Origin of the sequence: Streptococcus sp. 596553, assembly GCF_900411395.1 — a bacterium.
GTDB lineage: Bacteria > Bacillota > Bacilli > Lactobacillales > Streptococcaceae > Streptococcus > Streptococcus mitis_BA.
On the sequence record NZ_OXCQ01000002.1, the window covers coordinates 171056 to 228726 of the forward strand.

The 57671-nt window shown below is 38.4% G+C and carries 42 protein-coding genes and 7 pseudogenes (2 of these 49 running past the window's edge); 15 read left to right on the top strand and 34 right to left on the bottom strand.

What is annotated here, in order from left to right:
* The 5 genes from DSY56_RS03740 to DSY56_RS03765 all read left to right on the top strand — a co-directional run.
* Positions 1–33: the end of a YggT family protein gene (locus DSY56_RS03740; RefSeq protein WP_101776779.1), read on the top strand. The gene continues 231 nt to the left of window position 1, outside the view; 33 of the gene's 264 nt are visible here — the last part of the coding sequence; its start codon lies beyond the left edge, outside the window; it ends in the stop codon at positions 31–33.
* Complete coding sequence (locus tag DSY56_RS03745) at positions 30–815, top strand: YlmH family RNA-binding protein (RefSeq protein WP_160109905.1); 786 nt, start codon at positions 30–32, stop codon at positions 813–815. The genes DSY56_RS03740 and DSY56_RS03745 overlap by 4 nt, the downstream gene beginning before the upstream one ends.
* 8 nt (positions 816–823) lie before the next feature.
* Entirely contained in the window at positions 824–1705 is an 882-nt protein-coding gene (locus DSY56_RS03750) for a DivIVA domain-containing protein (RefSeq protein ID WP_306416187.1), read from the top strand.
* 252 nt (positions 1706–1957) lie between these two features.
* Positions 1958–4750, top strand: coding sequence for an isoleucine--tRNA ligase (gene ileS, locus DSY56_RS03760; RefSeq protein ID WP_112443909.1), 2793 nt, complete (start codon positions 1958–1960; stop codon positions 4748–4750).
* Positions 4751–4933: 183 nt separating this feature from the next.
* Entirely contained in the window at positions 4934–10609 is a 5676-nt protein-coding gene (locus DSY56_RS03765; protein ID WP_112443911.1) for a ZmpA/ZmpB/ZmpC family metallo-endopeptidase, read from the top strand.
* A gap of 294 nt (positions 10610–10903) precedes the next feature.
* On the opposite strand, the gene DSY56_RS03770 is transcribed toward DSY56_RS03765, so the two are convergent.
* A complete protein-coding gene (locus DSY56_RS03770; RefSeq protein ID WP_112443913.1) occupies positions 10904–12070 on the bottom strand; it encodes an IS30 family transposase in 1167 nt (388 codons plus the stop codon).
* 228 nt (positions 12071–12298) lie between these two features.
* Here DSY56_RS03770 and DSY56_RS03775 point away from each other — a divergent pair, with 228 nt between their 5' ends.
* The 5 genes and pseudogenes from DSY56_RS03775 (at position 12299) to DSY56_RS03800 (ending at position 21489) form a co-directional block, all read left to right on the top strand.
* Positions 12299–12991 carry a phosphoglycerate mutase gene (locus DSY56_RS03775; RefSeq protein WP_000240129.1) on the top strand — a complete coding sequence of 231 codons (693 nt, stop codon included), beginning with the start codon at positions 12299–12301 and terminating at the stop codon, positions 12989–12991.
* Positions 12992–14240: 1249 nt separating this feature from the next.
* A complete protein-coding gene (locus DSY56_RS03785; RefSeq protein ID WP_262081245.1) occupies positions 14241–15467 on the top strand; it encodes a glycosyltransferase family 2 protein in 1227 nt (408 codons plus the stop codon).
* 78 nt (positions 15468–15545) lie between these two features.
* Positions 15546–17958, top strand: a pseudogene (locus DSY56_RS03790) (glycoside hydrolase family 95 protein).
* 119 nt (positions 17959–18077) lie between these two features.
* Positions 18078–18779 carry an ABC transporter ATP-binding protein gene (locus tag DSY56_RS03795; protein ID WP_112443919.1) on the top strand — a complete coding sequence of 234 codons (702 nt, stop codon included), beginning with the start codon at positions 18078–18080 and terminating at the stop codon, positions 18777–18779.
* Between the two features lies 1 nt (position 18780).
* Entirely contained in the window at positions 18781–21489 is a 2709-nt protein-coding gene (locus DSY56_RS03800; protein WP_112443921.1) for an FtsX-like permease family protein, read from the top strand.
* Positions 21490–21584: 95 nt separating this feature from the next.
* On the opposite strand, the gene tpx is transcribed toward DSY56_RS03800, so the two are convergent.
* The 6 genes from tpx to DSY56_RS03830 all read right to left on the bottom strand — a co-directional run bounded on the left by tpx (position 21585) and on the right by DSY56_RS03830 (position 27579).
* The gene (gene tpx, locus DSY56_RS03805) at positions 21585–22076 is read right to left on the bottom strand and encodes a thiol peroxidase (RefSeq protein WP_000256026.1); all 492 of its coding nucleotides are present in this window, start codon (positions 22074–22076) and stop codon (positions 21585–21587) included.
* A gap of 210 nt (positions 22077–22286) precedes the next feature.
* On the bottom strand, positions 22287–23216 hold the full coding sequence (gene psaA / locus DSY56_RS03810) for a metal ABC transporter substrate-binding lipoprotein/adhesin PsaA (RefSeq protein WP_000733071.1): 930 nt from the start codon (positions 23214–23216) through the stop codon (positions 22287–22289).
* 34 nt (positions 23217–23250) lie between these two features.
* The gene (locus DSY56_RS03815) at positions 23251–24099 is read right to left on the bottom strand and encodes a metal ABC transporter permease (protein WP_000559786.1); all 849 of its coding nucleotides are present in this window, start codon (positions 24097–24099) and stop codon (positions 23251–23253) included.
* On the bottom strand, positions 24096–24818 hold the full coding sequence (locus DSY56_RS03820; protein WP_000619146.1) for a metal ABC transporter ATP-binding protein: 723 nt from the start codon (positions 24816–24818) through the stop codon (positions 24096–24098). The genes DSY56_RS03815 and DSY56_RS03820 overlap by 4 nt, the downstream gene beginning before the upstream one ends.
* A 459-nt stretch (positions 24819–25277) precedes the next feature.
* Positions 25278–26471: an MFS transporter gene (locus DSY56_RS03825; protein WP_112443923.1), complete on the bottom strand. Its 1194-nt coding sequence runs from the start codon at positions 26469–26471 to the stop codon at positions 25278–25280.
* The gene (locus DSY56_RS03830) at positions 26464–27579 is read right to left on the bottom strand and encodes a HesA/MoeB/ThiF family protein (protein WP_112443925.1); all 1116 of its coding nucleotides are present in this window, start codon (positions 27577–27579) and stop codon (positions 26464–26466) included. Before DSY56_RS03830 ends, DSY56_RS03825 begins: the two co-directional genes overlap by 8 nt.
* A gap of 370 nt (positions 27580–27949) precedes the next feature.
* Between DSY56_RS03830 and pepO the strand changes: the two genes are divergently transcribed.
* The gene (pepO, locus tag DSY56_RS03835; RefSeq protein ID WP_112443927.1) at positions 27950–29842 is read left to right on the top strand and encodes an endopeptidase PepO; all 1893 of its coding nucleotides are present in this window, start codon (positions 27950–27952) and stop codon (positions 29840–29842) included.
* 127 nt (positions 29843–29969) lie between these two features.
* Here the strand turns inward: pepO and DSY56_RS03840 are convergent, their stop codons facing one another.
* The 3 genes from DSY56_RS03840 to DSY56_RS03850 all read right to left on the bottom strand — a co-directional run bounded on the left by DSY56_RS03840 (position 29970) and on the right by DSY56_RS03850 (position 31350).
* Positions 29970–30599 carry an MBL fold metallo-hydrolase gene (locus DSY56_RS03840; protein WP_112443929.1) on the bottom strand — a complete coding sequence of 210 codons (630 nt, stop codon included), beginning with the start codon at positions 30597–30599 and terminating at the stop codon, positions 29970–29972.
* A 123-nt stretch (positions 30600–30722) separates the two neighbouring features.
* Positions 30723–30950, bottom strand: a complete 228-nt coding sequence (locus DSY56_RS03845; RefSeq protein ID WP_306416189.1) for a hypothetical protein — start codon at positions 30948–30950, stop codon at positions 30723–30725.
* Between the two features lie 85 nt (positions 30951–31035).
* A complete protein-coding gene (locus DSY56_RS03850) occupies positions 31036–31350 on the bottom strand; it encodes a hypothetical protein (RefSeq protein ID WP_016397434.1) in 315 nt (104 codons plus the stop codon).
* Between the two features lie 279 nt (positions 31351–31629).
* On the opposite strand from DSY56_RS03850, the gene DSY56_RS03855 reads away from it, so the two are divergent.
* Positions 31630–33852: a RelA/SpoT family protein gene (locus DSY56_RS03855; RefSeq protein ID WP_016397433.1), complete on the top strand. Its 2223-nt coding sequence runs from the start codon at positions 31630–31632 to the stop codon at positions 33850–33852.
* A 29-nt stretch (positions 33853–33881) separates the two neighbouring features.
* On the top strand, positions 33882–34325 hold the full coding sequence (dtd, locus tag DSY56_RS03860; RefSeq protein WP_016397432.1) for a D-aminoacyl-tRNA deacylase: 444 nt from the start codon (positions 33882–33884) through the stop codon (positions 34323–34325).
* A gap of 38 nt (positions 34326–34363) precedes the next feature.
* Here the strand turns inward: dtd and DSY56_RS03865 are convergent, their stop codons facing one another.
* From DSY56_RS03865 to DSY56_RS03890, 5 genes are all read right to left on the bottom strand, one after another.
* Positions 34364–34777: a hypothetical protein gene (locus DSY56_RS03865; protein WP_078465556.1), complete on the bottom strand. Its 414-nt coding sequence runs from the start codon at positions 34775–34777 to the stop codon at positions 34364–34366.
* A gap of 276 nt (positions 34778–35053) precedes the next feature.
* Entirely contained in the window at positions 35054–36271 is a 1218-nt protein-coding gene (locus DSY56_RS03870) for a tyrosine-type recombinase/integrase (protein ID WP_001291561.1), read from the bottom strand.
* 81 nt (positions 36272–36352) lie between these two features.
* On the bottom strand, positions 36353–36556 hold the full coding sequence (locus tag DSY56_RS03875) for an excisionase (RefSeq protein WP_000814511.1): 204 nt from the start codon (positions 36554–36556) through the stop codon (positions 36353–36355).
* A 460-nt stretch (positions 36557–37016) separates the two neighbouring features.
* Positions 37017–37247, bottom strand: a complete 231-nt coding sequence (locus DSY56_RS03885) for a helix-turn-helix domain-containing protein (RefSeq protein ID WP_000857133.1) — start codon at positions 37245–37247, stop codon at positions 37017–37019.
* Positions 37244–37666 (bottom strand): sigma-70 family RNA polymerase sigma factor, encoded by a 423-nt coding sequence (locus DSY56_RS03890; RefSeq protein WP_000804885.1) that lies wholly within the window; start codon positions 37664–37666, stop codon positions 37244–37246. Before DSY56_RS03890 ends, DSY56_RS03885 begins: the two co-directional genes overlap by 4 nt.
* 504 nt (positions 37667–38170) lie before the next feature.
* Here DSY56_RS03890 and DSY56_RS03900 point away from each other — a divergent pair.
* A pseudogene (locus DSY56_RS03900) lies at positions 38171–38392 on the top strand (helix-turn-helix domain-containing protein); the annotation flags it as partial.
* A gap of 73 nt (positions 38393–38465) precedes the next feature.
* On the opposite strand, the pseudogene DSY56_RS03905 reads toward DSY56_RS03900, so the two are convergent.
* The 5 genes and pseudogenes from DSY56_RS03905 to DSY56_RS12655 all read right to left on the bottom strand — a co-directional run.
* A pseudogene (locus DSY56_RS03905) lies at positions 38466–41374 on the bottom strand (Tn3 family transposase).
* A 3-nt stretch (positions 41375–41377) separates the two neighbouring features.
* Positions 41378–41932, bottom strand: a pseudogene (locus DSY56_RS03910) (recombinase family protein).
* A gap of 354 nt (positions 41933–42286) precedes the next feature.
* Complete coding sequence (gene erm(B), locus DSY56_RS03920) at positions 42287–43024, bottom strand: 23S rRNA (adenine(2058)-N(6))-methyltransferase Erm(B) (RefSeq protein ID WP_001038790.1); 738 nt, start codon at positions 43022–43024, stop codon at positions 42287–42289.
* Positions 43025–43148: 124 nt separating this feature from the next.
* Complete coding sequence (locus DSY56_RS03925; RefSeq protein WP_001814874.1) at positions 43149–43232, bottom strand: 23S rRNA methyltransferase attenuation leader peptide; 84 nt, start codon at positions 43230–43232, stop codon at positions 43149–43151.
* A 48-nt stretch (positions 43233–43280) separates the two neighbouring features.
* Positions 43281–43364 (bottom strand): annotated as a pseudogene (locus DSY56_RS12655) (MLS leader peptide); the annotation flags it as partial.
* A gap of 283 nt (positions 43365–43647) precedes the next feature.
* Between DSY56_RS12655 and DSY56_RS03935 the strand changes: the two are divergent.
* A pseudogene (locus DSY56_RS03935) lies at positions 43648–43785 on the top strand (XRE family transcriptional regulator); the annotation flags it as partial.
* 59 nt (positions 43786–43844) lie between these two features.
* On the opposite strand, the gene DSY56_RS03940 reads toward DSY56_RS03935, so the two are convergent.
* From DSY56_RS03940 to DSY56_RS04010, 14 genes and pseudogenes are all read right to left on the bottom strand, one after another.
* Positions 43845–44030 (bottom strand): cysteine-rich KTR domain-containing protein, encoded by a 186-nt coding sequence (locus DSY56_RS03940; RefSeq protein WP_011058338.1) that lies wholly within the window; start codon positions 44028–44030, stop codon positions 43845–43847.
* 100 nt (positions 44031–44130) lie between these two features.
* Positions 44131–46050 (bottom strand): tetracycline resistance ribosomal protection protein Tet(M), encoded by a 1920-nt coding sequence (tet(M), locus tag DSY56_RS03945; RefSeq protein WP_112443933.1) that lies wholly within the window; start codon positions 46048–46050, stop codon positions 44131–44133.
* A gap of 15 nt (positions 46051–46065) precedes the next feature.
* Positions 46066–46113 (bottom strand): annotated as a pseudogene (locus DSY56_RS12710) (hypothetical protein); the annotation flags it as partial.
* A 313-nt stretch (positions 46114–46426) separates the two neighbouring features.
* Positions 46427–47359, bottom strand: a complete 933-nt coding sequence (locus DSY56_RS03955; RefSeq protein WP_001224318.1) for a conjugal transfer protein — start codon at positions 47357–47359, stop codon at positions 46427–46429.
* Positions 47356–48357: a bifunctional lytic transglycosylase/C40 family peptidase gene (locus DSY56_RS03960; RefSeq protein WP_112443935.1), complete on the bottom strand. Its 1002-nt coding sequence runs from the start codon at positions 48355–48357 to the stop codon at positions 47356–47358. The genes DSY56_RS03955 and DSY56_RS03960 overlap by 4 nt, the downstream gene beginning before the upstream one ends.
* Positions 48354–50531: a CD3337/EF1877 family mobilome membrane protein gene (locus DSY56_RS03965; protein WP_000804748.1), complete on the bottom strand. Its 2178-nt coding sequence runs from the start codon at positions 50529–50531 to the stop codon at positions 48354–48356. The genes DSY56_RS03960 and DSY56_RS03965 overlap by 4 nt, the downstream gene beginning before the upstream one ends.
* 2 nt (positions 50532–50533) lie before the next feature.
* The gene (locus tag DSY56_RS03970; protein ID WP_112443937.1) at positions 50534–52981 is read right to left on the bottom strand and encodes an ATP-binding protein; all 2448 of its coding nucleotides are present in this window, start codon (positions 52979–52981) and stop codon (positions 50534–50536) included.
* A complete protein-coding gene (locus tag DSY56_RS03975) occupies positions 52965–53357 on the bottom strand; it encodes a conjugal transfer protein (protein ID WP_000723888.1) in 393 nt (130 codons plus the stop codon). The genes DSY56_RS03970 and DSY56_RS03975 overlap by 17 nt, the downstream gene beginning before the upstream one ends.
* An 88-nt stretch (positions 53358–53445) precedes the next feature.
* Positions 53446–53943, bottom strand: a complete 498-nt coding sequence (locus DSY56_RS03980; protein ID WP_112443939.1) for an antirestriction protein ArdA — start codon at positions 53941–53943, stop codon at positions 53446–53448.
* 116 nt (positions 53944–54059) lie between these two features.
* Positions 54060–54281, bottom strand: coding sequence for a hypothetical protein (locus DSY56_RS03985; protein ID WP_001009056.1), 222 nt, complete (start codon positions 54279–54281; stop codon positions 54060–54062).
* Between the two features lie 42 nt (positions 54282–54323).
* A complete protein-coding gene (gene mobT, locus DSY56_RS03990; protein WP_000398284.1) occupies positions 54324–55529 on the bottom strand; it encodes a MobT family relaxase in 1206 nt (401 codons plus the stop codon).
* Positions 55530–55706: 177 nt separating this feature from the next.
* A complete protein-coding gene (locus DSY56_RS04000; protein WP_000813488.1) occupies positions 55707–57092 on the bottom strand; it encodes an FtsK/SpoIIIE domain-containing protein in 1386 nt (461 codons plus the stop codon).
* A gap of 28 nt (positions 57093–57120) precedes the next feature.
* A complete protein-coding gene (locus DSY56_RS04005; RefSeq protein WP_000985015.1) occupies positions 57121–57507 on the bottom strand; it encodes a YdcP family protein in 387 nt (128 codons plus the stop codon).
* Positions 57508–57522: 15 nt separating this feature from the next.
* A protein-coding gene (locus tag DSY56_RS04010; protein WP_000420682.1) for a YdcP family protein crosses the window boundary here: on the bottom strand, positions 57523–57671 show its 3' end. Its footprint extends 166 nt past the window's final position; only the last 149 of its 315 coding nucleotides appear in the window; its start codon lies beyond the right edge, outside the window; it ends in the stop codon at positions 57523–57525.

The window sequence follows — 57671 nt, forward strand, 5'->3', positions numbered from 1 at the left end:
AACCTAGTCCGTTTTCTGGCGATGATAGGATGAATAAAGGGATTTACCAGCATTTCTCCATAGAAGATCGTCCATTTCTTGACAAGGGAATGGAATGGATAAAGAAGGTAGAAGATAGCTATGCTCCTTTTTTAACTCCTTTTATCAATCCTCATCAGGAGAAGCTATTAAAGATTTTGGCCAAAACCTATGGTCTTGCTTGTAGCAGTAGTGGGGAATTCGTCTTGAGTGAGTATGTTCGAGTTTTATTATACCCAGATTATTTCCAACCCGAGTTTTCAGATTTTGAAATATCTCTCCAGGAAATAGTGTATTCCAATAAATTTGAACACTTAACGCATGCTAAGATTTTAGGGACAGTCATCAATCAATTAGGGATTGAACGGAAACTTTTTGGAGATATCCTAGTAGATGAAGAACGGGCGCAGATTATGATTAATCAGCAGTTTCGTCTTCTCTTTCAAGATGGATTAAAGAAAATTGGCCGTATACCTGTTTCGCTGGAGGAACGTCCTTTCACCGAGAAAATAGATAAGCTAGAACAGTATCGAGAGCTGGATTTATGTGTGTCTAGTTTTAGATTAGATGTTCTTTTATCAAATGTTTTGAAACTATCAAGGAATCAGGCAAACCAGTTGATTGAAAAGAAACTTGTCCAAGTAAATTATCATGTGGTAGACAAATCAGATTATATTGTTCAAGTTGGAGACTTGATTAGTGTGAGAAAATTTGGGCGCTTGAGATTGCTTCAAGATAAGGGACAAACAAAAAAAGAGAAGAAAAAAATAACCGTCCAGTTATTATTAAGTAAGTGAGGAATAGAATGCCAATTACATCATTAGAAATAAAGGACAAAACCTTTGGAACTCGATTCAGAGGTTTTGATCCAGAAGAAGTCGATGAATTTTTAGATATTGTGGTTCGTGATTACGAAGATCTTGTTCGTGCGAATCATGATAAAGATTTGCGTATTAAGAGTTTAGAAGAGCGTTTGTCTTACTTTGACGAAATGAAAGATTCATTGAGCCAGTCTGTATTGATTGCCCAAGATACAGCTGAGCGAGTGAAACAGGCGGCGCATGAACGTTCAAACAATATCATTCATCAAGCAGAGCAGGATGCGCAACGCTTGTTGGAAGAAGCTAAATATAAGGCAAACGAGATTCTTCGTCAAGCAACTGATAATGCTAAGAAAGTTGCTGTTGAAACCGAAGAATTGAAGAACAAGAGTCGTGTCTTCCACCAACGTCTTAAATCTACAATTGAGAGCCAGTTAGCTATTGTTGAATCTTCAGATTGGGAAGATATTCTCCGTCCAACAGCTACTTATCTTCAAACAAGTGATGAAGCTTTTAAAGAAGTGGTTAGCGAAGTACTTGGAGAACCGATTCCAGCTCCAATTGAGGAAGAACCAATTGATATGACACGTCAGTTCTCTCAAGCAGAAATGGCAGAGTTACAAGCTCGTATTGAGGCAGCCAATAAAGAATTGGCTGAATTTGAAGCTCAGACTAAACAGGAAGTGGAAAATCCAACTCCTGTAGTGAGTCCTCAAATGGAAGAAGAGCCTGCTCATCCAGTTGGTCCAATGTACGAAGAACCAGAAGTAGCTCCAGTACATCCTTCGGCTCCAACACCAGCTACAGAAACGTTTGATTCAGCACCAGGATTTGAAGCACCGCAAGAATCCGTTACAATTTTATAAGAAATATTCTGAGAACAATATCTTATCCTTATATTTCCAGCGAGCAGGAGATGGTGTGAGTCCTGTAATCCCTATTGATAAGATTATCCTCTCAAAAACTCAAGTCTGAAGCTAGTAAGATTTGACGTTCCCCACGTTACGGGATAAGAGGGAGAAAGACTAAATCTTTTTCCGAATAAAGGTGGTACCACGATTTTCGTCCTTTTTGGCAGTCGTGGTTTTTAATTTGTTATTATTTATAAAGGAGATACCATGAAACTCAAAGATACCCTTAATCTTGGGAAAACAGCTTTCCCAATGCGTGCAGGCCTTCCTACCAAAGAGCCAGTTTGGCAAAAGGAATGGGAAGATGCAAAACTTTACCAACGTCGTCAAGAATTGAACCAAGGAAAACCTCATTTCACCTTGCATGATGGCCCTCCATACGCTAACGGAAATATCCACGTTGGACATGCTATGAACAAGATTTCAAAAGATATCATTGTTCGCTCAAAATCTATGTCAGGATTTTACGCGCCATTTATTCCTGGTTGGGATACTCATGGTCTGCCAATCGAGCAAGTTTTGGCAAAACAAGGTGTTAAACGCAAAGAAATGGACTTGGTTGAGTACTTGAAACTTTGCCGCGAATACGCTCTTTCTCAAGTAGATAAACAACGTGAAGACTTTAAACGTTTGGGTGTTTCTGGTGACTGGGAAAATCCATATGTAACTTTGACTCCTGACTATGAAGCAGCCCAAATCCGTGTCTTCGGTGAGATGGCTAATAAAGGTTATATCTACCGTGGTGCCAAGCCAGTTTACTGGTCATGGTCATCTGAGTCAGCCCTTGCTGAAGCAGAGATTGAATACCATGACTTGATTTCAACTTCCCTTTACTATGCCAACAAGGTTAAGGACGGAAAAGGTATCCTAGATACAGATACTTATATCGTTGTTTGGACAACTACTCCATTCACCATCACAGCTTCTCGTGGCTTGACTGTTGGAGCGGATATTGATTACGTCTTGGTTCAACCTGCTGCTGAACCTCGTAAGTTTGTGGTTGCTGCAGAATTATTGACTAGCTTGTCTGAAAAATTTGGCTGGGTTGATGTTCAAGTCTTGGCAACTTACCGTGGTCAAGAACTCAACCACATCGTAACAGAACACCCATGGGATACAGCTGTAGATGAGCTCGTTATCCTTGGTGACCACGTTACAACTGACTCTGGTACAGGTATTGTCCATACAGCCCCTGGTTTTGGTGAGGACGACTACAATGTCGGTATTGCTAATGGTCTTGAAGTCGCAGTGACTGTTGACGAACGTGGTATCATGATGAAGAATGCTGGTCCTGGGTTTGAAGGTCAATTCTATGAAAAGGTAGTTCCAACTGTTATCGAGAAACTTGGTAACCTCCTTCTTGCCCAAGAAGAAATCTCTCACTCATACCCATTTGACTGGCGTACTAAGAAACCAATCATCTGGCGTGCAGTACCACAATGGTTTGCCTCAGTTTCTAAATTCCGCCAAGAAATCTTGGATGAAATTGAAAAAGTGAAATTCCACTCAGAATGGGGTAAAGTCCGTCTTTACAATATGATTCGTGACCGTGGTGACTGGGTCATCTCTCGTCAACGTGCTTGGGGTGTTCCACTTCCAATTTTCTACGCTGAAGATGGTACAGCGATCATGACTGCTGAAACGATTGAACATGTAGCTCAACTCTTTGAAGTACATGGTTCAAGCATTTGGTGGGAACGCGATGCCAAGGACCTCTTGCCAGAAGGATATACTCACCCAGGTTCTCCAAATGGTGAATTCAAGAAAGAAACAGATATCATGGACGTTTGGTTTGACTCAGGTTCATCATGGAATGGAGTGGTAGTAAACCGTCCTGAGTTGACTTACCCAGCAGACCTTTACCTAGAAGGTTCTGACCAATACCGTGGTTGGTTCAACTCTTCACTCATCACATCTGTTGCCAACCATGGTGTAGCACCTTACAAACAAATCTTGTCACAAGGTTTTGCCCTTGATGGTAAAGGTGAGAAGATGTCTAAATCTCTTGGAAATACCATTGCTCCAAGTGATGTTGAAAAACAATTTGGTGCAGAAATCTTGCGTCTCTGGGTAACAAGTGTTGACTCAAGCAATGACGTACGTATCTCTATGGATATCTTGAGCCAAGTCTCTGAAACTTACCGTAAGATTCGTAACACTCTTCGTTTCTTGATTGCCAATACATCTGACTTTAACCCAGCTCAAGACGCAGTAGCCTACGATGAGCTTCGTTCAGTTGATAAGTACATGACCATTCGCTTTAACCAGCTTGTCAAGACCATTCGTGATGCTTACGCAAACTTTGAATTCTTGACAATCTACAAGGCCTTGGTAAACTTTATCAACGTTGATTTGTCAGCCTTCTACCTTGATTTTGCCAAAGATGTTGTTTATATCGAAGGTGCCAAATCACTCGAACGCCGTCAAATGCAGACTGTCTTCTATGACATTCTTGTGAAAATCACCAAACTCTTGACTCCAATCCTTCCTCACACAGCAGAGGAAATCTGGTCATATCTTGAGTTTGAAGCAGAAGACTTCGTTCAATTGTCAGAATTACCAGAAGCGGAAACTTTTGCTAATCAAGAAGAAATCTTGGATACATGGGCTGCCTTCATGGACTTCCGTGGACAAGCTCAAAAAGCCTTGGAAGAAGCTCGTAATGCAAAAGTAATCGGTAAATCACTTGAAGCACACTTGACAGTTTATCCAAATGAAGTTGTGAAAACTCTACTCGAAGCAGTAAACAGCAATGTAGCTCAACTTTTGATCGTGTCAGACTTGACCATCGCAGAAGAATCAGCTCCAGAAGCTGCGGTTAGCTTCGAAGATGTATCCTTCACAGTTGAACGTGCTGCAGGCCAAGTATGTGACCGTTGCCGTCGTATCGACCCAACAACAGCAGAACGCAGCTACCAGGCAGTCATCTGTGACCACTGTGCAAGTATCGTAGAAGAAAACTTTGCGGACGCAGTCGCAGAAGGATTTGAAGAGAAATAAGGTTGAAAAGTTTCTATGCGTCTAGTATATAAAAATCAGTTATTCCAAGTTTATAATCTCTCTTGTGAGATGCTAAAGTTTGATGAGAATTGGTTTTGCTAATACTAGGAGAAAGTAAGTATGATAAAATCGCAAGATTGTTTTTCTTGCGATTTCTTAAACTAGTGAGGAGAAATAAACATTATGAGACAAACAAATGTTAGAGGAAGCTTGTCCCTCCGTGGCTTTAGAAAATTAAGAACTGGTGCAATTGTTGCGACAGGTGTGATTTTGCTAGGTCTGGGCTTTTTAGCTCCAACTGTATCAGCCAGTGAACAAGATGGTGTCTGGGTAGCCAGAACAGTTGAGGAAGTGAAAGCTGACCTTCAAAAAGAAGGTGATTTATTTAAGTATGTCATTAAGTGGGGAGATACATTAAGTGTTATCAGCGAAGCAAGCAATATCCCTGTAGATGTACTCCAAGAAATGAATCAAGCTTCAGGCAAGAATTTATTCTTACCACACAATGAATTGTACTTTACTGAAGCTGAAACAGTTTCAGATACAGTCACAAAACACAAGATTGTCATCAAAGAAAGTGGTGCCAGTGGCGAAGTTCGCACTTACGAAGTCTTGCTCAAGAAAGATCAGGAAACAAAAGCTATTACCTTTGAATTAACAGATGTCACTGAGACAGTTGAAAAAATGACTGTGAACTATAGCCCAGTCTATCAGCCTGTCCCAGTAGCACCAGCTGTGACCAGCCCAGAAGTTAAAGAGGAAACAGAAGCTCCAGAAGCACCAAAGGTAGAAGACGCAGCGACTACACCAGCACAAAAAGAAACAGCACCAGAGGTGGTAACCCCAGCTGAACCAAAAGTAGAAGTTTCAGAAACACCATCAGAAAATACACCAGCACCGTCAAAACCAGAAACCCCAGCTTCAACAGAAGAAGTGGCAACTGAACCAAAAGTAACAGAGTCAGAGGCAGCGAAACCAGCTGTACCAAAAGCAGCAGAGTCAGAGGTAGCGAAACCAGCTGAATCAAACGCAGAAGCACCGACAACTCCGGAAAATAAAGAAGAACAACCAGTTGAGCCTAAAGAAGCAAAGTCAACAACTGAAGGAACAGCAGAATTGGTACCAGCTTCACCAAAACTAGAAGCACCAGCAGACTCAACAGCTCCAAAAGCGGAAGTTTCAGAAGCACCAGTGGTAGAGGCTACAACTTCAGGAGAACAAAGTCAACCAGCAGAAGAAACTCCAGCACCATCAAAACCAGAAACCCCAGCTTCAACAGAAGCAGCGGCAAATGGAGCTGAAGGAGGAACTGTAGGAGTAGACCAACCTGTAACTTCGACATCTAATTCTGATGATTCATCAGTAAAAGCAGAAGAAACAGGTTCAGAAGGAGCGACAGGAACAGTGGACTCATCAGCGCCGACTCCGAAAGAAGGGGATTCAACTTCAGAAGAAACAGGAATAACAGCAGAAGCAAACCCAGCACCAAAAGAAACAGGAGAAGAAGGTAAAGCGGAGGATTCAGTTTCTTCAACTGAATCTTCATCAACTGCCTTTGAAGGTGGATCACCAGCTACGCAACCGACTGGAGAAGAAGGTAAATCTGAAAAAGAAACCCCAGCACCCTCAAAACCAGCTACACCATCTTCAACAGAAGAAGTGGCAACTGAACCAAAAGGAACAGAGTCAGAGGTAGCCAAACCAGCTACACCAGAAGAAGAAGGAACAACAGCAGAATCAGGAACAGAAGTAAAACCAACTGCAAAAGAAGCGAAAGAAACTGAAGAATCAGAAGCCAACCCAACACCTAAAGAAAATGCAACAGAAGGAGCAGGTTCAGAAGGAGAAGCAGGAACAGTGGATTCAGCGCCGGCTCCGAAAGAAGGGGATTCAATTTCAGGAACAGAAACGTCAAGAACGATAGATACAGAAACGACTTCAGAAAAATCAGAAACACCGTCTCCAGCAGAAGAAGAATCTTCTAAAGAAGAAAAAGAAGTCGACAAGAAACTAGAACTTAGAAATATATCTTCTGTTGAACTATATTCTAAAGAAGGTGATAAGTATCGTCATGTAACTTCACTTGCTACCTTACCAAGTAATCCAGATACTTACTTTATGAAAGTCAAATCAGAGAACTTTAAAGATGTGATGTTACCTGTTTCAAGTATTACAAGTGTTACAAGAGATAGTCAAGAAGTATACAAAATTGTAGGACAAGCTAATGATTTAATTCAACACGAAAACAATAGTACTTTAGACAATTACACTTACTACCTACCTAAGATGGTGAGAAGTGAAAATGGTGTTTATACATCATTCAAAAATTTAGTCGAAGCAATGAATAGTAATCCTTCTGGAGAGTTTCGTTTAGGTGCAACTATGGATGCTCGTGAAGTAGAACTTCAAGATGGTCAAGAAAGCTATGTTAGTAATGAGTTTACAGGTACATTAATTGGTAAAAATAATGATAAGTACTACGCTATATATAATCTGAAAAAACCGTTATTTAACGTTTTAAATCATGCTACTATTCAAGATCTTTCAATTAAAGAAGCAAATGTTTCTTCTAAAGAAGATGCAGCTACAATAGCGAAAACAGCGAATAATGGTACTACAATTACTAATGTTCATTCATCTGGTGTAATTGCTGGTGAACATAGCATTGGTGGTTTAGTTTCACAAGTTACAGATTCTAAAATCTTGAATAGTAGTTATACTGGTAGAATAACTAATACTTATGACACAACGGCTACTTATCAAATAGGTGGTTTAGTTGGTAAACTTTCAGGTGATAATGCTTTAATAGAAAAATCAATTTCATCTATTGATATGGCGACAAATGCTAATCAAGGTGACCAAACAGTTGGTGGTATAGCTGGGGTTGTTGATAGAAGTGCTAGAATTAGTAATAGTTACGTTGAAGGAAATCTTAACAATGTGAAGCATTTTGGTAAAGTAGGAGGAGTTGTAGGTAATCTTTGGGATGCTATATCAGGTGAAGAGAAATCTGGGCAACTATCTAATGTCTTAAGTGATGTTAATGTTACAAACGGTAATGCTATAGCTGGTTATGATTTTACAGGAATAAAAGCAACTAATACCTATAGTAATAAAAATAACAAGGTGGTTAGTGTAGTTCAAGTAGATGATGAACTTGTGACTAAAGATTCAGAAAAACAAAGAGGTACTGTATTAGAAGCGGATAAAGTGAATGCTAAAAAAGTAGAGTTGGTTTCTAAACATAGTACTAAAGTAGAAGATTTTGATTTTACTTCGAGATACACTACTAGCTACACAGAAGTAACAGACTATCAGCAGTCAAGAGAACAAGTGTATAAAAATATTGAAAAATTACTTCCTTTCTATAATAGAGAAACAATAATTAAGTATGGTAATTTAGTAGAGAATAACAGTGATTTATTTACTGAAAAGCTACTATCAGTTGTTCCTATGAAAAATAATGAAGTAATAACTGATATTAATAAAAATAAACGCGAAATCAATAAATTATTGTTACATTTTGAAGGTAATAAATCACAAGTATTAAATATTACATATAAAGATGATTTCTCTAAAGTAGCAGAATATGAAATCACTAATACAAAACTAATGTACACGCCTAATACATTATTGCATGATTATAATAATATTGTAAAATCTGTCTTAAATGATTTGAATTCTGTTCAATATAATTCAGATGCTATTAGAAAAGTATTAGATATTTCTAGTAATATAAAATTAACAGAATTATATTTAGATGAACAATTTACGAAAACAAAAGCAAAAATTGAAGATAGTTTATCAAAACTTCTTTCTGCTGATGCGGCAATAGCTGAAAATAGTAATAAGATAATAGATAATTATGTAATAGAAAAAATTAAGAATAATAAAGAAGCGTTACTTCTAGGTTTAACTTATCTAGAACGTTGGTATAATTTTAAATATGATAATGCAAGTGCAAAAGATTTAGTATTATATCATTTAGACTTCTTTGGTAAATCTAATAGTTCTGCATTAGATAATGTTATTGAGTTAGGTAAATCTGGCTTTAACAATTTATTAGCGAAAAATAATGTAATTACTTATAATGTGTTATTAGCGAAAAATTATGGAACTGATAGTTTATTTAAAGCATTAGAAGGTTATAGAAAAGTATTCTTACCAACTACTTCTAATAACGACTGGTTCAAAACACAATCTAAAGCTTATATAGTTGAAGAAAAATCTACTATTCCTGAAGTAAGTTCTAAGCAGTCAGAACAAGGAACAGAACACTCTATAGGTGTTTATGATAGATTAACTAGTCCATCATGGAAATATCAAAGTATGGTCTTACCGTTATTAACTTTACCAGAAGAAAAAATGATATTTATGATTGCCAATATTTCAACTATAGGATTTGGTGCTTACGATAGATATAGAAGTTCTGAATATCCTGAGGGAGAAAAATTAAACAAATTTGTAGAAGATAATGCACAAGAAGCGGCTAAACGATTTAGAGATCATTATGATTATTGGTACAAAATACTAGATACGAAAGAAAAAGATAAATTGTTTAGAAGTATTTTGGTATATGATTCTTTTAGATTTGGTAATGATAAAGATAAAAATACTAGTCAAGCAGATTTTGAAACTGATCATCCAGCAATAAAACATTTCTTCGGTCCTGCGGGGAATAATGTTGTTCATAATGGACACGGAGCATATGCTACGGGAGATGCGTTCTACTATATGGCTTATCGTATGCTTGATAAATCTGGTGCGGTAACATATACTCATGAAATGACACATAATTCTGATAGAGAGATTTATCTTGGAGGATATGGAAGAAGAAATGGGCTTGGACCAGAGTTTTATGCAAAAGGATTATTGCAAGCTCCTGATCATCCAAATGATGCAACAATCACGATAAACTCTGTGTTGAAATATGATGAAGCGGAAAATGCTGATAGACTACAAGTAAAAGATCCAACTCAACGATTTAATAATGCAGAAGATTTACGTAAATATATGCACAATTTATTTGATTTAGTTTATACACTTGAGATGTTAGAAGGAGAAGCAGTAGCTAAGTTAGATAGCAATCAAAAATATGATCTGTTGAGAAAAGTTGAGAATAAATTTAAACCTGATCCTGATGGAAATGAGGTTTACGCAACAAATGTTGTTCGTAGATTAAAACTAGATGAGCTTAATAAATTAACTTCTTTCAATAGTTTAATAGAAAACGATATAATCACAAGAAGAGGGTATATTGATGAAGGTGAGTATAAACGAAATGGATATTACACAATCAATCTTTTCTCACCAATATATTCTGCCTTAAGTAATGATAAAGGGACTCCGGGTGATTTAATGGGTCGTCGTATAGCGTTTGAACTATTAGCTGCAAAAGGATATAAAGAAGGTATGGTACCATATATTTCTAACCAATATGCAGAAGAAGCAAAAGCAAATGGAAGTAAAATTAATTTATATGGTAAAGAAGTAGGGTTGGTAACTGATAAACTAGTTCTTGAAAAGGTATTTAATAAACAGTATTCGTCTTGGATTGATTTTAAAAAAGCAATGTATAAAGAACGAGAAAGTAAATTTAATAAATTAACAAATATTAACTTTATAGATCCAACTAATTGGAGACGTCAAGAGACGGTAACTATTGATAATATTAGTAAGTTAAAAACATTGATTGAAAAAGCGGTGCAAGAAGATGCTACTAATTATGCTTCAATATTATATCCAAAAGAAAGTAGTAAAGTTTACAAACTTAAAAAAGCTATTTTCAAAGCTTATCTAGATCAAACTGATGATTTTAGAACTTCAATATTTGATGAGGAAAATAAATTTACTAATTAGGGGTAGCACATGAAGATAGGTTTCGTTTCTTCATGTGTGAAAGGTAAATTCCCAAACTAACTTCCACCGCTAATCCAAGTGGAAGTTAGTCTGATAAAAATCCTAAAAACCAGTGGAAATCCGTGTCAGGGTAAGTTCCACTGGTTTTAATCATGCTTGATTTCATCGCTTTTGTAGCCAAAATGAATAGAAAAAAAGAGCGCACAAAATCCCCTCATCTGAAAGCGTTTCAGATTAAGTTCCGCTATGGTGGAAGTTAGTGTGAGACGTTTGAATGCGGTTAAAGGTTAGTTTTTAGAACTTATGTTGGAGTAATGTAGAAGACTGACAGACGTCTTCTGCAGGTATTTTAGAAATACCGAGAAGCTTAGTAATCTCTTCTCCATAGGTAAATACAAAGAGCTCATAGGCTGACTTTCCATTTAAAGTAGCGCGTTTGACACTGTTGACATGAGAACAAACGAGATTGATGTCCTCTTGAGTTAAATTGTCAAAAGAAGTTCCTTTAGGTAGAATGTCGCGAATCAGCGTGTGATTTTTCTCAATTCTCCCTTTCTGGTCAGAGCGATTAGGGTCACAAAAGAAGAGTTTACTCTCTCCTCGCACATCCATTTCGATATCATCAACCCTGGCAAACTCTCCACCATTATAGGTAAGGATGACAGGAAAGAGTTGGAAGAAATCTTTGTCCGCTTGGTGAAGAGTGTTCTTGATGTCATAGAGGTGTTTGGTGACCTCAAGGGCAGTTTTATTATCCAGCAGTCTAGCGAAGATAAAGTTACAGAAAGACAGGTTGAAGGTGAGTAGGACTTTACCTCCCATCCTCCCCAGAACCGTATCCATTTCCAGCCAAGAGTTCAGTTGCTTAAGAGCCAAATAATTTAGGAAATCCTCATAGGAACGGCCTTTTTTAGCTTCTTTAGGGATGGAAGGTAGCTTACTTTTCCGTCTTTCTTTGAATTTAACTGCTCTGGCAAGATCAATCGGAGCGATAGATAGGTACCCTTTTCGAATGTGTCGGTAGACGGTTGAGGAGCTGACATCAAGATTGTAAGTTTTGAGGATATGATAGATGTGTTGTCCCTTTTTAACTCCATCAGAAATGACTTTGTCCATTTTCCAGAAGGTCTTGGAATTGAGGGGAGTTCCTTCACGAGCTTCGACAAGAGTTTGTTCGTATTGTTTTTGAGCTTGTTTAGAGAGGTAGAAGATCTTCTTATAGCCACAATTTTGTCTTCTTTTAGGACATCCATTACAGACAAAGGTAGCTTTGTCTAGTAAAGGACAAGGAAGGTTATGGCCTGTAGACTCTCGGACTTGTCTGTTTCGTTTGACTTCTTTGGAAACAGTGGTCGGGTCTTTTAGAATGGATTGTCCAATAGCTTTGAAGGTTTCACCGCGCTCTAAGCCCAGTTGGATATCATTGCGGTCTGAAAGGGTAAGGTGTTTATGTTTTGTCATAGTAGACCTCATTTCTAATTCAAACGTCTCATACTTAATTCCACCATAAAAATCCGTTTTAGACTAATTTCCACTTTGGTCAGGCAAGTGGAAGTTACTTTGAGAAGTTAGCTTCATGTGTGAAACTCTTTCCTTTTTGGTTTTGACTAGCTTTTTTGTGAAAAATTGTGTAAAATAGAATAGATAAACGAGGGGAAACCTCGGAAAATTTAAAGGAGAATCCATCTAATGGTAAAATTGGTTTTTGCTCGCCACGGTGAGTCTGAATGGAACAAAGCTAACCTTTTCACTGGTTGGGCTGATGTTGATTTGTCTGAAAAAGGTACACAACAAGCGATTGACGCTGGTAAATTGATCAAAGAAGCTGGTATCGAATTTGACCAAGCTTACACTTCGGTATTGAAACGTGCGATTAAGACAACTAACTTGGCTCTTGAAGCTTCTGACCAATTGTGGGTTCCAGTTGAAAAATCATGGCGTTTGAACGAACGTCACTACGGTGGTTTGACTGGTAAAAACAAAGCTGAAGCTGCTGAACAGTTTGGTGATGAGCAAGTTCACATCTGGCGTCGTTCATACGATGTATTGCCTCCAAACATGGATCGTGATGATGAGCACTCAGCTCACACAGACCGTCGTTATGCTTCACTTGACGACTCAGTAATCCCAGATGCTGAAAATTTGAAAGTGACTTTGGAACGTGCCCTTCCATTCTGGGAAGATAAAATCGCTCCAGCTCTTAAAGATGGTAAAAACGTATTCGTAGGAGCTCACGGTAACTCAATCCGTGCCCTTGTAAAACACATCAAAGGTTTGTCAGATGACGAAATCATGGACGTGGAAATCCCTAACTTCCCACCATTGGTATTCGAATTCGACGAAAAATTGAACGTTGTTTCTGAATACTACCTTGGAAAATAAGCTTTTCTTTTTTAAAAGAATTGTTGCAGAATCAGATTGTTTAGAAATAAACAATTTGATTCTGACTAAGAACCACCTTGGAAGTATCAAGTTGTGAGATGGGTAGGATTTTAATTAGTTTCTACTAGTGTATTTGTAGTTAAAAAAATATATACTGTGAGTATGAGGCTGGGACAAAAGTCTAACCTTAAATATAAAAAGCGAACAAAACGAGTTATCTGACATTCAGAATTCTGTCTTGTTCGCTTTTCTGTCTAATCTATCGATTTTAAAAATTTATAGTAGATTGAAATTGAAATAGTACACTACGACTTCTAAAACATTGCTAGAAATTAAATTGACTTTCTTAACAGATTTGTTCACATTTTATTTCAATCTACTACAAAATCAAAATCTTTTTGTCCCAGCCTCCTACTTTTTCTACTTACCTTGATATTAAATATAAAAAATGAAATAAGAACTAAACGATTTAGTATTTGAATTCAAATCAATTTATAACAATAATTTAGAATACAAGTTGTACTGCTTTAAATTCAGTCTATTATAGTATAGAGGAATGAGATAAAAACTGACCAAATTGATTAGGAAATTCAAACCAATTTCTAATAATATTTTAGGGACTGCAGTATATTATACTAAATTAAATTGACTATGATACTCAATGAAAATCAAAAAGCCAACTAGCTACAAATTACTCAAAGATGTTCTTTGAGCTTATATATAGAACTGATGTGCTTTGCAGAAGTATAAGCCATCGATATTGTTCTGGTTCAGACTATATCAATTAAGTATATGCCATTATAAACGATTGTTTTTGAAAATGGAAGCAACGATGTTGGATTGAATGAATCTACCTAGGCTATATTTTCTAAGAGAGTTGATAAAAATTCAAAGGTTTGATATAATGATTGTTGTAAAGTGTAAGCTGAAAAGAAGGATAGAATATGAGGAAAATTAGGACCAAATCTACAATGTATATTACATTGTTACTGACATGGTTGGCATTGCTATTGCTTGTGATGCCAGCATTTATTCACACCGTTAGAGACGCCAGTGAGTATCAAGGAGTATTGAGGCCTTTGGTATTGGTATTAGTTGTATTGAATGCCTTATTTATTAGCTATTTTTGGTTAAATGGTCTAAAGGATATTATATACGTCTCGACATTTTATCTCAATAAGTATATATATATATATATGGAAATAATTTTAAAAAAAGTAGTTCAATTTCTGAAGATAAAAAAGTAATCTTGCTATATTGTACCGCTAATGATTTTGTTCCAGAGTGTTTAGCAGAATCAATGCAACAAGATTACGTAAATTTTGAAACAGTTATATTAGATGACTCCAAATCAGAGGTTTATAAACAGCAGGTAGATGAGTTTGCTAAAAAATACAATGTTTCTGTTATCAGAAGAGATGATCGAAATGGCTTTAAGGCTGGTAATATCAATAATTATTTAAAAAATAAAAATGATTATGATTACTTTGTTTTATTAGACAGCGATGAGATTATTCCTTCAAATTTTATAAAAAAATCATTGGCTTATTTCGAGAAGAATAGAAATTTAGGAATTCTACAAGCGACTCACGTTGCGTCTAGGAACAGAAATCTTTTTATGGATACCTTAGCGATTGGAGTAGATTCTCATTGGCCAGTGTATCAAAATGTGAAGCATCGCTATGGTTTTTTATCACTATTAGGTCATGGTGCTATGATTAGTAAAGACTGTTACCAAGCAGCTGGAGGATTTCCACATGTTGTCGCTGAAGATTTGTGTTTCAGTATTGAATCCAGAATTAAAGGAGATTACCATGTAGGATTTGCTGACGATATTGTTTGTCAGGAAGAATATCCGGTAGACTATTTAGCCTTTAAAAAACGGCATTCTAAATGGACGCAAGGAAATATGGAATTTATTAAAAGATATACTCCAATTATTTTAAAATCTAAACTAAAATGGCAGGAGAAGTTAGATATTATATTATTTACATATAATTTACCTCTAACGGCAGTTTTTGCTTTTTATATCGTTATGAATCTAATTTTATTTCCATTACTACATTATAAATTAGAGTACCCAGCATGGCTTTTAATTCCAACCTTTATCTTTTTATTGGCTCCAATGTCTAATGATATTATTTTTTATAGTAGAAAAATAAATATTTTTCAACTTATATTCTATCTTTTTACCTCATTTATGCTATTTGGTTCTATGTTTTATGTTAGTTTGGTTTCCTCATTTAAATCTATATTTGGAAAGAAAGCAGTTTTCTTAGTGACACCAAAAGATACACGAAAAATTACAGTGTTAGAAGCTCTGAAATTTAATTATAAAGAAATAATTTTTGCGTGTATTTTGATGATGATATCCTTTTTGACATCGGGAAATATTTTGCCGGTCATATTGATCGTTATTCCAAGCTTATTTTCTCCTGTACTAACGTTATATAGTAATTATAGGTTAAAAAAATAAAGCTATCCCTGAGCAATTATTTTAATAGGATTGTAAGTCTAGGATTGATTTCTAGGCTTTTTATGTTAGTATGGTAGTATGATAAGGAATAAAAAACAAGATTATGTATTGGCCTACAAGCAACCAGCTTCAAGAACATATAAGGGTTGGGAAGAAGAGGCCTTACCGATAGGCAATGGTTCTTTAGGGGCAAAAATATTTGGGCTTATAGGGGCTGAACGGATTCAATTCAATGAAAAAAGTCTCTGGTCTGGTGGTCCACTTCCTGATAGTTCAGATTATCAGGGTGGAAATCTTCAGGATCAGTATGCTTTTTTAGCTGAGATTCGGTAGGCTTTGGAAAAGAGAGATTACAATCGGGCTAAAGAACTGGCTGAACAGCACCTAGTCGGGCCAAAAACGAGTCAATATGGGACCTATCTGTCCTTTGGGGATATTTTTATTGAGTTCAGCCAGCAAGGTATGACTTTGTCTCAGGTGACGGACTATCAGAGACAGCTGAATATTAGTAAGGCACTTGCGACGACTTCTTATGCCTATAAGGGAACGCGATTTGAACGTGAAACCTTTGCCAGTTTTCCAGATGATCTCTTGGTTCAACGTTTTACTAAGGAAGGGTTGGAAACTCTAGATTTTACTATAGAACTATCCTTGACCCGTGATTTGGCTTCTGATGGAAAGTATGAACAGGAAAAATCTGATTACAAGGAGTGCCAGTTAGATATTACTGATTCTTATATCTTGATGAGGGGACGGGTTAAGGATAGTGATCTGCAGTTTGCGAGTTATCTAGCTTGGGAAACGGATGGAGACATTAGAGTCTGGTCAGATAAGGTTCAGATATCAGGAGCCAGTTATGCCAATCTTTTCTTGGTAGCTAAGACGGATTTTGCCCAGAATCCTGCTAGCAATTATCGCAAGAAAATAGATTTAGAGCAGCAAGTAAAGGACTTGGTGGAGACAGCTAAAGAAAAGGGCTATGCCCAATTGAAATCAAGGCATATTGAGGACTATCAAGCCTTATTCCAGCGTGTTCAATTGGATTTGGGAGCTGAAGTTGACGCATCCACTACAGATGATTTGTTAAAAAATTATAAGCCACAAGAAGGGCAGTCTTTGGAGGAGCTGTTCTTCCAGTATGGACGGTATTTATTGATTAGTTCTTCTAGAGATTGCTCAGATGCTCTACCAGCTAACCTACAGGGAGTCTGGAATGCGGTCGATAATCCTCCTTGGAATTCAGACTATCACCTGAATATCAATCTGCAGATGAATTATTGGCCAGCCTATATTACTAATCTCCTAGAGACAGCCTTTCCGGTCATCAACTATATAGATGATTTGCGTGTCTATGGTCGTCTAGCGGCTGCAAGGTATGCAGGAATCGTCTCTCAGGAAGGGGAGGAGAATGGTTGGTTGGTTCATACTCAAGCGACTCCCTTTGGTTGGACGGCACCTGGTTGGGATTACTATTGGGGTTGGTCACCAGCTGCCAATGCGTGGATGATGCAAACTGTTTATGAAGCCTATACATTTTACAGGGACCAAGACTATCTCAGGGAGAAAATTTATCCCATGTTGAGGGAAACGGTTCGTTTTTGGAATGCCTTTTTACATAAGGATCAGCAGGCGCAGCGTTGGGTCTCTTCTCCATCTTATTCGCCAGAACATGGGCCGATTTCGATTGGCAATACCTATGACCAATCTCTGATTTGGCAGTTATTTCATGATTTTATTCAGGCTGCTCAGGAATTGGGACTGGATGAGACTTTGTTGACTGAGGTCAAGGAGAAGTTTGACTTGCTTAATCCTCTTCAAATCACTCAATCTGGTCGAATCAGGGAGTGGTATGAGGAGGAAGAGCAGCATTTTCAAAATGAGAAAGTGGAGGCCCAGCATCGGCACGCTTCCCATCTGGTGGGACTCTATCCTGGAACTCTCTTTAGCTATAAGGGACAAGAGTATCTTGAAGCGGCGCGTGCTAGCCTCAGTGATCGTGGAGATGGGGGTACAGGCTGGTCTAAGGCCAATAAGATCAATCTTTGGGCGCGTCTAGGAGATGGCAATCGAGCCCATAAATTATTAGCAGAGCAGTTAAAGTCATCCACCTTGCCAAATCTTTGGTGTAGCCACCCTCCTTTTCAGATAGATGGTAATTTTGGTGCTACTAGTGGCATGGCAGAAATGTTACTCCAGTCTCATGCAACTTATCTGGTACCTTTAGTCGCCCTACCCGATGCATGGTCAAGAGGTTTAGTTTCAGGCTTAATGGCACGTGGACATTTTGAAGTTAGCATGAGGTGGGCGGATAAAAAAACTCTTACAGTTGACCATTTTATCAAGAAGTGGGGGAGATTTGCGAGTTTCTTATCCAGGTATTGAGAAGAGTGTGATTAAATTGGATAAAGAAAAAATAAAAGCGAAATGCATAGAGAAAGATTGTATTTCGGTGGCAACAGCAGAAGGTGATCTGGTTCAATTTTCTTTTTAAGAAGATAATAGAAGGCAGTAATTTTTAATAAGGATTTGAGAATGTAAGCAGTTTCCAACCAGTAAAAAAAGCGTTATAATGGTAGTAGGAAGTAATTTGTTTGAGAGAGGGTGGGTTTTATGGCTTATATTGAGATGAGACACTGTTACAAGCGTTATCAGGTTGGGGACACGGAAATTGTGGCCAATCGTGATGTGAATTTTGAGATTGAAAAGGGAGAATTGGTTATTATTCTAGGTGCGTCTGGTGCAGGCAAGTCAACGGTTCTTAATCTTCTTGGGGGAATGGATACCAATGACGAGGGGGAAATCTGGATTGATGGTGCCAACATTGCAGACTACAATTCCCACCAGAGAACCAATTACCGCCGCAATGATGTAGGCTTTGTTTTTCAGTTTTATAATCTAGTTTCCAATCTAACCTCTAAGGAAAATGTGGAGTTGGCTTCAGAAATCGTGACAGATGCCTTGAATCCTGAACAGGTATTGACAGATGTAGGTCTGGCTCATCGTCTCAATAACTTTCCAGCCCAGCTTTCTGGAGGGGAGCAACAGCGAGTCTCAATTGCACGCGCGGTAGCCAAAAATCCTAAAATCCTTCTTTGTGATGAACCGACTGGAGCCTTGGATTATCAGACGGGCAAGCAGGTTTTGAAAATTCTCCAAGATATGTCTCGTCAAAAGGGAGCGACGGTGATTATCGTGACTCACAATGGAGCTTTGGCGCCCATTGCTGATCGCGTGATTCATATGCACGATGCCAGTGTCAAGGATGTGGTGATCAACCAGCATCCTCAGGATATTGACAGTTTGGAGTACTAGCATGATTAAGCGAAAAACCTATTGGAAGGACTTAATTCAGTCCTTCACAGGCTCCAAGGGACGTTTTTTATCTATCTTGACCTTGATGATGTTGGGCTCTCTAGCCCTAGTAGGTCTCAAAGTAACTAGCCCCAACATGGAGGCGACAGCTAATGCTTATTTAACAACTGCTCAAACCCTGGATTTGGCAGTTATGTCTAATTATGGTTTGGATCAAACAGATCAAGAAGAACTAGAACAGATAGAGGGAGCAGAGGTTGAGTTTGGCTATTTGATAGATGTGACTATGGAGAATGGGCAGGATGCCATTCGGCTGTATTCCAAACCAAAGCGAATTTCAACCTTTCAGCTAAGAGAGGGGCAACTTCCTCAGTCAGACAAGGAAATCGCTTTGGCCACTCATTTGCAAGGCCAATACAGCGTGGGACAGGAGATTAGTTTTAAAGAAAAAGAAGGCGGTCATTCCTCTTTAAAAGACCATACTTTTACCATTACTGGTTTTGTGGATTCGGCTGAAATCCTCTCTCAGCGAGATATGGGCTATGCAGGGAGTGGAAGTGGGACTCTGACAGCCTATGGGGTGATTTTACCTAGTCAGTTTGATCAGAAAGTCTACAATATAGCTCGTTTAAAATATCAAGATTTATCAGGTTTAAATGCCTTTTCAGAAGCTTATGAAGAAAAATCCAAGCAACATCAGGAAGACCTTGAACAAGCTTTGTCAGATAATGGCAAGGCACGTCTGCAACTCTTGAAAAAAGAAGGACAAGAGTCTTTAGACAAAGGCCAAGAGACCCTTGACAAGGCTGAGACTAATTTGCAGGAAGGCAAGCGTCGTTTAGTAGCTGCTCAAGCTCGTTTACAGGCTCAGGAAAGTCAACTGGCCTTGCTTCCTCAAGCCCAGAGAGAGCAAGCTAGTTCTCAACTTACCCAAGCTAAGCAGGAATTGGGCAAGGAAGAGGACAAACTAAAGCAGGCTGAACAAAGTCTAGCTCAAGAAAAGGAAAAATTAGAAAAACATCAGCAAGTCTTGGATGATTTGGCTGAGCCCAAGTATCAAGTCTATAATCGTCAGACCATGCCAGGTGGTCAGGGCTACCTCATGTACAGTAATGCTTCAGCCAGTATTCGGGCAGTGGGCAATATCTTTCCTGTAGTGCTTTATGCCGTAGCAACTATGGTGACCTTCACAACTATGACTCGTTTTGTGGATGAAGAGCGAACTCATGCAGGGATTTTTAAGGCCTTGGGCTATCGTAGTAAGGATATTATCGTCAAGTTTCTCCTCTACGGTCTAGTAGCTGGGACTGTAGGAACAGCTCTAGGTAGCATACTTGGACATTATTTACTAGCCGGTGTGATTTCAAGTGTCATTACAAAAGGCATGGTAGTGGGAGAAACCCAGATTCAGTTCTATTGGACCTATAGCTTACTGGCTCTTGTCTTGAGTTGGTTGGCGAGTGTGCTACCAGCCTACTTGGTAGCTCGTAGGGAACTTCATGACGAAGCAGCCCAGCTTTTATTGCCTAAACCTCCTGTTAAAGGAGCTGAAATCTTACTAGAGCGCATCGGTTTTATCTGGCGTCGTCTCAGTTTTACCCATAAGGTAACAGCCCGTAATATCTTCCGTTATAAACAGCGGATGTTGATGACGATCTTTGGTGTGGCAGGTTCAGTCGCTCTGCTCTTTGCAGGTTTGGGAATTCAATCCTCTGTAGCAGGAGTTCCGTCTAGACAGTTTCAACAAATCCAACAGTATCAAATGATTGTCTCTGAAAATCTTAGTGCGACCAATCAAGACAAGGCAAATCTAGAAGAAGTGTTGAAAGGTCAGGCTATTCAAGCCTACCAGAAAATTTATTCTAAGACGCTAGACAAGGATTTTAAAGGCAAGGCTGGTCTTCAGACTGTTACTCTTATGATGACAGAGAAGGAGGATTTGACTCCCTTTATCCATCTGCAACATCATCAGCAGGAGCTGACATTAAAAGATGGCGTCGTTATTACAGCTAAACTTGCTCAGCTGGCAGGTGTCAAGGTTGGGCAGACTCTAGAAATTGAAGGTAAGGAACTAACGGTCGCTGCTATTACTGAGAACTACGTTGGTCACTTTATTTATATGAGTCAGGCTAGCTATGAGCAAATTTACGGACAGCTACCCCAAGCCAACACTTATCTGGTTTCGCTAAGGGATACCAGTGCAACTAGTATCGAAAGGCAGGCCGGCTTACTTATGAATCAATCTGCGGTGTCCAGCGTTGTCCAAAATGCTTCAGCCATTCGACTCTTTGACTCCGTCGCTAGCTCACTCAATCAGACCATGACCATCTTAGTTATCGTGTCGGTTCTATTGGCTATCGTTATCCTTTACAATCTGACCAATATCAATGTGGCTGAGAGAATACGTGAACTCTCTACTATCAAGGTTCTCGGTTTTCATAATAATGAAGTCACCCTCTACATTTATCGTGAGACGATTGTCTTGTCTCTTGTGGGAATCGTCCTTGGTCTGGTCTCAGGTTTCTATTTACACCAATTTTTGATTCAAATGATTTCGCCTGCGACTATTCTCTTTTATCCGCAGGTAGGCTGGGAAGTCTATGTAATTCCAGTTGCAGCAGTAAGCACCATTTTGACCCTACTTGGTTTCTTTGTCAATCATCATCTGAGAAAAGTTGATATGCTTGAAGCCTTGAAATCTGTAGAGTAAGGCGATTGTTTTTAGCTGATTGCCCTTGTATTTACACGTAAACAAAAATCCTCCGTTTCAAATAGTAGGGAACTCTTTGTGACAGAGGATTTTTTCTATAGGGCTTTAGCAGCTGCAATTGCGGCTTCGAAGTTTGGCTCAGAATTGATATTGTCCACATATTCAACGTAGCGAATAGTATTGTCAGTATCGAGGACAAAGACTGCGCGTGCCAATAGGTGCCACTCATTGATTAAGAGGGCATAATCACGTCCAAAGGAATGGTCGAAATAGTCTGAGAGCATGATAGCATTTTCAATACCTTCAGCACCGCACCAACGTTTTTGGGCAAAAGGCAGGTCCATTGAAACAGTCAAGACAACTGTATTATCCAGACCAGCCAGTTCTTCATTAAAACGACGCGTTTGAGTTGAGCAGATGCCTGTATCGATAGAAGGCACGACACTCAAGACTTTTTTCTTGCCATCAAAATCAGCCAGAGATTTTTTAGAAAGGTCTGTTGTAGTGAGTGAAAAATCAAGTGCCTTGTCGCCGACTTGTAGTTGTTTACCTGTAAAGCTCACAGGATTTCCGAGAAAAGTTACCATAAGATACTCCAATCTTTTTTCTTCCATTTTAGCTGAAACGGTCGAAATTATCCAATGATTTGATCGGAAATATGGACATAGAAAAAAAACGCCAGTTCATGTGAGAATGACGTTTTTCAGAGGTTTATACTCAATGAAAATCAAAGAGCAAACTAGGAAGCTAGCCACAGGTTGCTCAAAACAGTGTTTTGAAGAGATTTTTGAAGAGTATTATTTTGCCAATCCTTCAGCAATTTTATCAAGGTTGTATTTCATCATGCTGTAGTAGCTGTCGCCTTCTTTACCTTCTTCTGCGATAGAGTCAGTAAAGATTTGTGCGTAGATTGGGATGTTTGTGTCTTGAGAAACAGTTTTCATTGGACGGTCATCCACACTAGATTCTACAAAGAGTGATGGAACTTTTGTTTGGCGAAGTTTTTCAACCAAGGTCTTGATTTGTTCAGGTGTTCCTTCTTCTTCAGTATTGATTTCCCAAATGTAAGCACTTGGGACACCATAGGCTTTAGAGAAGTATTTGAATGCTCCTTCGCTGGTTACAATGAGTTTCTTTTCAGCAGGGATGTTATTAAATTTATCCTTACTTTCTTTATCAAGTTTGTCTAACTTATCAGTATATTCTTTGAGATTTTTTTCATAGAATTCCTTGTTGTTAGGGTCTTTGGCGCTCAATTGTTTAGCGATATTTTTAGCAAAGATAATCCCATTTTCAAGGTTGAGCCAAGCGTGTGGGTCTTCTTTACCTTTTTCATTTTTTCCTTCAAGGTAGATAACTTCAACCCCTTCGCTGACTGCAAAGTAGTCTTTGTTTTCAGTTTTCTTGGCATTTTCTACCAATTTGGTAAACCAGGCATTGCCACCTGTTTCAAGGTTGATACCGTTATAGAAAATGAGGTCTGCCTCAGAAGTTTTCTTAACATCTTCAGGAAGTGGTTCGTATTCGTGTGGGTCTTGCCCAATCGGAACGATACTATGAAGATCAATTTTGTCACCAGCAATATTTTTAGTAATATCAGCGATGATTGAGTTTGTAGCAACAACTTTTAGTTTTTGACCAGAAGCTGCATCTTTTTTTCCGCTAGCACATGCTACAAGAGCAATGACGGAAAGAAAGAGAACGAGTAATGTACCTAATTTTTTCATTAGATCCTCCAATTTATTATTGGGGCTTTGCCCCTTATTTTAACAAATGTTTATTTTTTAGTTTCAAATATCGTTGTTTTGGAGCGATAAAGAAGCTAATGAGAAAGAAACTAGCAGCTGTGAGCACGATACTAGAACCTGCCGCAACATTAAAACTATAACCGATAAAGAGTCCCAAAACTGAAGCAGTAGCTCCAAAGGTTGAGGAAAGGAAAATCATGCTTTTCAGGCTATTAGCATACAGATAAGCAGTTGCGGCTGGGGTAATCAGCATGGCTACAATCAGGATAGTTCCGACACTTTGCATGGCTGTCACAGACACGAGAGTCAGGAGTACCATGAGAAGGTAGTGATAGAAATTGACAGGCATTCCCATGGCTTTGGCCAAGAGTTCATCAAAGGAAGTTATCAAGAGTTGCTTGAAGAAAATCCAGATCAACAAGAGAATGGCTGCCCCCACACCCATAGTAATAAACATATCCGTATCTTGGACAGCTAGGATATTACCAAAAAGGATATGGAAAAGGTCAGTTGAACTTTTAGCGACACTAATCAAGATGATACCGAGGGCTAAGAAAGAAGAAAAGGTAATGCCGATGGCGGTATCGCTTTTGATAATCGAGTTTCCCTTGATGTAGGTAATGATGATGGCAGCTAGCAATCCAAAGACAATGGCTCCGATAAAGAAGTCAAGGCCCAAGATGAAGGAGAGGGCTACACCTGGTAAGACAGCATGTGAAATGGCATCTCCCATGAGTGACATCCCGCGTAGGATGATGAAACATCCTACAGCTCCAGCTACGACCCCGACGACAATAGCTGTTATCAAGGCATTTTGTAAGAAATGGAATTTTTGCAATCCATCGATAAATTCTGCAATCATAGGTCACCTCCATTGAAAAAGAGTCGATTACCGTAAGCTTCTTTGAGATTGGCTTCGGTAAAGGTTTCTTTGGTTGGACCAAAGGCAATCACTTCTCGATTGACAAGCAAGACTTGATCGAAGTAGTGGGGAACCTTGCTGAGGTCGTGGTGGACGATGAGAACCGTCTTCCCAGCTTTTTTCAGATCTCTCAGCGTATTCATGATGATTTCCTCACTGACAGAGTCAATCCCAACAAAGGGTTCATCCAAGAGAATATAGTCGGCTTCCTGTACCAAACATCTGGCAATCAAGACCCGCTGGAATTGACCTCCAGACAGTTGACTGATTTGCCGTTCAGCATAGTCAGCTAGACCGACGATTTCAAGGGCTTCTTGCACTTTCTTCCAATGTTTAGCCTTTAAACTGCGAAAGAGAGGGATAGAAGGAAAGAGTCCTAGCGAGACGCATTCCTTGACCTTGATGGGAAAGTTGTAGTCGATATTGATTTTTTGTTCGACATAGGCAATTCGGTGTAAGGATTTTTTAACTTCCTTGTCATCGAGAAATGCCTGACCTTGATGTGGGATAATTCCCAGCATACCTTTTAATAGTGTTGATTTCCCAGCGCCGTTTGGACCAATGATGCCGGTAATTGTTGGTCCATGGAGCACTAGTGAAATATCCTTAAGTGCCAACGTTTCTTTGTAGGAGACACTGAGGTTTTCGATACGTATCATAAACTTGTATTCCTCCTGTCTCTTAATATACATTAAAAAAAAAATTAAGTCAAGTTAATTTTTGAAAAAATTAAAATAATAACTGAAAAATCTTTACCAAAATCTTTACACATTACGCAAGGAAATCAATATATAGTGGATTGAATCTGGAATAGTCCACCGAGTTTTTTAAAACATTGTTAGAAATTGGTTTGAATTTCCTAATCAATTTATCCTGTTTTTAGTTTATTTTGATATATATTTAGTAGGAGGTCTAATAAAACGCATAATCTCAAGGTTTATACACTGATATTATGCGTTTTTATGATTTTAAAGATTCTTTAATTAGATTTAGTATCTGTACTTCAAAAAGTATTTTAATCTATCTATGGATAAGCCCTTAGTTTACTCTTTGATTTTTATTGAGTATGAGCGATTCTTTGATGAATTATTTTGAATAAGTATATCACACTTTAAACATCAATAGTTTTTACTTTTGGTTAATGGACTAAAGTAACTAAATCCCCCTGCAAGAAATCTTATAGTACCTGCTAATATTAGAATACTTATGATAGTTAAGTTATGTGAAACAAGTATTCCTCCAAGGTATGCTCCTAAGGGGATAGAAGCAAATGAGATCATTCTAGTAATACTAACAACACGTCCCAACATTTCTTTTTTGACAACTTTTTGTCGTAACGTAAAATATGTAATGGCATTGATATTGCCAAACATATTACTCAAACCTAAAAATACTCCCATATATATATAGTTTGTGTTAATTGATAGCAACATAGTAGATAGACCAGCTAGCATTGTACTGATGGAGAGGATTTTTCCATATCTAAACTTTTTAATTAATTCAGGGGCAAGAATAGCACCTAATATAGCTCCTACACCAGCTATTGAGAGTATTAATCCATAGTGAAAGGAGGTATAGCCTAGAACATCTGTAATATAGTAAACTAAGTTGGCCTGAAATATATGAATGGCAAAGTTTGTTCCAAAAAAAAGAATAGCTCCACTTAGGATGATTTTATCATTTTTTACATAGTGCAAACCAATAGATATTGTTTTAGAAAGACTCTCTTTTTTAGAGATATTTACTAGTATATTTTCTGGAGTTTTTATGAAGAGAATTAATACGCTGGCAATTAAAAAGGTAAGAGCATTGACCCATAAAACTTTAGCTGGATTAATAAGTAATAGAACAGATCCACTAATCATAGGACCAATAAGATTTAATGTATTGTCAATAAGTTGGATTCCTGAATTGGCTTTTGATAGCTGATTGTCTGTCACAATCTGTGGTAACAAGCTTTGAAATGCTGGGTGGACTAATGGCTCTGTAGAAGAGAGCAGGAAGGTTAAAATATAAATTAAGAGTAAGAGTATATTATCATTTTTAAAAGATATTATTAGCAAACTTAGAATGATTAATGAGATTAAATGACATATTGAGATGATATATACTTTTTTGAATTTATCTGCTAATATACCTCCTACTAGAGAAAATAAAATCCATGGTAAAAATGAAATACCGTAGAGAGTAGCCATATGAAATGGAGATCCTGTTTTCTCAAATACTAGCAAAGGTAGAGCTAATTTTCTTAGCCAATCACCAAAGTTGGATACAAGAAATGTTAGCCACAATATTTTGTAATTTCTATTCAATAATATTACCTCCACGACAGGTTATACAATTGGGATCTATATGCCAATGCTCGGCTATTTTTGTAGTCATTGTATTCATATCTATGGATTTTAATTGGCCTACAGTAGTTAATTCACCGATACCAGTGATATATTTTGTAACTTCTGAACAAATGATACCAGTTGCTACAGATACTAGAGGAGCTATGGCAGTATTGTCACCAACTAAGTTTAAACGAGTTCTTTCTTCAAGGATTAGGTGAGAAATAGGGTGTTCTTTTTGGATAGTATTTCTCCAACAATCAATGCATCCAGATATTTTGGGAATAATAGTATATTGCAAGGCTCGTTGTGCTTCTAAACCTGCACAAAATAAAGGAATATTCAGCTTTACTATAGCTTCATTTACCCATCTTGCTAGTTTGACTTTAGGTCTATCCGCAACTAGTATTAAGCAATCAAATCCACGGAATGATTCAACAACATCTTCAGATGAATTGATTTTCTTTTCCTCAACAGTAAATTTTATTTGAGGATTAAATTCATAGATGCGTTGTTTTGCTATACTTGCTTTACTTTTTCCTATATCATCAAAGTTATATAAAATTTGTCTATTTAAATTAGATATATCAACGACATCAAACTCAACAGCTTTTATTTCTCCTATACCTAAGCCAGCTAAGTCATATATAATGTGAGAGCCTAATCCGCCTAATCCAATAATTCCAATTTTTGAATCAATTAATTTTTTTTGAGAAATATATTTATTTTCACTTAAAGTTGCGTAAGATGAAAAAAAGTTGATGTTTCTGTGATAACGTTCTAATTCATACTTGGATAATATTTTAGAACCAGTAAGATTTAAATCCTCGATAAATCGTTCTTTACTGATTTCATCAATAGCTTCCATTACATCAGATGGTGATAGTTCACTGTAGGTTTCTGAAACTTCTCTTATGATTTTTTCGACGGTATTAATTCCATCCATTTTTTTGAGCATGTATTCAATAGCTCCGCTAGGGTCTTCATATTCTGTAATTTCTCCAAACCCACCTATATAGACCGATCCGTCTTTATATACTACTGGGTAAGCCTTTTTTAGTTTTGGACGAGCTTTTAGTAGATCCATTATATCTCCTTATATCAATTAAAAGAAAAGGTAACTAGAGAAAGTCTAGTTACCAGCCTCGGTGAAGAAAGTATTACTATCCTTCTACTGCGATTCCTGCAATACTTGCAGAATGAACACGTTTTTGCTTAAGCATAAAATCTACCTCCTAATATTTAAATTTCAAGTAGCAAAGCTACGAGATAGATAAAATTTTATCATTTTATATATTTTTTGTCAATTCATTTTTCAGACAATTAATTTTTTTGTGAATTTTTAAAAAATTAAAATAATAACTGAAAAATGATGGCAAGAGAAAGTTCATTTTTAATTGCATTCCCAGTTAATTTTTGTTAAGCTAAAAACAAGTACAAATGAAAGCGAGAACACGATGACACGTTATCAAGATGATTTTTATGATGCAATCAATGGAGAATGGCAACAGACAGCTGAAATCCCAGCAGATAAGTCTCAAACGGGAGGTTTTGTTGATTTAGACCAGGAAATTGAAGATCTGATGCTGGCGACAACAGACAAGTGGTTGGCAGGAGAAGAGGTGCCTGAGGATGCTATCTTGGCAAACTTTGTCAAATACCACCGCCTAGTTCGTGATTTTGACAAGAGAGAAGCTGACGGTATCACACCTGTCTTACCACTCCTTAAAGAATTCCAAGCATTAGAGACTTTTGCAGATTTCACGGCTAAACTAGCAGAGTTTGAGCTTGCAGGAAAACCGAACTTCCTTCCTTTTGGTGTATCGCCAGACTTTATGGATGCCAGAATCAACGTTTTATGGGCTAGCGCTCCAAGCACGATCCTGCCAGATACGACCTACTATGCAGAAGACCATCCTCAGCGAGAAGAGCTCTTGACTCTTTGGAAAGAAACTAGCGCAAATCTTCTCAAGGCTTATGATTTCTCTGATGCAGAAATTGAAGACTTGCTAGAGAAAAGACTAGAATTGGACCGTCGCGTTGCAGCAGTGGTGCTTTCTAATGAAGAAAGTTCAGAATATGCTAAACTCTACCATCCATATTCTTATGAAGATTTCAAGAAATTTGCGCCTGCCTTACCCCTGGAAGACTTCTTCCAAGCTGTTCTTGGACAAGTACCAGATAAGGTTATCGTAGACGAGGAACGTTTTTGGCAAGCAGCAGATCAATTCTATAGTGAAGAAGCTTGGCCTCTCCTCAAGGCAACCTTAATTTTAAGTGTTGTTAATCTTTCAACCAGCTATTTAACAGAAGAAATCCGTGTCTTGTCAGGTGCTTACAGCCGTGCGCTTTCAGGAGTTCCAGAAGCCAAAGACAAGATCAAGGCAGCCTACCAGCTAGCACAAGGCCCATTCAAACAAGCCTTGGGTCTCTGGTATGCCCATGAAAAATTCTCCCCAGAAGCTAAGGCGGATGTGGAGAAAAAAGTGGCAACTATGATTGATGTCTATAAGGAACGCTTGGCTAAGAATGACTGGCTGACTCCTGAAACTCGTGACAAGGCCATCGTCAAACTCAATGTCATCAAGCCTTATATCGGTTACCCAGAAGAAATGCCAGCACGCTACAAAGACAAGGTAGTGGATGAGACTGCTAGTCTTTTTGACAATGCTCTAGCCTTTGCGCGTGTGGAAATCAAGCACAGTTGGAGCAAGTGGAACCAACCTGTTGACTACAAGGAATGGGGCATGCCTGCTCATATGGTCAATGCTTATTACAATCCACAGAAGAACTTAATTGTCTTCCCAGCAGCTATTTTACAGGCACCTTTCTATGACTTGCATCAGTCATCTTCTGCTAATTACGGTGGGATTGGTGCAGTTATTGCCCATGAAATTTCTCACGCCTTTGATACCAACGGAGCTTCCTTCGATGAAAATGGTAGCCTCAAGGATTGGTGGACAGAGAGCGACTATGCTGCCTTTAAGGAGAAAACACAAAAAGTCATTGACCAATTTGATGGACAGGATTCTTATGGAGCAACCATCAACGGTAAATTGACTGTATCAGAAAACGTGGCTGACTTGGGAGGAATCGCTGCAGCGCTTGAAGCAGCTAAGAGAGAACCAGACTTCTCAGCAGAAGAGTTCTTCTACAACTTCGGTCGCATCTGGCGCATGAAAGGTCGTCCAGAATTTATGAAACTTTTGGCTAGCGTTGATGTGCACGCACCAGCTAAACTCCGTGTCAATGTACAAGTACCAAACTTCGATGATTTCTTTACAACCTATGATGTCAAAGAAGGAGACGGTATGTGGCGTTCGCCAGAAGAGCGCGTGATTATTTGGTAATGCAAAAAATCTAGTCATCAGAAAAAAGGCATTCAATCAGGTGTGAAAACCTTGTTTGGATGCCTTTTATAGTGGAAAAACTGCTGGATAGTGTACTTAAAATGCGATAGACATTGTCACCATCTTGCTAGAAAAAGGGATTGAAGGTCTTTTCATGAGCGATGGTTGTAGCTGGACCATGCCCTGGATAGACATCGTAGTTTGGTAGGGTGAAGAGTTGGGTCTGGATACTATGAAGGAGTTGCTCTGTACTACCAGTCGGAAGATCCGTCCGTCCGATTGTTTCACGGAACAGAGCATCACCTGTCAAGACCAAATGAGCTTGCGGAAAGACGATAGAAACACCACCGATAGAATGCCCTGGTGTTGGCAAGACAGTGAAACGAAATTCCTCTAGTTGGTATTCTTCGTGAAAGATAAAAGTGTGCTCTGCAGGTTTTGCGACCACATCTGCCATATCATCGTGGCGAGGTAGCCCAGAGAGATTATCGACAGGAGTATAGAGCCAGCTGGCTTCGCTCTCTGCGACATAGACAGGAGGATTGCCAAAAGTTTCGCGAACCAAGTCCAGACTCATGATATGGTCATAATGGGCGTGGGTCAAGAGAATGGCACAGATCGGTTTGTTGATCTTCTCTATTGTCTGACGAATGGCTTCCCAATGACTACCAGGATCTACCACGATGAGGTGTTTTTCACCTTCTAGGTAATAGGTATTTTCATAGGCAACAGGATTCACAGTTTTATGGATTTTCATATTAGCTCCAATCTCAAAGAATGTACTAAATTAAGTATAGCACAGTTGGGGAGAATAGGTAAGGATTTAGAATGAACTTAAAAACCAGCATGACTGGATGAAGACAGGCTGGTTATCAATTTATCAATATTTGAGAGGTGTCAATTGCCCTTCATAGGTTGCATAAACTCCGTCATTAGCTTGTTTGATAGATGTGATGTTTAGAGTGCCACCGTAGTTGGCTTCTCGTTTATCGCTATATTCACTATAAGTTATCCTATTGGGCAGGTTCTGGTCGTTAGTATAGTATTGAACGACTGTTTTTTTATAGCCTTGCTGGCTGAATAGAAACAGGCAGCTAACTCCTAACACTAGGAGAGCAAAGATAGAAATAGCAGTTTTTTTCATAGGTGTTCTCCTTATAAACTAAAGGATAAAAGAAAGTATCTTGAGGATTTTAATTCCAAAATCCAGTCAAGGTACCAGTGTATGTGACACGAGTTCCACCGTTTGATCTTCGTACACTGTCTATTTCAAGTGTTCCTTTGAAGGTTGAATGGAAACTATCATTATATTCTGAATAGTAGATAGTTGGTGGGATGTAACCATCATCGTTATAGTATTTTGTTACTGTTTTACTATAACGATGAGAATATATACGCTCATAACGAGGACCTTCAAAGTTATTTGTTGTACTAGTTTCAGCAGCAGTGATTGGAACGGTAATAGATAGAGCAGTAGCTCCTAATAGTGTTAGTACAGTTTTTTTCATAGAATACTCCTTTGTAAAACGACGTCATTCAACTATATTGACTTGAATGAAAAGGTGATAAGGATAGGGAGTTAAATTATATTTAGGTTACAATATGGTTTCCGTTCTTCTATCTCTCCTTCTATCACCTAAATAGAAAATCTAACTGTACAATGTATTATAAAAAAATATTTCAGAATTGTCAAGCAATTCTGAAATATTTTTTTCCTATTCTGTTCCAATCTAGTTTTCATATTCTTAAAAAAGTGATAAAATGGTAGGAAGAATTGGAGAGTAGAGATGCCAAAAGAAGTGAATTTAACAGGCGAAGAAGTTGTCGCTTTAACCAAAGAATATTTAACAGAAGAGGATGTCCACTTTGTCCATAAGGCCTTGGTCTATGCGGTGGAATGCCACAGTGGTCAGTATCGCAAATCAGGCGAGCCTTATATCATTCACCCTATCCAAGTGGCAGGTATTTTAGCCAAACTCAAGCTAGATGCTGTAACGGTAGCTTGTGGTTTCTTGCACGATGTGGTGGAGGATACAGATGCGACCTTGGACGATTTGGAAAGAGAGTTTGGTCCTGATGTGCGGGTAATCGTAGATGGGGTTACCAAGCTTGGTAAGGTCGAGTACAAATCAATCGAGGAGCAATTAGCGGAAAATCATCGTAAGATGCTCATGGCCATGTCTGAGGACATCCGTGTTATCTTGGTTAAACTGTCTGACCGTTTGCACAATATGCGGACCCTAAAGCACCTTCGAAAAGACAAGCAGGAGCGCATTTCCAAAGAAACCATGGAAATCTATGCCCCACTTGCCCACCGTCTGGGGATTTCCAGTGTCAAATGGGAATTGGAAGACCTGTCTTTCCGTTATCTCAATCCAACGGAGTTTTACAAGATTACCCATATGATGAAGGAAAAGCGCAGGGAGCGTGAAGCCTTGGTGGATGAGGTGGTCACAAAATTAGAGGAATATACGACAGATCGTCACCTAAAAGGGAAGATTTACGGTCGTCCCAAGCATATTTACTCGATTTTCCGCAAAATGCAGGACAAGAGAAAACGGTTTGAGGAAATCTATGACCTGATTGCCATTCGTTGTATTTTAGACACCCAAAGTGATGTTTACGCCATGTTGGGTTATGTGCATGAGCTTTGGAAACCCATGCCTGGTCGTTTCAAAGACTATATTGCTAACCGCAAGGCCAATGGTTACCAGTCTATCCATACGACAGTTTATGGGCCAAAAGGGCCCATTGAGTTCCAGATTCGAACTAAAGCCATGCACGAGGTTGCTGAGTACGGGGTTGCGGCTCACTGGGCTTATAAGAAAGGCGTTAAGGGGCAGGTTAACAGCAAGGAATCGGCTATTGGGATGAACTGGATCAAGGAGATGATGGAGCTTCAAGATCAAGCTGATGATGCCAAGGAATTTGTGGACTCTGTTAAGGAAAACTATCTGGCTGAGGAGATTTACGTCTTTACACCAGATGGAGCTGTCCGTTCTCTTCCCAAAGATTCAGGACCGATTGACTTTGCCTACGAAATTCATACCAAAGTCGGTGAAAAAGCGACGGGTGCCAAGGTCAATGGCCGTATGGTTCCACTGACAACCAAGCTCAAGACAGGGGATCAGGTTGAAATTGTCACCAACCCTAACTCCTTTGGACCGAGCCGTGATTGGCTCAATATGGTCAAGACCAGCAAGGCTCGTAACAAGATTCGTCAGTTCTTTAAAAATCAAGATAAGGAATTGTCTGTCAACAAGGGTCGTGAAATGCTGATGGCTCAGTTCCAAGAAAATGGCTATGTGGCCAATAAATTCATGGACAAGCGCCACATGGACCAAGTTCTACAAAAGACTAGCTACAAGACAGAAGAATCCCTCTTTGCGGCCATCGGTTTTGGAGAAATCGGTGCTATTACCGTCTTTAACCGTCTGACTGAAAAGGAACGCCGTGAAGAAGAGCGTGCCAAGGCTAAGGCGGAAGCAGAAGAACTTGTCAAAGGTGGCGAGATCAAGGTTGAAAACAAAGAAACCCTCAAGGTCAAGCATGAGGGTGGTGTGGTCATTGAAGGAGCCTCTGGTCTCCTAGTGCGGATTGCCAAGTGTTGTAATCCTGTTCCGGGTGACGATATTGTTGGCTACATTACCAAGGGGCGTGGTGTGGCTATTCACCGTGTGGACTGTATGAACCTGCGTGCCCAAGAAAACTATGAGCAACGTCTCCTTGATGTGGAATGGGAAGACCAGTACTCTAGCTCAAATAAGGAGTATATGGCCCATATCGATATTTACGGCCTCAACCGTACAGGATTATTGAACGATGTACTGCAAGTTCTTTCAAACACAACCAAGAATATTTCAACGGTCAACGCCCAACCAACCAAGGATATGAAATTTGCTAATATCCATGTGTCCTTCGGCATTGCCAACCTCTCTACACTGACTACTGTCGTAGATAAGATTAAGAGTGTGCCAGAAGTCTATTCTGTCAAACGGACTAACGGTTAATTGCCCTAGCTCTTACTAGAAAGGCTATTATGAAAATCATTATCCAACGGGTTACAAAAGCCCAAGTAAGTATCGAAGGTCAGGTGCAGGGGAAAATCAACCAAGGCCTCTTATTGCTGGTTGGTGTTGGACCAGAGGACCAAGAGGAAGATTTGGACTATGCTGTGAGAAAGCTTGTCAATATGCGGATTTTTTCAGACGCAGAAGGCAAGATGAACCTGTCTGTCAAAGATATTGAAGGAGAACTCCTTTCTATTTCTCAGTTTACCCTCTTTGCGGATACTAAGAAAGGCAATCGTCCAGCCTTTACAGGTGCAGCCAAGCCTGATATGGCATCAGACTTCTATGACGCTTTCAATCAAAAATTAGCGCAAGAAGTACCCGTTCAGACAGGTATCTTTGGAGCGGATATGCAAGTTGAGCTGGTCAATGACGGACCAGTTACCATTATCCTAGATACTAAAAATAGATAAGAAAGACCAAGCCCAGTCGGCTTGGTTTTTCTCATCTATCATAAAATACTCCAAAATGAAATCGTTTCTTGATAGGCTTTTGGGAAGTCTCTTTTCAGTCTTTGGCTTATGCGATAGGAAGAGATGAGATGTCCTAGGATTAGGAGAGTTCCCTGAAGGAGAAGTGGCACACCACTCAAACATATCAAGGAGAGAATCATCAGGCTATCCCATAGAAGGATTTGTAAGGCAAAATGCCAGAATTTTGGTCTAATCTGGGAATAGAGGTGACTAAAGTGGTCACAAAGCTGGTTTGAAAGATAGGCCAATAGCACAGGGTGAAAGAAAATGAGCCAACCACTATAAATTAAAATCCAATCCCAAGTGAGCCCCTCTTTAAATGTCAAAAATGCCAGCATAATTCCATCGATGGCAAGGAGCTCAATGGTTTTGATGAAGATGATTTTTTTCATGCTAAAACCTCCTTTTTTCATCTGTTAGTGACGTAATATTGAATATAATTATTATACAATATTTAGTTGGAGCGTGAAAGCGTTTACTATCTTTTTTCTTTGAAACAAAGTATAAATTTCTAATTATCTTTTTATATTTTCTTAAATGCTCGTAAAGCCTTATTCTATGTGCTTTCGAGTATTTTTACTGTAGGAAGATACTTCACGTTTCTTTGCATATTTCCTCATGTCTTAGCTGTCAGAAGTGGTAAATAAGTAGTAAATTCATTTGTACTACTAAGCAACAAGACGCTCCTGTTGCTTCTCTTTATTCAAGCGTTTCATTTCTGCCATTGCAGAATCGAATGTTGCATGTGCGTAATAGTTCAGCGTCATGGCTATATTAGCATGTCCCATAATGTACTGTAATGCCTTTGGATTCATTCCTGCATTTGCATAGTTGGTACAGAATGTATGTCGCAAACTATGTGGAGTGATGTGTGGCAATTTATCCTCGTTATACTTATTGTATTTCTTAACAAGACCTTTCATCATGCCGTTGTAATCACTTGCCACTTTTGGATAGTTCTTTCTATTAAGAAAGAGGAAATCACTATATCCATCAATCTCAACACGCTTATCATTCTTTCGATTCGCTAACACTCGCTTAAATGCTTGATAGGCTTCTTCAACCATAGGAACTTGACGTTCGCCACTTTTGGTCTTTGGTGTTTCAATGTAGTACCCAATTTCAGTATCTCTCAATAGCTGATGGTCTATATTGACAAGACGATTCTCAAAATCTAAATCTGGAAGTGTCAAACCACCAAACTCTGAAATACGAAGACCTGTTTTTAAGAGTATCAGAATTTCATCATAATTTTTGCTGTAGGTTTTATCAGCTTTTGCAAAGGCTAACAGTTTTTCTTCCTGTTCTTCTGTTAGTACGGTCTTAGGGACAGTATCATCATCAAGAACTGCTTTCAGTTGAAAGTCAAATGGATTCTTCCGAACACAATCATCTTGTATAGCAATATAGAATGAAGCCTTTAAAGAACGTTTGTAGTTATTGATGGTTTGATAAGCATAACCATTTTCACTCATTCTAATAGCCCATTCTTTAGCGTCTGATGGCTTAATACTGTCAATACTTCTTACACCTAACTTGTCTTTCTTCAAAATATCCATAAGATATTTGCGTCCAGTTTCAGTGTTTTTTCTAACCTTTGGTCTTTGAGCGTTCTGTTTTGCGTAAAGCTGGCAGAGTGTCATTTTCTTTCCTACAACATCAATACCATCATGAATGTCTTTCTGTAACTCTGCGATTTTCTCTCTAAGTGAGATACAATCACGCTTTCCTGCTGGTACTCGGTCTGTAGCCACAAGTTTCCACGAGTAAACAAATTGCGGTTCTCCAAATGAATCTATATATTTGTATAAGTATCTTCCGTCTTTTCGTTGGCTCTCTCCAGTCTTTAAGATTCGACCTTTATTGTCACGTCTTTTTTCTGACATGGCATTTGCTCCTTTCCTTTATGGAAAGAGCCTTGATACGACTTAATACTATTTTATCATATACAAGACCCTTTGGCGACGCTAGATTGCGTCCAATGTATCTATAATTTTTTCAAATTGTTTTCGTTTAATCTGAATACGATTGCCATTCATAATCAGCCAATTTGCATTTTTATTTTCCTCTGCCAAGCGTCGTAGCTTGTTTTCGCCAATACGAAAATATTTTGACGCTTCTTCAATGGTTAGGGTATAACGTTCCCAAATAGGAATGTCAGTCTGCTTCATAAAATCCTCCTTTCCAAATCACTTATTTGGATTTCATAAAAGTTGTTTTACCAGCAATCGAACAGCTTTAGCAAAGCTCACGGGAGTTCCACCCCTGCATGGTTCTCATGTAGCCATACTCATTGCCTGCGACGGTTTTATCACGCTCGGACTATTGACTGTATGGGAGTATCATTATCACGATAAGAATGTCGTTGCAGGCAATCCTGCTAAAGATTGCTTCTCGGATCACTAACATGAATCGCTCGCTATCTTTATAAGATAGGTCATGGCGGTTAGTTCCGTTGGCTCTTTTCTTATCGAAACGTATTCGATTACTTTTATTCAGTTTTCAAAGAACAATGGCTCGTTAGCCTATCAAAACACATTGAAAGCTCAATATGCTTTGGTGGAATAACAAACCTCCCTGTTCGGGAAGCGTGGAATGGTTTAGCACGCTTCCACGAAAGGAGAGAGGATATTACTTAATTTCAAATGACAAAATCTTTGTAATCAGTCTGGTTTCCATTCTTCCACGTAAGACTTCATCAACGACCATACTTTGATTGCCATATTCATCTTTCATAAGTCGTAGGGAACGCTTCGTTATGTACCCTCTGTAATGATGTAGAATCTGGTTAATCGCTTCGGTATCGCCATCTGTTGCCTTTACAATGAGAGGAAAGGGAATCATAGGATATTGTGTTTTCATTCTTCAAATTCCTCCATAAACTTTTTAATTAAGGCTAGTCCACTGGTTCTATGCCGATAGACAGTAGAACGGTTCAATTTCAACAGGTCTGCAATTTCTGAATCGCTCATGTCCATAAAGTAAAACAGCAGTAGAATTTCACGTTTCTTGTCTGGCAACTCACGTAATGCTTCACTCAACAAATCATTTTCAACGCCTACTGATAACCCATTGAGTGTAAAAATCTGAAAGTCAGTTGAATAGTTATCTGTTGTCGCAAACTGGCTAACAAGATAATCGCCAACATCCGAAAAGGACACCTCACGCTTTGCAATCCTTGAAAGATAAAGCATATAATTCTTTCGCTCGTCTTCCATAGCACGTTTACAGATATAGTCAAACTGATTTTCTATTGTGGTCTGAAAAGAAGATGGTTTCATGTTTCTCACCCCCTTTCTGTCTAGGAAAGGAAGTGAGCCTTGCTCGTTTATCTCCTTTCACTCTTAGTCCCAATGTGAAAGGGGGATTTGTTGCATTACTGATAAATAAACTTTGTAAAAAAGTTCTGAATAGCCAAAAAAGCATATAAACAGATTTATTTCTCTGTTTACATGCTTCTGTTATTCTATCTATATGATTTATAAAACCACATTGGTGGACGTACTTATCTATTGCAGATAGACGACTTTTTTTGACAAGAACCCAATGTAAGGAAATTTATTGTATATGATGTACTTCATGGCGACGTTGACCTCCAACAAACCGCCATTTGGAAGTAATATACAATATTTTAACAGCGTAAATAGCACTACCATATAACGGTTTTTTTTATTGGCGTTTAGTAGTGCTTTTTATTAAATATAAACCTATAAACCATATAACACGTTTTTCTATACCTGTTTTTAATTCAGTAGGAACAATAAAATGTATAGAGGTGGTCTACTATGCGTAAAAAAGAAGATAAATATGATTTTAGAGCCTTTGGTTTAGCCATTAAAGAAGCTCGATTGAAACGAGGTTTAACTCGTGAACAAGTGGGAGCATTGATTGAAATTGACCCACGGTACTTAACTAATATTGAAAATAAAGGGCAACACCCCAGCATACAAGTTCTTTATGACCTTGTATCGTTACTTCATGTTTCCGTTGATGAATTTTTCTTACCTGGGGTCCCGAGCGCTTAGTGGGAATTTGTATCGATAAGGGGTACAAATTCCCACTAAACCAATGTTTCAAGGCCTATTTATTTTTTATATTCAATTCTCTTAAGTGTTTAGGAATAGATAACAAGTCAAATTTATACTCTCCAAGAAAAGTGATATGCTCCCAATTAATAGGAGATACATGCTTCATATACTTAGTTACTTCGGGATCTATTTTGACGAGATAATTATAAGCTGCTTGTAAGTAGACGGCGTTCCATATACTTATTGCATTTATTAACACATTAAGCGCACTAGCACTTTGAAGTTGTCGGCGAATATCGCGCTCCATAAATTTTCCGCGTCGCCCAAAAAATAGTTCTCTAGCTAAAGCATTAATCGCTTCTGTCTTATTTAGTCCATGAGTGATCCTTCGCCGTAGCTCACTATCTGTAATATAATCTATCATAAAAATGCTCTTTTCAATGCGACCTAGTTCTCTCAGTGCAAGAGCTACTCTATTCTTACGTGCGTATGAGCCTAGCTTTCCTAATAGTAAAGAACTAGATACTTTTCCTGTTTGAATCGAATAGGCGATTCGTTTAATTTCATCATAGTTTTCTTCAATAATTTTTACATTGATTTTTCCGCTTATATCTTCTGATAAGTTAGGGTAGTAGGAAGGTGATTTGATAGAAAATAATTGTGATTTTTTTATATTTCTGATGCGAGGTTCAAAATCAAAGCCTAGTAATGCGGTCATTCCAAACACCTGATCAGAATACCCATTTGTATCAGTAAAATGTTCCTCAATATCTAGATCTGTTTCATGATAAAGTAGGCCATCAAGGGTATGAGTAGCTTCCCTTGTATTAGTTGAAGCAACCTCGATATGATGAGTCGTATGCCTATCATTTATTGATCGAATCATTGTAGCTCCTTTTTCCATACTTTTGTAATGTGGATTAACATCGGATTTTAGAGCTGAGACGCCCACTGGGACGCGCATTCCGTCTGAAGCAGTGGTTTTTCCTTCACCCCAAAAGTCTGCAACAGGAAGCTTTAACTGATAATTAACCAAAACAGATTGAGCACGAGTCAGAGCTTCTTTATAAAAGCGCCATTGTTTGGCATTGGCTAACTGAGAATAAGAAATTCCAGGAGTTGATTGGGCCATTTTTTCAAGACCAATATTCATCCCTAAACCCAGCAAAGCAGCAAAAATAATTTTTCTTTCTTGTTCACTCGGCGGTTTCCCTGTAGAATCATGACTAAATTCTTGTGAAAAGTTGGTCCAACTGTCCACCTCAATTAAAAGATCACTAAGCCTTATCTTAGGAATTATTGAATAAAGTTTTTTTCTATATATTTCTGCTTCGCTAGGTGTAACTTTTTCCAACTTTTTAAGGTTTGCTCTTGAAATTCTCTTATCAACTGTCGAATAAAATTGAAGCTGTAAATCTAAAATTATTTCCCGATCCTTTAAATAGTCCTCAAACGTGTCTGGAATAGTTTCTGAATCAATACAAGCAGATAAATCAACTAAGTAATCATCAATATTTCGATGGATCATACTTCCTTCAACTGAAATATCTCCTGATCGAATATTGTTCTTTAGCTCGGTGAAAGCTACTAACTCATAGTAAGACCGATCTATTTTCCCCTCTTCTGGCCGAACAAGGCTTTTCCATTTTTTACTCACAAAATCAGTAGAAGTATCTGCCGGTATTTTTCTTTTACCACTATTGTGTAAATCAGTTAGTTGAGTTAGGGCCATGAGGACTGGATTTGCTGCCGGAGTTGCTTTGAACGAAAGGGTCCTCAATAACATTGGCGTGTATCTTCGGAGGTAATTAGCTTTATTTCGAACCATTTCTAAATAGCCATGATTTTTATTACCTGTAATTTTTTTAGCTTCTTCTCCATCTTGTACTAAATCTTCCCAAGGCATGATTCGTTCAATTTCGTCAAAAGGATTACTATCATTATCTTTTGCAAAGTGAAGAGCATCAATTAAAGAAGCATAATGTTCCAATTTTTTAGTAGCCAATTTTCCTTTTTCTTTTAACTGTTCTTGTGAATCACGTGTCCCTTTGCGTTTAATACTTGCTAAAATGCGGTCATTAATCTCAATCAGTTGATCGATCAGATATTGATGATGATTGACTAAAAAAGCAATAAGTAAAGAGTATCTTTTTTCAAGCTCAAAACGGGAGAAGTCATATGCATCATAATTTTCCCCTAGTCTAGCTAGCTGAAGAAACCTGTTCCGATTAATATGGGAGACATTAATTGTCCCGAGTCCCATGGAAGCAATCACTTCCACTTTTTTACAAATACTCATAAAGCTTTCTGGATTTGCCTTACCTGGAATGTCTTTTAGCCAAGCGAGTTTAGTTATTTTCGTCTCTTCATAAATTTGAAACAAACTCTCTAGTTTTTCAATTTGTATATCTGTTAATGAACAGAGTAATATTGAAAATAAGTTGTTTTCTGCTTTATCTCGACAGCGGCTTATAATGTCTTCAAGTGTAGCTATAGATGGAAAAATAATTCTTTTTCGAGTTAAGAAATCAATTGTTTTTTTCATTAGATAGATAGAGTCATCATTTTCTAAAGCTAGTTCAATTAAATATTCTATTAACTGTTTTTGTGTATTAGCACTACCGAATCGATGATAGTTGAATACTTCTAAGATCTCGTTGAAGTGATTTGCACGTGATCATATGAATTTAAATCAATTGCATCAAGATGGAGCTGTCGACTCACATAAGAAGTTAGTCTGGTTGATTTAATCGGCCAATTACTTAAAGAACACCCAGGATACCGGGCCAAACAAAGTTGTATCGCAAATCCTAGTTTATTGACCTTTCCACGGTGTTGATTAATAACCTCCAGATCATAATCAGAAAAACTAAAATACGCTTTAAAATCCTCTTCTGATAAGTGGTCTACAGAAAGAAGTTGTTCACGCTGTGAAGTAGTTAAAATTCTTTTCATAGCCATATCTTAAGCATTCCTTTTATTGAGGTAACGGTAAAAGGTTGTTTTGCTTAATTTAGAGGCATCAAGAATTTGACGAATAGAATACTCTTTGCTGTCATACATTTTTAAAGCTAAATCAATTGATAGCTTACCTTTACTTGGACGGCCCCCTTTTTTTCCTCGGACTCTGGCTGCCTTAAGACCAGAGTTAGTTCATTCAATAATAATATCCCGTTCCAGTTCTGCTAAACTAGCCATAACTCGGAAAAAGAATCTTCCCATAGACGTTGAAGTATCTACGTTATCTTGAATAGATATAAAATTGACACTAAGTTCTTCAAATAATTCAGAAAGTTCAATCAAATGTTTAGTTGATCGTGAAATTCGATCTAACTTGTAAATGACAACAGAATCTCCTTCACGTAGTAGGTTGATCATTTCTTCTAATTGCGGTCGGTCTTTTTTCGCACCAGTTACTTTTTCTTGAAATAATTTATCAATTCCATAATGAGTAAGTGCATCAATTTGTAAACTAAGATTTTGATCATCCGTACTCACTCGAGCATAGCCAAAAATCATAAAAAAACCTCCTTAATTTTATAATTTAAATGTACCATAACTCATTAAGTATAACTATATAGGAACTATGAAAAAGGAACGGATTTTGGTACTTGATTTACTTAAAAAACATTTAGAAAAAGCAGGAAAATGAAAAGGTACCATAAACGGTCGTTTATGGTACCATTCAAATTTATCCTTATTGTACAAAATAACAGCGAAATTTTTAAATCTATTCCTTATCGATACAAATTCCCCGTAGGCGCTAGGGACCTCTTTAGCTCCTTGGAAGCTGTCAGTAGTATACCTAATAATTTATCTACATTCCCTTTAGTAACGTGTAACTTTCCAAATTTACAAAAGCGACTCATAGAATTATTTCCTCCCGTTAAATAATAGATAACTATTAAAAATAGACAATACTTGCTCATAAGTAACGGTACTTAAATTGTTTACTTTGGCGTGTTTCATTGCTTGATGAAACTGATTTTTAGTAAACAGTTGACGATATTCTCGATTGACCCATTTTGAAACAAAGTACGTATATAGCTTCCAATATTTATCTGGAACATCTGTGGTATGGCGGGTAAGTTTTATTAAGACACTGTTTACTTTTGGTTTAGGATGAAAGCATTCCGCTGGCAGCTTAAGCAATTGCTGAATCGAGACTTGAGTGTGCAAGAGCAACCCTAGTGTTCGGTGAATATCCAAGGTACGCTTGTAGAATCCTTCTTCAACAATCAGATAGATGTCAGACGCATGGCTTTCAAAAACCACTTTTTTAATAATTTGTGTGCTTAAATGGTAAGGAATATTCCCAACAATTTTATACCTCTGTTTGTTAGGGAATTGAAACTGTAGAATATCTTGGTGAATTAAAGTGACACGAATGTTCAGTTTTAATTTTTCTGACGATAAGTTGAATAGATGACTGTCTAATTCAATAGACGTTACCTGTTTACTTATTTTAGCCAGTTTCGTCGTTAAATGCCCTTTACCTGTTCCAATTTCGTAAACGGTATCGGTTTCTTTTAAATTCAATTGTTTTATTATTTGGTTGAGTACTTTTTCACTCGTTAAAAAGTTTTGAGAATATTTTATATTTTTGTTCATGTAATCACTCCTGAAGTGATTACATCTATAAATAAATACAGAAGTTAAACGATTTGTTTGTAATTTTAGTTATCTGTTTAAAAAGTCATAAGATTAGTCACTGGTAGGAATTAATCTAACGTATTTATTTATCTGCGTAATCACTGTTTTTAGTCTGTTTCAAAACAGTAGATGTTTTATCTACATTACGCATTTGGAATACCAACATGACGAATCCCTCCTTCTTAATTACAAATTTTTAGCATCTAATTTAACTTCAATTCCTATTATACAAAATTTTAAGATAATGCACAATCAACACACTCTTAAGTTTGCTTCTAAGTCTTATTTCCATAACTTTAGGGTTAACCATACGCAAGACCAATCACTCTCGGACAATACTCATGATTTTAATGATAAAATCCATGTTAAACCCATAGATAAGAAATACACCTGCAATAACCGTTACCTGTTTGTGCCAATTTAAAAATGCACCACTTTTTTATAATTAAAACGGTTGAAAACTGTACCACTAATAACTCACAATAGAGAGATGTCACCGTCAAGTTAAATGTACAAAATAACAGCGAAATTTTTAAATCTATTTCTTATCGATACAAATTCCTCGTAGGCGCTCGGGACCCCTACCTGCTAATAACTTGGTAAAAAGCACCCGACGATTACAGATAGAGAAATACATGGATAGCTTTACAGACAAAGAACTATCCTTAATGGAATCTTTAGCCAGCGGTATCAACGAAGCAAGAAACATCGAAGACTAATTAAAAGAATCCATACATAACGGAAAGAGCCGATAAAATGAGATTGTATTAATCTCATTTTATCGGCTCTGCGTCTTTGCGTCTGGCTCTGTAATCACAGTTACTTTGAACTGCTTTATTTCAATTAAATTTTCTTGTCTGCATTTCGGACAATAGAGGGGGAATTTTTTTAATTCAGTATCTTCCCTTATCTTTAATCGTGTTTTATTTCCACATACAGGACACAATATCCACTTGTAGTTTATAATAACTATCTCCTCCTTTACACTTTAATTCAAATCTTTATTAAAAAATATTTCATCTTATTTAACAAGAAACCATATTTATATAACAACATAAAATACACTAAGTTATTTTATTGAACATATATCGTACTTTATCTATCCGACTATTTGGACGACGGGGCTGGCAAACAGGTTCACCGGTAGTAACATGGTACCCTTTTAACTCTGTTAAACAAACACTACGTCCATTTGTAAAGAAAGTTAAATCACTACGATATTCTTGAATACACCGAGCAGGGATTTCTCCACTAAGAATGACCTCATTATTTTTCAATTGAGTGTCTACGATGTTCGCACAATATTTAGGAGCATCGTTGTATGCTCGTGAAAGATATTCCTGTGGCGCATAAATTTTAAAACTAAGATATGGCTCTAACAATTCTGTTCCAGCTTTTTTTAAGACTTGTTCCAATACAATAGGAGCAAGCATCCGAAAATCTGCTGGAGTACTAACAGGGCTATAGTATAAACCGTACTTAAAACAGATTTTACAATCCGTCACATTCCAACCATATAATCCTTGTTCGCAACCATAGCGTATCCCTTCCATAACTGCATTTTGAAATGATTGATTTAAGTATCCAAGAGAAACCGAGCTCTCATACTGCATTCCACTTCCCAACGGAAGCGGTGATACAGATAAACCAATGGAAGCCCAGAAAGGATTTGGCGGCACTTCGATGTGAATGGTATATTCTGCATTTTTTAACGGTCTCTCCATATAAATGACTGTAGGCTCTTTTAGTTCTATCTCCACATGATACTTTTCTTGCAACAGTGCACTAATCACTTCCATTTGTACTTTCCCTAAGAAAGAAAGTATAATTTCATGTGTCGTAGAATCCACGTAATATCGTAGAAGCGGATCACTATCTGAGATTTCCAAAAGGGCATCAAGCAACATTTCTCTCTGTTCAGGTTTACTCGGTTCAACAGTTGTTTGTAGTAGAGGGTGCGGATTTTCAATCTTTTTTCTCTGTGGCAATAGTTTTGTATCTCCAAGAACACTATTTAACTTCAAAAACTCATTCTGCAAAATAACAATTTCCCCGGAATAAGCCTTATCAATTTTACATAATTCACCATTTATTGAAGTATACATTTCTGTAATTTTTATTTTTTCCTTTTCCGATATTCTAACCGAATCCCGCAAATGCAGGATTCCGCCATAAAGGCGTACATATGCAAGACGTTGTCTTTCTTCCGAATATTCAATTTTGAAGACATTTCCGCAAAGTTCAGACTTCTTTCTGTATGTTGATGAATAAAATTTATTCGTTATCACTTCTATAAGCTGCTCAATCCCTATGTTGCTTTTTGCGCTTCCATGATAAACAGGGTACAAGGAGCAATTCTGAAATCTTATGCTTTCCTCTTGTTCGAGTTCCAATGCTTCTAATGATTTACCGGACATATATTTCTCTAAAAGGTCATCGTTTCCCTCTATTACCGTATCCCATTGTTCAGATTCGGTAAAGTTCGTCACACACATATTAGGATACAGTTCTACCTTCTGTTTGATTACAATTTCGGCAGAAAGTTTCTCTTTAATATCCTGATAAACCGTTGATAAATCAATTCCATTTTGGTCAATCTTATTGATAAAAAAGATTGTGGGAATCCCCATTTTCCTAAGTGCATGAAATAATATACGAGTTTGTGCTTGTACGCCATCTTTTGCAGAAATCAGTAGAATTGCCCCATCTAAAACTGATAATGAACGATATACTTCTGCTAAGAAATCCATATGTCCTGGCGTGTCTATGATGTTCACCTTCGTATTTTCCCACTGAAAAGAGGTTATTCCTGTCTGAATTGTAATTCCTCTCTGACGTTCTAAAAGCGTATTATCCGTCCTCGTTGTACCTTTGTCCACGCTTCCTAATTCTTTAATCGCTCCACTGTTATATAATAAGCTTTCTGTTAAGGTAGTTTTTCCCGCATCAACATGAGCTAAAACTCCAATATTAATAATTTTCATGTGATTTTCCTCCATTCAAAAGCCCAAAAGGGCATAAAAATCCCAGTGATAAATACTCTTATCACTGGGATTTTTATGCATAACCATAGGCATACAAAGCATACAGATATTCTCCGGATACTTTAGAATCACATGATAAAGGTATTCTTAAACTGGGTACAAAAAACTAAGCCCTCCTAAAAAAGGACATCCAATTATTTGTTCCCACTATCAAATTGACAGTTTATTTAAGAATACCTTGCCGCATATTTATTAACTCCTTTTAAATAGATACTTAAATAATAGCACGTAAGAGCATATTTGTCAAGGAATCTCCAATTTTTTATCAAAGAGAGTACGTGATTACAAAATAGCTGTAATAATGTACCAATATTTGTTATTCTATAATCTTCCAATTACTCCCGTTCTTTTCAAGTACCAAATCAAATTGAGATACCTGCGTTGCTTTGGTCTGCTGGTCGATATACTCCACTGTCAGCGATACCGTGACTTGATTATCCTTACGATTGTGAATAGGATTTACCAGTTCTTGAAAGATGTACTCTTTTCCGATTGGTTTTAATATCCCGTCATTCACATAGTAGGAAAGTTCACTGGCTGTCGCTGTAGGATAGAGCTTGAAGAACGTCGTTAAAAACTCATTGATTTCATTGGTTGTAATGGAATCAACCGTCCCCTCACTTTCAATGGCTTTTGGTTTATAACTTGATTTCTTAGGTATGTTGGTAATGGTCGGATTCTTAACCAGTACCATATTTCCAGAACCATCTACATAGACACTCACTATATAAGCAGAGTGGACGGTCTTTGTATTTTCTCCCTCTGTAATGAGCTGGTCTACACTGTAGGTTACATTAAACTCATTGTCGCCAGTTGGCTCTACCGTCCATATCTGAAATCCTCTTACAGAAGACGATACAGGAATATCTTTGCGTACTGTATCAACATTGAGAGCTTGAAGTTCATCTGTCAGATAGCCTTTTAGACTTTCCATTCGATTATCAATGGACTTATCGGATTGCTCCCATGAATAGTAGACTTTCGCAAAGTTCTCTACAAAATTTTCTACATGATGAGTATCAACGTATTCCTTTTCTATGATAGTTGTTTCGTGAATAGTGTGAGTATCTATAGCTGTAAAGTGCTTGAATATCGCAAAGCTGAAACTAAGCCCTAAAAGTACCCACAAGGCAATCACAACCTTTTTATGAGGATTGACCTTATAGACACGAGGTTTCTTTTCCTTTGGTATCTGTTTTTCTTTATTCTGATTTTTTCTAAATTTCATCATTAAATCTTCCTTTCTCATTGTTTGATTCGTCCTGCTCCCACTAAATGCTGTTGCCAGTAGGGGCTTGTTAAGTCGGCATAACCGATTGGGTCGCCTGCATGAAACATACGGTTATTGCCAAGGTATATCCCAACATGAGTAATATAAGAGCCAGCGTTATAGGTAGAATGAAAGAAAACCAAATCGCCAGCTTGTGCTTCCGATAGTGGGATATGCTGGGTCACATCATATTGCTGTTGTGCGGTTCGTGGTAAGTTAATTCCAGCTTTTCCATACGTCCATTGTGTCAGTCCGCTACAATCAAAAGAAGTAGTCGGGGAAGCTCCACCGTAAACGTATCGCCAGCCCTCATATTTCAGTGCTTCGTCCATGATGGCTTGTACCGTATCATCATCAAACTCTGTTGTGACAAGATACTGCGTTACCAGTTGCACATAAAACATATTGCCATAGTTGTATCGCCAGCACCCATTGATAGGTATGGCTATGGGATTGGGGTAAGACACTTTTTCGCCACCTGAATACTCTTTTGAGAAACTTTGAGCCAGTTCAAAGGTATATTTATTTCCACGATTAGCCACATACCCTAAGAAACCACCACCATAATTGTAGGACTGGATAACCGATTCTAAATCTACACTGAGCCTTTCGCTACTGGCTAATAATTCACTGAAATACTTCACACCTTGCTTAATGGATTCTTCTGTACTCAATGAATTAGGTGGAAGACCGAGGGATTCCGAGGACTGCATAACATCTTCCGCAGTACCGCCCGATTCCACCTGTATAATCGCAAGAAGTATGTTGACATATTCTTCAACGCCATATTCTTTGGCATATTTTTCTACCATAGGCTTATGAGCCAGCACTTCTGCGGAAACATTCACACCTCCATAATGAATATTGGAAATTCCGCTGTCCTGTTCATCTGAAAATAAAATGGCAACAAACAGAAGCAGTGAGAAGACCATCAAGAATAATCCAGAACCACCAATCACTAAAGTTTTCAACTTCATGGTTTCTTACCGACTTTCTTAATGGTGGCGGTTTTGATTGGTGGTCTACTTCTTGTATTTTGTAGTGGTACTCTTTGAACAGTAGACGGACGTTCTTTTGTGATTGGACGTTGTGAAGTTCTATCTGCTGTAGTGGTTGAAGTTGCTGGCTTTTGAACGGTTTTTTCTTGAACGGTATTGCCTTGGCGTTCCACTTTTGGACTTGAAAAATCGGACTTAACTGCTGGACGCTCTTGTTTGGCTTGTTGAGATTCCTTATATGAAGTCTGAATATTAGACTGTTTTGAGGTCTGTTCATCATGATATTGTTCTTGTCTTGTAGTCGGTCTTTCATGAACAGAAGAAGCAGGCTGTTTTTTCTGTTTGACCTGTTCCATTTCAGAGCGACGCTTCGCAATGGTTTTTCGCCTTTGTTCCTGCTGTTCCTTGCGTCCACTGGCTCTGTCCGCTTTGGTTTGAGAAATACTACTGGTTAAATCACGGACATTCTCTTTTACTTTGGATTTTCCTTGATATACTGCATATCTTGCATTGGTCGGCAAATCTTTAACCTGTTCTTTCAAACCACTAGCAGTGTCTACCATTCTGTCTTTGGTATCAGCTACTGTACCGATGGTTTGACCGATACGTTTTCCAAGTGTTGATTTTTCCTTTCCGTCTGGTCGGGAGTGATCTGCTTGTGTCCTTGCAGAACTCCCCGAACCCGACTGTCCTTTTTTACCTGTAACAATGGCAGACCCAGCCCCTAGAGTAGTCATGGAACGTCCAAGTTTCCGCTGTAGACGGTGCATGTGAGCGTGCATAAGCATACGAGGTTTTCTCATCACACGACTTCCCACACTTTGAGAATCGTTACTCTGTAGAGAAAACATACTCATTAAATCGCCCAGCTTGAAGTAGATTCCTGCAAAGGTCACAATCTGTAGAAAAGCAATCAAAAAGAACGGATAACCAGCCGATAAGGTATAGAGCATGGTTGAAATACTAAATGCTGTCGTAATAATCAATGTGATTCCAGCTCGTGTCAAAATGGTATTAAAGAGCTTTGTTATGGCTCGTTTTGACATACCATCAAATGATGGAATCATGCTTAAAATAAAGCTCACAGGCAGAAACATAGCATAGATGATAAAAAGTACCTGCGAGAAAATCATGATTCCTGTTAATAGGAATACAAATATGGAAATCCCAATATTGAAGACAAATAGGAAGAAGACTGTACCTAAACGGTTAATGGTCTTTGTAATGGTTAGATTGGTATTGCTTCTGTCTTCAATTTCTTCCGCAACAATTTTTTCTCTGTCTTCGCCATTGTTGGAATCTGGGCTGGTGGAGAGCAGGCTTTCCACACGGTCAATACCGATACTTTCAATGTCTGAACTGTTGTATTGAAGCAGTAGCCACGGTTGCTGAACCTGTATGGAAAACAGGCTATCTCTGATTAAGTCCACGCTGTCCTTGCCTTGACTATCGGAATGGGGCATGACAATCTTCGTGCCAAGTGATAAACTGGCATTACTGATGTCTGATGAAAAGTCATTGATTTTTTTAATGTAGTCGGGAGCGTAGGCAATAAAGGAAGCCGATAGGATAAACACCAGCACAAAATTCATAATGGCATGAATTGCCTTTGTGGTTTCTCTCTTTATCAGTCCCGTATAGGCAACATAAACCCCAAGAACCAAAATCAAGAGTAAGAGGAATCCAACATAGAAACCCTCTGTTGAAAATCCGTTTGCACTCACACCAGCTAAGGTCTGCATATTCTTACCAATGGAATCTGCTGTAGCGGAAATGAAGTCTAAGGAATAGGCTTCCTGTACTAAGTAACCTGTCGCATTGGAAACATACAAACTGATTGTCCAAATAAAATTGGTAATGGCATATAGTCCATACATGACCTGTTTTCCAATCCCGTCCGACCAGTTCCACGGAAGCCAGCCCCAGCTATTATCCACATAAAAATCCAGTTGATAGTTTTCAAGTGGGTATCGGCTGTATTCATTTGCCACATTGACCGTATCATCTACCAAGCCCGCAGCTTGAACCACCGTTCCCAGCATGGCTAAAAGAAAAATGGCAATCACAAGTGTGAAAGCCACTGTCATTGCCACTTTACCTAGACGTTTCAGCGTCCAGTTTGATTTTATTCTGTTTACTATTGATGGTTTCACATTTACACCTCTTTTCGCACAGGTGGTCTGGTATCAAAGGCATGGAGCAGTTCTTCAAATACAGGGTGGAACTGTATCACACCGACACGACCATATAAATCACTGATAAGGCATTGCCCGTTTTCCAAATCACGCAATCGCTTCTGATTGTTTTCGTCCTCTGGGTCTACACCAAAAAAGGCTAAGGTCTTTTTAATCTCGTTAAGGTCAGTGGAACGAAATGCAAATTTTAAGCCGAGGTTATTTTTCAGTTTTTCATCTAAGAGGTCGTCTGTATTTTGGGTCACGAAATATACCCCAGCGTTCATAGCACGACCAGCCCGAACTAGCTTCATAGATAGTGTTTTTCCTTGTGCTACCTGTAAAAAGCTCCATGCTTCGTCTAAATCTACAATCTTGAAAATGCTTCGGTCTGTATGGATAAAGTCTAAAGCAAAGGTACTAATGACAATCAGCATAGCAACGGATAAAAGCTCCATAGTGGTATATTCCTCAAAGGAAGTTTCCTTGTCGGGAAGTACCAAGTCCGCAACCTGTATAATGTTCAGTTGTTTTTCTAAGCTGATAGACTGCTCCACATAACCATTACTGAATAATAAATGTGCAAAGTCATAGTCTGTAAAACTTTCGATATGGTCGGCTATACTGGTACTTAGTGGCGTATTCTCAACCCGTAATTCCTCAATCACTTTCATCAACCCTCGTACTTCACTATTGGTTACTGCACGAATGGCTTTTCTAAGGATTGGGAAGCGTTCCCCATCACGAGAGGAAATCCCCGTAAGGAATGTCAGAATATCAATAGCCAGTGATTCAGAATCTTTGGGATTTTTCATAATCACATAAGGGTCAAGTAAGCCTTTGTTTTTCTCATCAGAAGTCAGAGTGACGATATTGATTTCATGGGAAATCTCTGGCAAGGTTTCTTTCCATCTGCCACGTTCTGCTTTTGGGTCTACAATCACTGCTTGTGCCCCATAAAGCACCGCATAATAGACGATAAGGTTATTCGCAAAGGATTTACCACCACCCAGCGAACCAACAAAAGCCGACGCTAACGCATTGGTTACTGAACCCTTAACCCCTTGACTGGCAAGAGCAGGTTTCAGATAGACATTGCGTCCAGTATCTAAGCTGTAGGCAACATAAATCCCCTCATTTTCCCCCAGCATTTGAGTAGCACCAAAACCTAAACCAGCGAGGAAATCAGAGGTCACGTATTGAATATAATCATTCATATAACGCTTGCTGGCAGGTAAAAATTCTTCATGTAAGCCGAGCATATCCCCAAATGGTCGTACCAGTTTTACGCTTAAATCGTCATAAAAATCTTTCACTTCATTACAACGACGTTTGAGTTCGTCAAGATCATTTGCTGATACCCTTACCACATAAGACAGCTTGTACATAGATTCCTTGCTTTGGTCTAAATTGGTTTCCAGCTCATTCACACTTTCCAGAGCTTCCGCCACATTGGAGCTGGTTTCATTATCACTTTGCCAAGCGTGGTTATCCAAGTCTTTCAGTTCTTTCTTTTTATTGCGGACAGTAGATAGGGCTTTACGATTCGCTACAATTTCCACATTCATTGACGTATCAATCGGGAATGTAAATTGCTGTTGCTGGTAGTAGAAGATTTCAGAGGACGGGAAGTCCAGTTCTCCGACAATGCTGTTAATGGTAAAGTAAGCTACATAGACGGTTTCATCTTCCTGCTGGATTTTCAAATATCGCTGTTTTTCTTCCACCAAACAGCGAGTAGGCTTAATCAAGTCATAGTATTTAATCAGCGTTTCATTATCCAGCTTTTTCTTTGATAGATGGTACTCATACTCTTCATAGGCAGTGCCTGTCTGTCCGTAAAGGTGTTCAATCAGATAGCCGAAGTCGTCCTTATCTAACCTGCGGATTTTGAAACGACGAGAGATTTTATTTTCTAAGAGCTTTTCCATCTTCTGAAAACGCAGGATTTCATCATTACTCATACTAACAAAATCGCCCATCAGCTTATGGTTCACATCATAGACAAAATCAGACAAAGCATTTTTTGCTTCAACGGTAAGACTTTTCATAGAAAACTCCTGATCGTTGAGAAGCAACTTAAAGCCGATAAAGAAACGGTAGTTCACTTGATTTTCGCCAATCATGGATATTAAAGCGTCTGTCTGTTGGTCGATTTTGTCATAGGCAACCGCTTTGAGCTTGCCAGTGACTTCATTTTTGGAACGCTCTTGTGCAGAACGTATGCTGGATTCTGTACTGATTTGTAAAGCATGAATTTTGCCATCACGATTTTGTGCGATAAGCTGTCTGAAAGAATCATGCACTTGTATTTTCTGTTCTGGACTTAGAAATGAGTAATTGTAAGGAACAAGCTCATAGTAAGCATAACATTCCCCGTCTTTATTCCAGACGAGATTGTTTTCAATGTATTTAATTGGATATGCCATAAAATTCACTCCTAACTGCTGTAATGGCTTCTTGTGGCTGGTTTCTGCCAAGCGTTACTTTTTTTCCTGCATAGGTCAGCTTTGGTCGCAGTGCATAAGCAATGACAGACTTCAAAAATCCATAAGGCTTTTTACCATCAAAAGTTTTTGTAGACATAAACCATGTGAAAGCCACAGGAATCCCAAAGTATTTGAGAAATGCTCCCTCTATCATGGAAAGAGGGGGCAAGTTGCCAAGTATCATCACTGCAAAGAGTGACACGACAAACCATGTCATTTGCGTAAAGGTTATGGGAAACGGAAGTCTAAAATCATTGATAGAATACAGTACCTTTTCCACAGACCAGATACTGGTATAGCTTCGTATTTTCTTCATGTAATCAATCCTTTCATAAAAAATAGGGGTAGCTGATTGAGCCACCCCGTAAAATAGAAAATCTGCCAGTAGTAATGTACCGACAGATTTAATAGACGATTTCAAAAATCCCATGATTGGTTGAGATAAACGTTCCTGAAAGGTCTAAATCCCGACCATAGGCTTGATAATCAATATAGTTTTGAAGACTAGCTGGTACTTCGCCTAAAGCACCCGTTTCTTCAATGTAGTAGCGTGCCACGTCATACATATCATCACAATCGGAATGAATGATAATATCCTCTTGATGTTCGCTTAGTTCTTCAATGCTTGAAAAATGAGTGAGCAGAGCAGATAGCTCCGATTGTAATTCTTCGGGTAATTCCGATACCATTTCCCATAGTCGATTGAGTTCGCCAATGGAAGTGTATTCGTCAACCGTAAAGGGTAACTCGTAGTCATGAATGGCGTATTCCTCATATTCATCATTCAAGCCGATTTTCTCTATGACTTCCTCAAAGTCAATGGGAAAGGTAAACCACGCACCGACCAATTCGCCCTCATTGTATTTGCCTAAATTCGCAATATAGACTTGCATATCGTCCATATATTCACGTCCTTTCTTTGTAGAGATTCAAAAATCCCTACCGCACTTCGTTTGGTGTACCATTCCTTTGCGGAACATAAGAAAACCACTTATATTCCACAAAAGAACGGTTTTATTTAAGCACCAATAATGCGATTGAATAGCTCTAGTAAAATGTCTTTTACTCCAGCAGCGTTGAAGACTAAGCCAACCGCAATAATCGCAATAATTAAAAAGCCAATCAGTTTGCTAAACTCACGCTTGAAGCCAAGATACAAGCCAATCACAACGATTGCTAAAAGCACCAGTGATTGAGCGTTTGATAGAAACCAGTTATAAAGGTTTTGTCCAAAATTCATAAAAATGTTCTCCTCTCTATATTCAATGAATTTGTATTTGAGTTATTTTTTTGTTGTTATCACGTCCTGTTCTTTTACTGACTGTTGCTTCAAAATCTGCTTGTGTCGGTCTGTCAGTTTCGCATGGTCGAGAATGTCTTTTACAACCTGCGTCTGGTTGATTTCATCAAGTTTAATCGCAACCTTTAAGGTCGGGGCAACTTGATGAGATAGCCAGTTCAGCGTCCTTTGGAAGGAGTAAGGCTCTGGTTTTGTGGTTAGTTTTAATCGTTCACGATTGTTCCCAATAAACCAAGCCCATTCTTCATTCAGTTTCCAATCAGAACGAGGTTTGGAATCGTCTTTATCTACAAAACGGATATACCGATTGATAATTTTAAAGGCGGTATGCTCTGGATTGTCATAGACGAGTAAATCACGGACTGCATAATAGGCACGCTCATTTTTCAATCGAATCTCAAAACGGTTTTTTACTTCTGCGTCTTCAATGGGAATATCATTTTTCTTGTACTGCTCGTAGTCCTTTTCATAGATACAGAAATAAACTTCACTTTGTAATGAACCGATATAGAGGGTGTTTCCCATACATTCCTTTTCCTCTTTGCGTACCAGTTCGCCACTGCGATAGCTTTTAAAACTGCGGAAGACGGAGATACATTCTTCCTGTTGGCACTTTTCAGTGAGTACAGGGATATTCAAAATCCCTGTCTTATCGTTAATGGCAAGGTCAAGGCGTTTCATCACACCGCCAGCCACCAAAACGTCCATAAAGAACTCATACCAGCTTCTTTGTTGTGCCAGAAGATAGCTTTCAAATTGTCTGCACCCACGACCTTTCAATTCCACCAGAACTCCTTTGTCCAGTTCATGGGAGCAAAGGACGAATATGTCGCCTAAAGCATAATGCTCTGAATAAGAATAGAAACCATAGTCCTCATGAAGAAAATAGGACAGTTTCAGTTGTAAGATGTTTTCGACCACCTGCTGTACGTCTGTTGTCGGAAAGCGAATCCTTACATAATCAAACAGCATTTCAAGGGGAGCGTCGGGATTGAAGCGTTCCAGAGCTTCCCAAAGGGACTGCTGTAAATCCTCTGATGGCTTGACTTTTCCTGTTTCAATATCGCTTAGATACTGCCTTGTAATACCAGTCGCAACAGCTAAACGGTTTTGAGATAGTCCATAAGCCAAGCGTTTTTCTTTTAAATGCTGTAACCAAGTTTGTTCATTCAGTAAAAATCCCTCCAATCAAAAAGGCGTATGTCAACTTTTAAAGCCCATTTGACATACGCTGAAATTTTGTAAATCCCTTGTAACCAAAGGATTTTCTAATGTTTTTTTGACTGTTTCCTGTCGATTTGTACCCCCCTGTTAGATACGGGGGGTTAAGTGCTGGCGTGGCTATTGCCACACCAGCCAGCAAGATCAGTCCACACCTGCGACTTCCGCTTCGCACGTCGCCTGCGTGGACTGTCTGCTGTTGGATAACTTTTTAATTTCCTCCAAGAAATCATATCCTTTTGGTACAAGGGGAGTATAAAACTCTGATATGACACTTGTTCCTACATCAACATAGCCACGACCTTTGATTCGCTTTAAGAAGAAATCCTTTTGTACGTCACTGCCAAACATCATGCCATAGCCCATTTCAGACATACGACCTAAAGCCACTCTGAAATTAAACTGATCACGGATTCCGTCGCCTAAATATTTTGCGTCTGGACGTTGACAAGCCAGTATTAGAAAGAAGCCAGCTTGACGACCTAACATGACAATCTGTTTCAGCTTATTCATAACTGCGGTGTTTTCTTTTGTTCCCAGCATTTCCATGAAAGCGACGTATTCATCAAAGATTAAGAAGTGTGCCGGGAGACCTAAGTAAGCATAATTTTTGCCAGTCTTATAGTTCTTCATCTGCTTCATTTCCTCACTACGTTTCATCATTTCTTCATAGAATGTTTCAATGCAAGAAAGCAAGTCTTCTTTTCTATAGTAGACATTTGCCATCACAGAACCTAAGTCCGCAAGGTCAGCATTTTTCGGGTCAAGAATATACAGTTTTGAATCTGTATGAAGCAAGGCTTCAATCAGTGTCAGTATAAAGTAAGTTTTACCGCCACCTGTACCACCAGCAATCAACATATGAGGGAGCTTATCATATTCCCACCATACGTTTTTCATTAAGCGAAGTTTACCATCTTTAGCTTCTACTTCATCAATAGAAATACGACTGGCTATGGTGTCATAGAGCAAAGTATATTCCACATAGGAATCCTTTAACTCTTTATCCGTCAGCTCACAGTACAAGCCACTCTCTAATTTCTTTTCCAAGTGTAAGAGTTGGTCTTGATATTTTCCCAGCGTGATTTCCACCCGTATCTGTATCAAGCCATTTTTAAGTCGATAATACATTTTAGGGAAGTAGGTTATCTTTTCCTTTGTACGACCAGCACTATCTTTAAAGAAACCCTCTGTTTTGACCTGTTCAGATTCATACCACTTGTTTTCAAGTATCATCTTTGCCAGTTTTTGACGGTGGTAAAGTTGTTTAACCGTATCATAGCGAACCCGTTTGAATACAAACGCTACCAGCAAGCAGATAAGAATTGCGACACTGAAACTGATAATTAAATAGGGAATGTCAATCTTATCTGCTTGTGATAGGTTAAAATCCTGCCAGTTGATCTGCTGGATTGTCTTCACATGAAACAGTCCGACAACCAGCAGGAAAACAGGCAGGAGTGACGCTATCGTAAAATGAAAGACTAAATCTTTACCAGATGGGCGAATCCTTTTACCACGCTGTTTCATGCGAAAAAGTCTCCTTTCTACCTAGCGACTATTTGTCTTGTGTCGGTTCTTTCTTTGCTTGTGGTTGAGCTTTGAATGAACTAGAATCCTTTGTCAGCACAATATCGTCTGCCTTGATATACCAGTCAACATCTGCTCCTTGATAGGTGGCAGTAGCAACGGTGTCCGCAATGGGATTGATAAGTTCCACCCGTGCGTTATAATCAAACTCTTTCAAAGGCACGCTGGCAGGAATACTTACTTGAATCATGCGTCCTTGTCCTTTGGATTTTAAGTCATAGGTACGTTCCTTGATTTCATCTGAAACCGACCCGTCTTCATTTTGGATTCTCACTTCACGACGTAGAGCAGAGAATTTCAATTCTCCAAAAGTCGTGTCTTTATCTAATACAATGCCATTTGCTAATCTCATCATTTTTCCTCTCTTTCTTTATTCTTTTATCATGTCGTCAGCATGTAAAAGGTAATTTGTAAAACCACGAGTGCCGATTTTGTAGCCCTCTGCGGTAATACGTGGATTGACTAACTTCACACGTTCCTCAAAGCCGAAATGTTTTTCGCCAGCTTCAGCAGGAAGCA

What these genes read in the sequence shown, in the direction of transcription:
- DSY56_RS03770 (WP_112443913.1), bottom strand. Translation starts at nt 12,070, where the DNA reads ATGACAAAACATAAACACCTTACCCTTTCAGACCGCAATGATATCCAA.
- DSY56_RS03890 (WP_000804885.1), bottom strand. Translation starts at nt 37,666, where the DNA reads ATGAAACCATCTTCTTTTCAGACCACAATAGAAAATCAGTTTGACTAT.
- DSY56_RS03850 (WP_016397434.1), bottom strand. Translation starts at nt 31,350, where the DNA reads ATGAAAAAAACTGTACTAACACTATTAGGAGCTACTGCTCTATCTATT.
- DSY56_RS03980 (WP_112443939.1), bottom strand. Translation starts at nt 53,943, where the DNA reads ATGGACGATATGCAAGTCTATATTGCGAATTTAGGCAAATACAATGAG.
- DSY56_RS03800 (WP_112443921.1), top strand. Translation starts at nt 18,781, where the DNA reads ATGATTAAGCGAAAAACCTATTGGAAGGACTTAATTCAGTCCTTCACA.
- DSY56_RS03970 (WP_112443937.1), bottom strand. Translation starts at nt 52,981, where the DNA reads ATGGCATATCCAATTAAATACATTGAAAACAATCTCGTCTGGAATAAA.
- DSY56_RS03775 (WP_000240129.1), top strand. Translation starts at nt 12,299, where the DNA reads ATGGTAAAATTGGTTTTTGCTCGCCACGGTGAGTCTGAATGGAACAAA.
- DSY56_RS03815 (WP_000559786.1), bottom strand. Translation starts at nt 24,099, where the DNA reads ATGATTGCAGAATTTATCGATGGATTGCAAAAATTCCATTTCTTACAA.
- tpx (WP_000256026.1), bottom strand. Translation starts at nt 22,076, where the DNA reads ATGGTAACTTTTCTCGGAAATCCTGTGAGCTTTACAGGTAAACAACTA.
- DSY56_RS03830 (WP_112443925.1), bottom strand. Translation starts at nt 27,579, where the DNA reads ATGGATCTACTAAAAGCTCGTCCAAAACTAAAAAAGGCTTACCCAGTA.
- DSY56_RS03925 (WP_001814874.1), bottom strand. Translation starts at nt 43,232, where the DNA reads ATGTTGGTATTCCAAATGCGTAATGTAGATAAAACATCTACTGTTTTG.
- DSY56_RS03870 (WP_001291561.1), bottom strand. Translation starts at nt 36,271, where the DNA reads ATGTCAGAAAAAAGACGTGACAATAAAGGTCGAATCTTAAAGACTGGA.
- DSY56_RS03885 (WP_000857133.1), bottom strand. Translation starts at nt 37,247, where the DNA reads ATGAAAACACAATATCCTATGATTCCCTTTCCTCTCATTGTAAAGGCA.
- DSY56_RS04000 (WP_000813488.1), bottom strand. Translation starts at nt 57,092, where the DNA reads ATGAAACAGCGTGGTAAAAGGATTCGCCCATCTGGTAAAGATTTAGTC.
- DSY56_RS03820 (WP_000619146.1), bottom strand. Translation starts at nt 24,818, where the DNA reads ATGATACGTATCGAAAACCTCAGTGTCTCCTACAAAGAAACGTTGGCA.
- DSY56_RS03955 (WP_001224318.1), bottom strand. Translation starts at nt 47,359, where the DNA reads ATGAGAAAGGAAGATTTAATGATGAAATTTAGAAAAAATCAGAATAAA.
- DSY56_RS03875 (WP_000814511.1), bottom strand. Translation starts at nt 36,556, where the DNA reads ATGAAGCAGACTGACATTCCTATTTGGGAACGTTATACCCTAACCATT.
- ileS (WP_112443909.1), top strand. Translation starts at nt 1,958, where the DNA reads ATGAAACTCAAAGATACCCTTAATCTTGGGAAAACAGCTTTCCCAATG.
- DSY56_RS03960 (WP_112443935.1), bottom strand. Translation starts at nt 48,357, where the DNA reads ATGAAGTTGAAAACTTTAGTGATTGGTGGTTCTGGATTATTCTTGATG.
- DSY56_RS03750 (WP_306416187.1), top strand. Translation starts at nt 824, where the DNA reads ATGCCAATTACATCATTAGAAATAAAGGACAAAACCTTTGGAACTCGA.
- DSY56_RS03985 (WP_001009056.1), bottom strand. Translation starts at nt 54,281, where the DNA reads ATGAATTTTGGACAAAACCTTTATAACTGGTTTCTATCAAACGCTCAA.
- DSY56_RS03865 (WP_078465556.1), bottom strand. Translation starts at nt 34,777, where the DNA reads ATGAAAAAAATCATCTTCATCAAAACCATTGAGCTCCTTGCCATCGAT.
- DSY56_RS03840 (WP_112443929.1), bottom strand. Translation starts at nt 30,599, where the DNA reads ATGAAAATCCATAAAACTGTGAATCCTGTTGCCTATGAAAATACCTAT.
- DSY56_RS03765 (WP_112443911.1), top strand. Translation starts at nt 4,934, where the DNA reads ATGAGACAAACAAATGTTAGAGGAAGCTTGTCCCTCCGTGGCTTTAGA.
- DSY56_RS03795 (WP_112443919.1), top strand. Translation starts at nt 18,078, where the DNA reads ATGGCTTATATTGAGATGAGACACTGTTACAAGCGTTATCAGGTTGGG.
- DSY56_RS03855 (WP_016397433.1), top strand. Translation starts at nt 31,630, where the DNA reads ATGCCAAAAGAAGTGAATTTAACAGGCGAAGAAGTTGTCGCTTTAACC.
- pepO (WP_112443927.1), top strand. Translation starts at nt 27,950, where the DNA reads ATGACACGTTATCAAGATGATTTTTATGATGCAATCAATGGAGAATGG.
- dtd (WP_016397432.1), top strand. Translation starts at nt 33,882, where the DNA reads ATGAAAATCATTATCCAACGGGTTACAAAAGCCCAAGTAAGTATCGAA.
- DSY56_RS04005 (WP_000985015.1), bottom strand. Translation starts at nt 57,507, where the DNA reads ATGATGAGATTAGCAAATGGCATTGTATTAGATAAAGACACGACTTTT.
- DSY56_RS03975 (WP_000723888.1), bottom strand. Translation starts at nt 53,357, where the DNA reads ATGAAGAAAATACGAAGCTATACCAGTATCTGGTCTGTGGAAAAGGTA.
- DSY56_RS03745 (WP_160109905.1), top strand. Translation starts at nt 30, where the DNA reads ATGAATAAAGGGATTTACCAGCATTTCTCCATAGAAGATCGTCCATTT.
- psaA (WP_000733071.1), bottom strand. Translation starts at nt 23,216, where the DNA reads ATGAAAAAATTAGGTACATTACTCGTTCTCTTTCTTTCCGTCATTGCT.